The sequence below is a fragment of the Corynebacterium pelargi genome (assembly GCF_014635485.1).
Lineage (GTDB): Bacteria > Actinomycetota > Actinomycetes > Mycobacteriales > Mycobacteriaceae > Corynebacterium > Corynebacterium pelargi.
Genome location: NZ_BMCX01000005.1, coordinates 1 through 43,213, shown reverse-complemented (window position 1 = coordinate 43,213; position 43,213 = coordinate 1). Strand labels below are relative to the sequence as shown.

Annotated in this window: 40 protein-coding genes and 2 pseudogenes; 25 read left to right on the top strand and 17 right to left on the bottom strand. The window is 58.2% G+C overall.

Annotation, left to right across the window (positions count from 1 at the left end; genetic code table 11):
- The 4 genes from IEU99_RS09900 to IEU99_RS09885 all read left to right on the top strand — a co-directional run.
- Positions 1-1,523, top strand: a 1,523-nt coding sequence (locus IEU99_RS09900) for a polysaccharide biosynthesis protein (protein WP_229718478.1), incomplete at its 5' end; no start/stop codon positions are given.
- Positions 1,520-2,641, top strand: coding sequence for a polysaccharide biosynthesis protein (locus tag IEU99_RS09895; protein WP_128888993.1), 1,122 nt, complete (start codon positions 1,520-1,522; stop codon positions 2,639-2,641). The genes IEU99_RS09900 and IEU99_RS09895, both read left to right, overlap by 4 nt.
- Positions 2,638-3,906, top strand: a complete 1,269-nt coding sequence (locus IEU99_RS09890; RefSeq protein WP_128888994.1) for a nucleotide sugar dehydrogenase — start codon at positions 2,638-2,640, stop codon at positions 3,904-3,906. The genes IEU99_RS09895 and IEU99_RS09890 overlap by 4 nt, the downstream gene beginning before the upstream one ends.
- Entirely contained in the window at positions 3,903-4,853 is a 951-nt protein-coding gene (locus tag IEU99_RS09885) for a glycosyltransferase family protein (RefSeq protein WP_128888995.1), read from the top strand. The genes IEU99_RS09890 and IEU99_RS09885 overlap by 4 nt, the downstream gene beginning before the upstream one ends.
- 34 nt (positions 4,854-4,887) lie before the next feature.
- Here the strand turns inward: IEU99_RS09885 and IEU99_RS09880 are convergent, their stop codons facing one another.
- Together IEU99_RS09880 and IEU99_RS09875 are read right to left on the bottom strand one after the other, a co-directional pair.
- Positions 4,888-5,970 carry a glycosyltransferase family 4 protein gene (locus IEU99_RS09880; protein WP_128888996.1) on the bottom strand — a complete coding sequence of 361 codons (1,083 nt, stop codon included), beginning with the start codon at positions 5,968-5,970 and terminating at the stop codon, positions 4,888-4,890.
- Entirely contained in the window at positions 5,970-7,304 is a 1,335-nt protein-coding gene (locus IEU99_RS09875) for a phenylacetate--CoA ligase family protein (RefSeq protein WP_128888997.1), read from the bottom strand. Before IEU99_RS09875 ends, IEU99_RS09880 begins: the two co-directional genes overlap by 1 nt.
- 240 nt (positions 7,305-7,544) lie before the next feature.
- Here IEU99_RS09875 and IEU99_RS09870 point away from each other — a divergent pair, with 240 nt between their 5' ends.
- Together IEU99_RS09870 and IEU99_RS09865 are read left to right on the top strand one after the other, a co-directional pair.
- Entirely contained in the window at positions 7,545-8,870 is a 1,326-nt protein-coding gene (locus tag IEU99_RS09870) for an oligosaccharide flippase family protein (protein ID WP_128888998.1), read from the top strand.
- A 34-nt stretch (positions 8,871-8,904) separates the two neighbouring features.
- Positions 8,905-9,777 carry a glycosyltransferase family 2 protein gene (locus tag IEU99_RS09865; RefSeq protein WP_128888999.1) on the top strand — a complete coding sequence of 291 codons (873 nt, stop codon included), beginning with the start codon at positions 8,905-8,907 and terminating at the stop codon, positions 9,775-9,777.
- A 9-nt stretch (positions 9,778-9,786) separates the two neighbouring features.
- On the opposite strand, the gene IEU99_RS09860 is transcribed toward IEU99_RS09865, so the two are convergent.
- From IEU99_RS09860 to IEU99_RS09840, 5 genes are read right to left on the bottom strand one after another with little or no spacing between them, the layout of a single operon-like run.
- On the bottom strand, positions 9,787-10,980 hold the full coding sequence (locus IEU99_RS09860; RefSeq protein WP_128889000.1) for an O-antigen ligase family protein: 1,194 nt from the start codon (positions 10,978-10,980) through the stop codon (positions 9,787-9,789).
- Complete coding sequence (locus IEU99_RS09855) at positions 10,980-12,062, bottom strand: glycosyltransferase (protein ID WP_128889001.1); 1,083 nt, start codon at positions 12,060-12,062, stop codon at positions 10,980-10,982. Before IEU99_RS09855 ends, IEU99_RS09860 begins: the two co-directional genes overlap by 1 nt.
- Positions 12,059-13,192, bottom strand: coding sequence for a non-hydrolyzing UDP-N-acetylglucosamine 2-epimerase (gene wecB, locus IEU99_RS09850; RefSeq protein WP_229718477.1), 1,134 nt, complete (start codon positions 13,190-13,192; stop codon positions 12,059-12,061). The genes IEU99_RS09855 and wecB overlap by 4 nt, the downstream gene beginning before the upstream one ends.
- Positions 13,193-13,195: 3 nt before the next feature.
- Entirely contained in the window at positions 13,196-14,338 is a 1,143-nt protein-coding gene (locus IEU99_RS09845) for a polysaccharide biosynthesis C-terminal domain-containing protein (RefSeq protein WP_128889002.1), read from the bottom strand.
- A complete protein-coding gene (locus IEU99_RS09840; protein WP_229718476.1) occupies positions 14,335-14,961 on the bottom strand; it encodes a sugar transferase in 627 nt (208 codons plus the stop codon). The genes IEU99_RS09845 and IEU99_RS09840 overlap by 4 nt, the downstream gene beginning before the upstream one ends.
- A gap of 378 nt (positions 14,962-15,339) precedes the next feature.
- Between IEU99_RS09840 and IEU99_RS09835 the strand changes: the two genes are divergently transcribed.
- From IEU99_RS09835 to IEU99_RS09825, 3 genes are all read left to right on the top strand, one after another.
- Complete coding sequence (locus IEU99_RS09835) at positions 15,340-16,608, top strand: glycosyltransferase family 4 protein (RefSeq protein ID WP_128889003.1); 1,269 nt, start codon at positions 15,340-15,342, stop codon at positions 16,606-16,608.
- 58 nt (positions 16,609-16,666) lie between these two features.
- Positions 16,667-17,650 carry an LCP family protein gene (locus tag IEU99_RS09830; RefSeq protein ID WP_128889004.1) on the top strand — a complete coding sequence of 328 codons (984 nt, stop codon included), beginning with the start codon at positions 16,667-16,669 and terminating at the stop codon, positions 17,648-17,650.
- 109 nt (positions 17,651-17,759) lie between these two features.
- Complete coding sequence (locus tag IEU99_RS09825) at positions 17,760-18,686, top strand: hypothetical protein (protein WP_128889005.1); 927 nt, start codon at positions 17,760-17,762, stop codon at positions 18,684-18,686.
- A 49-nt stretch (positions 18,687-18,735) separates the two neighbouring features.
- On the opposite strand, the gene IEU99_RS09820 is transcribed toward IEU99_RS09825, so the two are convergent.
- On the bottom strand, positions 18,736-18,948 hold the full coding sequence (locus IEU99_RS09820) for a DUF4177 domain-containing protein (RefSeq protein WP_128889006.1): 213 nt from the start codon (positions 18,946-18,948) through the stop codon (positions 18,736-18,738).
- 118 nt (positions 18,949-19,066) lie between these two features.
- On the opposite strand from IEU99_RS09820, the gene IEU99_RS09815 reads away from it, so the two are divergent.
- The 5 genes from IEU99_RS09815 to IEU99_RS09795 are packed head-to-tail and all read left to right on the top strand — an operon-like array spanning position 19,067 to position 21,791.
- On the top strand, positions 19,067-19,675 hold the full coding sequence (locus tag IEU99_RS09815) for a DNA-3-methyladenine glycosylase I (protein ID WP_128889007.1): 609 nt from the start codon (positions 19,067-19,069) through the stop codon (positions 19,673-19,675).
- Between the two features lie 11 nt (positions 19,676-19,686).
- Entirely contained in the window at positions 19,687-20,406 is a 720-nt protein-coding gene (locus IEU99_RS09810; protein WP_128889008.1) for an SDR family oxidoreductase, read from the top strand.
- Positions 20,407-20,423: 17 nt separating this feature from the next.
- Positions 20,424-20,711: an RNA-binding S4 domain-containing protein gene (locus IEU99_RS09805; RefSeq protein WP_128889009.1), complete on the top strand. Its 288-nt coding sequence runs from the start codon at positions 20,424-20,426 to the stop codon at positions 20,709-20,711.
- Positions 20,711-21,511, top strand: a complete 801-nt coding sequence (locus IEU99_RS09800) for a VOC family protein (RefSeq protein WP_128889010.1) — start codon at positions 20,711-20,713, stop codon at positions 21,509-21,511. Before IEU99_RS09805 ends, IEU99_RS09800 begins: the two co-directional genes overlap by 1 nt.
- Complete coding sequence (locus IEU99_RS09795; RefSeq protein WP_128889011.1) at positions 21,501-21,791, top strand: MGMT family protein; 291 nt, start codon at positions 21,501-21,503, stop codon at positions 21,789-21,791. Before IEU99_RS09800 ends, IEU99_RS09795 begins: the two co-directional genes overlap by 11 nt.
- On the opposite strand, the gene IEU99_RS09790 is transcribed toward IEU99_RS09795, so the two are convergent.
- Positions 21,763-22,632, bottom strand: coding sequence for an alpha/beta hydrolase family protein (locus IEU99_RS09790; RefSeq protein ID WP_128889012.1), 870 nt, complete (start codon positions 22,630-22,632; stop codon positions 21,763-21,765). The two genes, IEU99_RS09795 and IEU99_RS09790, sit on opposite strands and share 29 nt — an antisense overlap.
- Before the next feature lie 4 nt (positions 22,633-22,636).
- A complete protein-coding gene (locus IEU99_RS09785; RefSeq protein ID WP_229718475.1) occupies positions 22,637-24,577 on the bottom strand; it encodes a M13 family metallopeptidase in 1,941 nt (646 codons plus the stop codon).
- Between the two features lie 43 nt (positions 24,578-24,620).
- On the opposite strand from IEU99_RS09785, the gene IEU99_RS09780 reads away from it, so the two are divergent.
- The 3 genes from IEU99_RS09780 to IEU99_RS09770 are packed head-to-tail and all read left to right on the top strand — an operon-like array spanning position 24,621 to position 27,012.
- A complete protein-coding gene (locus tag IEU99_RS09780; RefSeq protein ID WP_128889013.1) occupies positions 24,621-25,166 on the top strand; it encodes a hypothetical protein in 546 nt (181 codons plus the stop codon).
- On the top strand, positions 25,163-26,053 hold the full coding sequence (locus IEU99_RS09775; RefSeq protein ID WP_128889014.1) for a PrsW family intramembrane metalloprotease: 891 nt from the start codon (positions 25,163-25,165) through the stop codon (positions 26,051-26,053). Before IEU99_RS09780 ends, IEU99_RS09775 begins: the two co-directional genes overlap by 4 nt.
- Positions 26,054-26,106: 53 nt before the next feature.
- Positions 26,107-27,012, top strand: a complete 906-nt coding sequence (locus tag IEU99_RS09770; RefSeq protein ID WP_229718474.1) for an ABC transporter substrate-binding protein — start codon at positions 26,107-26,109, stop codon at positions 27,010-27,012.
- Here IEU99_RS09770 and IEU99_RS09765 read toward each other — a convergent pair.
- From IEU99_RS09765 to IEU99_RS11020, 3 genes are all read right to left on the bottom strand, one after another.
- Positions 27,009-28,277, bottom strand: coding sequence for an HNH endonuclease signature motif containing protein (locus IEU99_RS09765; RefSeq protein ID WP_128889015.1), 1,269 nt, complete (start codon positions 28,275-28,277; stop codon positions 27,009-27,011). The genes IEU99_RS09770 and IEU99_RS09765 overlap by 4 nt on opposite strands.
- 122 nt (positions 28,278-28,399) lie before the next feature.
- Positions 28,400-28,843: a GtrA family protein gene (locus IEU99_RS11025; protein ID WP_371869487.1), complete on the bottom strand. Its 444-nt coding sequence runs from the start codon at positions 28,841-28,843 to the stop codon at positions 28,400-28,402.
- 2 nt (positions 28,844-28,845) lie between these two features.
- Positions 28,846-29,292 (bottom strand): hypothetical protein, encoded by a 447-nt coding sequence (locus tag IEU99_RS11020; RefSeq protein WP_229718473.1) that lies wholly within the window; start codon positions 29,290-29,292, stop codon positions 28,846-28,848.
- Positions 29,293-29,327: 35 nt separating this feature from the next.
- On the opposite strand from IEU99_RS11020, the gene IEU99_RS09755 reads away from it, so the two are divergent.
- From IEU99_RS09755 to IEU99_RS09735, 5 genes are read left to right on the top strand one after another with little or no spacing between them, the layout of a single operon-like run.
- Entirely contained in the window at positions 29,328-29,576 is a 249-nt protein-coding gene (locus IEU99_RS09755) for a hypothetical protein (protein ID WP_229718472.1), read from the top strand.
- Between the two features lie 56 nt (positions 29,577-29,632).
- The gene (gene dprE1 / locus IEU99_RS09750) at positions 29,633-31,099 is read left to right on the top strand and encodes a decaprenylphosphoryl-beta-D-ribose oxidase (RefSeq protein ID WP_128889017.1); all 1,467 of its coding nucleotides are present in this window, start codon (positions 29,633-29,635) and stop codon (positions 31,097-31,099) included.
- Positions 31,100-31,111: 12 nt separating this feature from the next.
- Entirely contained in the window at positions 31,112-31,870 is a 759-nt protein-coding gene (dprE2, locus tag IEU99_RS09745; RefSeq protein ID WP_128889018.1) for a decaprenylphospho-beta-D-erythro-pentofuranosid-2-ulose 2-reductase, read from the top strand.
- Between the two features lie 31 nt (positions 31,871-31,901).
- Positions 31,902-33,812: an arabinofuranosyltransferase gene (locus IEU99_RS09740; RefSeq protein ID WP_128889019.1), complete on the top strand. Its 1,911-nt coding sequence runs from the start codon at positions 31,902-31,904 to the stop codon at positions 33,810-33,812.
- Between the two features lie 27 nt (positions 33,813-33,839).
- The gene (locus IEU99_RS09735) at positions 33,840-37,145 is read left to right on the top strand and encodes an arabinosyltransferase domain-containing protein (RefSeq protein WP_128889020.1); all 3,306 of its coding nucleotides are present in this window, start codon (positions 33,840-33,842) and stop codon (positions 37,143-37,145) included.
- 60 nt (positions 37,146-37,205) lie between these two features.
- On the opposite strand, the gene IEU99_RS09730 is transcribed toward IEU99_RS09735, so the two are convergent.
- Positions 37,206-39,404 carry a heavy metal translocating P-type ATPase gene (locus IEU99_RS09730; protein WP_128889021.1) on the bottom strand — a complete coding sequence of 733 codons (2,199 nt, stop codon included), beginning with the start codon at positions 39,402-39,404 and terminating at the stop codon, positions 37,206-37,208.
- A gap of 100 nt (positions 39,405-39,504) precedes the next feature.
- Positions 39,505-39,702 (bottom strand): heavy-metal-associated domain-containing protein, encoded by a 198-nt coding sequence (locus IEU99_RS09725; protein ID WP_123959184.1) that lies wholly within the window; start codon positions 39,700-39,702, stop codon positions 39,505-39,507.
- A gap of 111 nt (positions 39,703-39,813) precedes the next feature.
- On the opposite strand from IEU99_RS09725, the gene trxA reads away from it, so the two are divergent.
- Both trxA and IEU99_RS09715 read left to right on the top strand, forming a co-directional pair.
- Positions 39,814-40,179: a thioredoxin gene (gene trxA, locus IEU99_RS09720; RefSeq protein ID WP_128889022.1), complete on the top strand. Its 366-nt coding sequence runs from the start codon at positions 39,814-39,816 to the stop codon at positions 40,177-40,179.
- Positions 40,180-40,254: 75 nt separating this feature from the next.
- Positions 40,255-41,019, top strand: coding sequence for a PspA/IM30 family protein (locus IEU99_RS09715; RefSeq protein WP_128889023.1), 765 nt, complete (start codon positions 40,255-40,257; stop codon positions 41,017-41,019).
- A gap of 72 nt (positions 41,020-41,091) precedes the next feature.
- Here IEU99_RS09715 and IEU99_RS11100 read toward each other — a convergent pair.
- Positions 41,092-41,538, bottom strand: a pseudogene (locus tag IEU99_RS11100) (NYN domain-containing protein); the annotation flags it as partial.
- A gap of 320 nt (positions 41,539-41,858) precedes the next feature.
- Positions 41,859-42,453: pseudogene (locus IEU99_RS11095) on the bottom strand (NYN domain-containing protein); the annotation flags it as partial.
- A 211-nt stretch (positions 42,454-42,664) separates the two neighbouring features.
- On the opposite strand from IEU99_RS11095, the gene IEU99_RS09705 reads away from it, so the two are divergent.
- A complete protein-coding gene (locus IEU99_RS09705) occupies positions 42,665-43,039 on the top strand; it encodes a GntR family transcriptional regulator (RefSeq protein ID WP_128889025.1) in 375 nt (124 codons plus the stop codon).
- The last annotated feature ends 174 nt before the right edge of the window (positions 43,040-43,213 follow it).

Sequence of the window (43,213 nt, the reverse complement as noted above, 5' to 3'; positions counted from 1 at the left end):
GGGGGGGGGGTCTCGGATTTGTTGTAGCGGTCACACTGTATCCCAACGCCGGGATTCCAAGGACCGTTCCCTTATTAGCGGCACCCATCGTCGTGTGCCTTGTGCTCTTTCTTCGCGCAACCGAGATGTTGGTGGCGCAATATCGAGAACAAGACCGTGAACCTGTCATTCTCTATGGGGCCACCCAGCTTGGCAGGCATTTTGTAGCTCAGTTGGCGGAGTCAGAGCAATCCGAATTTATTGTCAAAGCGGTGCTCGATGAAGACCCCCAACGCCGGGGTGGGCTCATCCACGGCATGCGTGTACGCGGTGGCTTAGATGATCTGGCCGCTGTAGCCGAAAAGACCGGTGCGAAGACACTGGTCATCGCCGATGCTGGACTCAGCGATTTAACGATGGATCGCGTGAGAGAGTCTGCCCGCAAAGCAACAATGAGAGTGCTTGCGGTGCCGTCCATGCAACATGTCGATGGCTTGTCCTTGAGCAACCTTGAGGATATCGATGTAGCCAAGTTCATGGATCGCGAACAAGCAAGCCTCGATGTCGAAGGTATCCGCAGCATCATCAGCGGCAAACGCGTCCTCGTCACCGGGGCGGGTGGCTCCATTGGCTCTGAGCTGTGCCGCCAGGTCTATCGCTTTGAGCCCGCAGAATTATTCATGCTTGATCGCGACGAGGGAGGCTTGCATCATACGCAGCTCTCTTTGACGGGCAAGGCGCTCTTAGATGACGAGACGGTGATTCTGGCGGATATTCGCGAAGAGGAGATTATCCGCGACATATTCTGCAAGCTTCGCCCAGAAGTGGTGATCCACGCCGCCGCGCTGAAGCATCAACCACTGCTTGAGCGCTATCCCGAAGAAGCATGGAAAACAAATGTGCTCGGCACCGAGCACGTCTTATTGGCCGCCGAGGCCTGTGGCGCGGAGATCGTCGTGAACATTTCCACCGATAAAGCCGCGAATCCCTGTTGCGTGCTTGGAGATTCTAAACGCATGGCGGAGCGTCTTTGCGCTGCGCGCGCAGCAACGGGCGCGCCGGGCCGGTGGGTATCAGTGCGATTTGGCAACGTGCTGGGTTCCAGGGGCTCGGTGGTGGAAACCTTCATGGGCCAGATCAAACGCGGCAATGCCCTCACCATTACTGACCCTTCGGTGCGCCGCTACTTCATGACGATCCCCGAGGCCGCACAGCTCGTGCTCCAAGCCGCCTTGGTGGGGCGTTCAGGAGAAACTCTGGTGCTGGACATGGGGGAGCCAATGCTGATTGAAGATCTAGCAAGGGGCTTGATGTCGATGGCCGGCCGCAATGATTTGAGGATCGTGTACACGGGCCTTCGACCAGGAGAAAAGATGTCGGAAGAGCTTTTCGACGTCCGCGAAACCGCCATCCAAGGCGACCGTCATCCGCTTGTGAGCGAGGTGTGTGTAGCGCCGCTGAGCAGCGTGCCAGAAGGAAACGACGTGCGCGAAGTGATGGAGCAGTATGCCCGCGCTGAGCGAGAGCAAGGAGCGAAAGAATGAGCAAGCAATCCGAATATGACGCTCGCACAGTGTTGGTTACCGGCGGCACCGGCAGCTTTGGCCACACCGTAGTGGAGCGGATTCTTCGTACCCAAGCCCAAGAAGTGCGAGTCTTTTCTCGCGATGAAGCCAAACAAGATGCCATGCGACATCGCTTAGGTGATGATCGCGTGAGTTATGTCATCGGCGATGTTCGCGATGCCGGCTCCTTGGAACGCGCCATGCGCGGCGTCGACCACGTTTTCCACGCCGCCGCGCTCAAACAGGTCCCGAGCTGCGAATTCTTTCCCGACCAAGCCGTTGCCACCAATGTTTTAGGTTCTCAGAACGTGCTGGAAGCCGCAGAACATGCAGGTGTTCAAGGCGTGGTGTGCCTTTCTACCGATAAGGCCGTGTACCCCGTCAACGCGATGGGCATGTCCAAGGCGCTGATGGAAAAGGTCGCTCGGGCGCATGCTCGACGCGTCGGCGGTGCCCACACCACCGTGAGCTGCGTGCGCTACGGCAACGTGATGTACTCGCGTGGCTCGGTGATTCCACTATTTGTGCAGCAACTGCGCCAAGGCAAGCATCTCACGCTCACCGAACCCCGCATGACCCGCTTCATGATGACCCTGGCGGAGTCGGTGGACCTGGTCGAGCGGGCTTTCCGCCTGGGTAAAGCCGGCGATATCTTCATCCAAAAAGCGCCAGCCACCACCGTTGGTGATCTAGCCGAGGTGATGTGCGAGCTTTTCGACGTCCCAGCGAATATCACCACCATCGGCGTGCGCCATGGCGAAAAACTGCATGAAACGCTGGCAACCCGCGAAGAACTCGCCTTCGCCGAGGACCTGGGCACACATTTGAGGCTGCCGGTAGATAACCGTGGCTTGAACTATGAGCACTTCGCCGATCGAGGCGTAGCCGGTTTGGAAACCGATCAAGACTTCGACTCGGACTTAGTGGAGCGAATGACGCGCGAGCAGCTCGCCGCCAAACTCCTTGAGGTGCCAGAACTTCGCGGCGACCTGCTTTCTGCAGGCCGCGACCTTGAGGCTCTCGACGCTCGTTTCGGGGTAGATGCAAGCGGCCTGGTGGGCGACCCAAGTCGCGAGAAAGGAAACTGGATCCGATGAAGAACAATGCACGCGGCAAGGTCGTGGTCATTGGCCAGGGCTATGTTGGTTTGCCGGTGGCCGTCTGCGCCGCCGAGGTGGGGTGGAATGTCGCAGGCATCGACCTAGACCAGCGCAAAGTCGACCTCTTGCAGCAAGGACAATCGCCGGTAGAAGATATCAGCGATGCACGCCTGGAGGCCGTTGCCAATGCTGGGCGCTACGTTGCGTCGACAAGCTATGACATAGCGGCCGACTTCGATGTTGCCGTGATCTCGGTGCCCACCCCCTTGCGCGACACCCGCCCCGACCTCAGCTTTATTGAAAAAGCCGGCGCAGCGCTTGGGCCTTTCGTGAGCCCCGGGTCGACCGTCATTTTGGAATCAACCACCTACCCAGGCACCACTGAGGAGCTGCTCATCCCGATCCTGGAGCAACGATCCGGGCTCAAAGCGGGTGAGGATTTCTTCGTCGGGTACTCACCGGAGCGCATCGACCCGGGCAATAGTCGCTATGGCTTAAAAGAAACGCCCAAGATCGTCTCCGGCATCGACGTTTCCTCGCTCGAACGAGTCCAGGGATTTTTCGATACCTTCATCGAACGCACCGTTGCCGTTTCTGGCACCCGCGAAGCAGAACTGGCAAAACTGCTGGAAAACACCTTCCGACACGTCAATATCGCACTCGTAAATGAGCTTGCACAATTCGCCGGGCAATTGGGTATTGACGTATGGGAGGCCATCGACGCCGCAGCCACTAAGCCCTTTGGGTTTATGAAGTTCACCCCAGGCCCAGGCGTTGGCGGACACTGCCTGCCCATCGATCCCTCCTATCTTTCCTGGCAGGTTGAATCCCAATTAGGCCACGCCTTCCGCTTCGTGGATCTGGCCAATGACATCAATAACCACATGCCCGACTATGTGGTGCAGCGCGTCCAAGACCTGCTCAACGATCAAGAACGATCGCTGAAAGGATCCACCGTGCTGCTTGCAGGTGTGGCCTATAAACCAAACACCGGGGATGTACGCGAGGCACCTTCGTTAAGGATTATCGAACTGCTCCAAGCCCGTGGCGCCAACGTGGTGGCAGCGGATCCTTTCGTGCCTGAGCACCTCTGGCCTCAGACGGTGGAACGCTGGGATCTACAACAGGCGGCCCAGGCCAATGTAGTGGTGGTGATCAATGACCACGAAGGCTTTGATCTTTCCGGTTTAGCCCAACTTGGCGTACCGGTATTTGATACCCGCAACGTAGTGCCCAACAGCCCGAATGTGGTGCGCCTATGAGCCTCAACCGGAAAACGAGACAGACCATCGTCGATACCGCCGGAGCCACCAATGGCGGAGCGAGGCGCTTTTTACTTGAGCTTCAAGATTATCTGCAACGCCACCCACGCGAGGATGTGCGCTTGATTGGTGGCGAGCGGCTTTCTTCCACATGGCTTGTGCAACGCGAATGGCAGGCTCGAGGGGCAAAAAAGATTGCGCTAAATAATGCATCATTTTGCGGGCCTATCGGTGAGCGAACGGTACTTTTGCGCAACGCCCTGCACTTTGCCAGTGAAGAAGAATTTACCCAGCTTGGCTACACCCCCAGCGAGCACATGCGTAAGCAGATCCCCGTGATTCGGGCGCTTGCGCATCGCGCAGACCGGATCGTGGTGCCCTGCCATGCCATGGCAGAGCGCGTGGCCGAGCATGCGCCGAAGCTGGAAGATCGTATCCAGGTGCGGATGCACCCCGTCTCGCCGCGGGGTTGGGCTGAGATGCAGCCAGAAGATGACCTCATTTTGGTGCCGATTGTTCCACAATCCTATAAGCGCCTTGACCTGCATATTCCGGCCCTGTTGGAGGCGGTGGAGCACAGCGCAACCAAAGTCGCTGTCACAGCCTTCCCAGGTGATATCCCAGAAGCCGATGGGCACCCCAATTACCAACCCATTGGGCTTATGCCCGCCGAGGACTTGGCGCAGTGGTGGGGTAGAGCCAAGGCCATTTTCTTCCCGCCTACGTTGGAATCTTTTGGCTATGCCTTAGCCGAGGCGCGTTGCGGTGGCCGTGCCGTGATTGCCCCGGATAGCCAGCAGAATAGGGAAATCGCAGGCGGGGCACTCAGTGCCTATGGGGCAGGCACCACGCTTGCCCAAGCAACAGCCCATGCGCTGCTGGCCAATATTCCAGCAGAACCGGAACCCTTTGACCCAGATGCCTACTTTGATTGGCTGCTGGGCTAGGCACTCAGGCAGCATCCTGTGGTTTAGTGCCTGGCTATGAGGAGAATCCGAGGATCGCCAAAAGCTGCTCGTTGTAGTGGTGCCAGGTTCTGCCTAAAGCATCCTCGCGCGCTGCATCACCAAGGGCATCTCGCTTTCCCCACATATCTTCGAGCGCTGCAGCTAGGGCTTCTGGGTCGCGCTTTGGCACGAGACGGCCGGTGACGCCATCGCTGATGATCTCCTCGGCTCCTGTGCCAAAGCAGCCAACCGGGGGAATGCCACGCATGGCAGCTTCGAGGTACACCACACCAAAAGGTTCTCGGGTAGAGGCTAAGGCAAAAAGATCAGCGCCATCGAGTACCGCGAGGGTGGCTTCGCGATCAAGCCTTCCTAAGAACTCCACACGCTCGCCGATGCCCAATGCTGCTACCTGTTCCTCAAGCGCGCGGCGTTCTGGGCCATCGCCAACGATGCGCAGCCGCCAGCTTGCATCGAGCAAACCAAAGGCATCAATGAGCACATCCAGGGCTTTGCCCTTGTGCATATTAGCAATGCTCACAACCTGCTTCGGCGTGTTACTACCAGGTGCCTTTTCGGCGTATTTGGTGCCATTTCCTAACACAGCGTGGTGGCGCACCCCGAGGTTATCTAGAAACGGCACTACCGTTTTCCCAACCGGAAGCACCTTCACATGCTCGGGAATGCTGGGCAGGTGCTGACGCATCCAAGCCGCATTATCTGGATCGTTGAGTGGCGGGTTATCTCCGTGCACGATCACCGCAGTGGGCAACGTCTTCGATTGCCACCACGGAACGCAAAATCCAAGCGGTACTTGATTGTGCACGATCAGTGCATCAACGTCTGGCTTAGGCAAGGTCCACTTGGCAACCCGTGCGGCAAGTTTGGTGTTGATGGGCCTATGAAGCCGGTGAAAACGAACGGGCAGGTGCAGGGTGCGCACGTAGTGCGGGGTCACACCATCGATCTCAAGCCATTCGCTCTTTTTTGGTGATACCACCGTTACCCACACTTCATGGCCTTGATCCCGCAGAGCCGATACGTGTTCAGCTACGAAAATGCCGCTGATGGGGTTAGCGCGTGATGGCCACAACGAGGTAATAACGTGCAGTTTCATCAGATCTCCTCGGCCGGGGCGTCGGTGGGAATGCGAGTGGCATCGATGGCTACGCCTCTTTTGCCACGAGCCAAAGGCACAAATTCTTGAACAAAACGCAGGCGCACGCGCCCCGGTACAACCCCGGGGTGGTGGATCTGCATCGCCTTTTTGGCTTGGGCTGTAATCGCATCCCTGCGGTGGTCCTTGCTGCACACCACCGCAATATCTGCACCATCATCGGCAGTGGGAGCTACTTGGGCTGAAAGCACCCCGTCGATATTGCGCACAAGCATGGAAAGCTCGCAGGCGCGAATATCTTCCGGGCCGTTGGTGGTGGCAAGGCGGATTACATCGCGGGTGCGCCCCTGCACCGCAGAGAGCTCTAAGATTGTGCCTCCTGGCCCGTACTTGGATGCGCTTAAGTCATCGCCCAGGCTGTAATGAATCAGAGGGAACACTCGCTTGCTTAAGGTGCTGAGCACTGATCCTTCGCGCAGCATGATCCAAGGCCACAGCACTTGGATTGGCCATCCATGTTGGACTTGTGGTTGGGGCATCGTCGCAGCAATCACCCCGGCCTCGATCGCACCATATTCCACGACCACCGTTCCGAGATTGCTCAGCAATTCGGCATCCGCCGGGGTGACGGTTTCGCTGGAGGGGATAACGTGGGTGATACATTCCAAGCCTTTGGCGCCGGTGTTCAGGTAACGCTCGGCGATCATCACTAAGGCGGAGGTATAGCCCACCAGGTAGCGTGGGCGAAGTCGCCTGATGGTAGAAAGTGCCGCATCCGCTTGTTCCGGCGAGGCGATTAAACCTGGAAAGGTCCACGAGTTGCCGGCGATGTCTTTTGCCATTCGCTTCGCCCGCGCTTCCACATACCCCTTGCGGGTGTGTGCCTGGTGTCCGAGCGTATTAGCGGTGAGGACGAAAGCGTCGAAAGGCTTTAAACCGTGGGCTTGTCTATACGCCCATGTTCGGGCATAGCCTTCCATTAATTCGGCACTGCCGCGCGGAAAAGAAAAGGGCTTGCCTGTAGATCCAGAGGTTCGGTAGACAGCAGTGGCGCCAGGGGTGGCCTGCACCAAATCCTCGTGCTGGCGCAGAGCATCTTTTGTTAGCACCGGCCACTGATCGAGTTCTTCCAACGTGGAGATGCGATCCGGCAGGTCATGTTGCTTACGCCATTGCTGATAAAAAGGCAGCGTGCTGGCGTATTCCCATTGCTGATTAAAACGCCGCAGCTGAGAATCTGCGATGGCTTCGGGGTCTAACTTGGCATCTTGTGACCACTGCGCAGCGGCAGCAGACGCGGCCTGAGCACGCTTGCGACCCAGCGTAGAGCGCATCAATCGTACGGGGTATCCGAGCATAAGCACTGTCTTTCGTGTTCTTGCTTGCTGGAGCGAAAGCTGCAGATCGCTTGTATGCACTGGACTTTATCACGTCACTTGGGGTGCATTTTCTAGCTTGTCGACGCCCCAATGACGCCCATAGGATCAGCCCGGGCCACCGTACTCTGACATTGCTGCATTGGAGGCTAGGATCCAAGATGGCGAAACAATAAGCAGCGCAGAATCAGAAGAAGCATGGACTTTCTAACAAAGCTACAGCGATCGAGCTACGTTCGATCCATCGGGATCCGTGGACTCAACGGCGGATTGGGTTTCGCCGTGTCCGTCCTTCTGGCGCGCCTGCTCGGCCCTAGCGATTACGGTGCTTATGGCGTCATTCTTTCTACCGCTGCCATTATTGCCATCCCCTTTACCGCCGGCTTGCCCCGAGCAATGGCGCGTGAGGTAGCAGCAGCGCGAGTCAATGACGATCCAGGGCTGATCAGATTGGTCATCCGGCGTGGTCGAAATACCTTTCTCCTGCTGCTTCCGATCCTCGCCTTCGCCGCTATCGTTGCTTGGAAATTCGGGCTCACTATTGCCGGAACCAGCACGGGCATCCTCGTCGCCGCCCTGGTAGCACCGATGCTTGCCGCCGATTCAAACCGAATGGCCATTATGCAAGGCATGGGGCAGGCGGTTCGATCCCAGATCCCGGACATGATTGTGCGGCCAGTCGGCACCGCGATCATCGTCACTGTGCTTCTTGTGAGCGTGCACCACGTAGGCCCAGAAGTGGGAGCGGTGGCCTATGCAAGCGCCACCTTGATCGGTTTCTTGGTGGGTGCCTGGATGATCCGCCCGGCGATTAAGGCGCTGCCTGATCAGCCGCCAAAGACATACATGTCGCGCAAGATGTTTTTGCTTGCTGTTTTTACCCTGTCCATCTTGGGCAGCTCAAAAATTCTCTCCGGCAATATCGACATGATTTTGCTGAACTCCCTGTTCAGCCTGAAAGACGCAGGCCTCTACAAGGTCGCGCTCGCCGGCATGGCCCTGGTGGTAATGGGCAATAACGCCATCGCCACCGTTGCTAATACTCGCCTGGCCGAGGCAGTTCCCGGTGGCGATAAATCCAAAATTGCTGCCGAATCAGATCGAACAATGTTCTGGGCGCTCGGCAGCTCAATTCTTGTGATGCTGCCCGTCATTGTTGTTGGCCGCCCGGTGATTTCGGCGGTATATGGCAGTGAGTACCTAGGGTCCTGGAGCATTCTGCTCATTTTGGGCCTGGGATTTTCGGTGTCACAGGTCTTCGGTCCGGTGGAATCAGTAGCGATGTTTTCCGGACAACAGTTGCGAGCAGCAGCGGCAGTCTTGCTATCGGTAGCTGTATCGGTGGGTCTAGCATTCCTCTTCGCGCCGATCATGGGCGTTCATGGCGTCGCCCTTGCCTCCACGATGGGCTTATCGCTACGTCAAATCTTGGTGGCGATATTTGTGTGGAAGAAGTTCGATCTCGACCTCACCCTCATCGGCACGATTAGCCGTGCGCTGCAGGCCAGGAGGCAGCAAACCTAGCGTTATTGAGAGCCCATTTTGCTAGCATGACCTCATGGATCAAGCCCCCGAACTCTCTGTAGTTATTGCCACGCATAATCGTGCATCAGTGATTCAGGATCAGCTCAACGCACTGGCGGGGCAGGACATCGCTGCTCGCATGGAGCTCATTGTGGTGAATAACTGCTCTTCGGATAACTCCTATGCAGTGGTGGAGCACTGGCTTGAGCACCACGCGGATGCCTTTTACCGTGCCCTGCAAGTTCGAGCAGATGAGCGCCCTTCTCTTTCCTACGCACGCAACACTGGTTTAGCCCTTGCCCAAGGCGAAGTCGTGGCCTTTGTCGACGACGATGACGCAGTGCTTCCCGGGTGGGGTCGTGCCTTTTATGATGCGCTGGCGCATAGTGATGAAGATCAGCTCGCGGGAGGATATTTCCACATCAACGGTGCCACGAGAGTCGGCGGGGAACAGCGCTTTGGCTTCTGGTTTGCGCAGGGTAGTTGTTGTGCTGCGCGTAGGGACTTACTCGAGCGCGTGGGTGGGTTCAATGAGTCGCTTCCTGCATACGGGGGAGAAGACGTAGAGCTTGCGGTTCGCTGCTTCAAACAAGGCATACCCACCAACTTTATTGAAGGTGCTTTGCTGCAGCCGCGAACCAAGAGTGAACCGAAGAAAGTGATGCTAAAAAAGCAGATCTATTCGGGGATTGCGCTGACGCACTTGTGTGCCCTCCACGAGATTGAAGAAGGCCTCTCGGCCAAGCAGCATCTTAAAAGCATCTACCGGGACCTTCGCAGGCTGCCCAAGGCAGCCCGGCAGGCGATATTAAACATGGTGCTGCACGGCTCACAGTTGCTTAGCTCGCTGGTATATAAGCTGCCGCATAAGCGCAAGGAACTCTCGGCACTTCGGGCACAGCTCTAGCCATGCTTTCTAGAGCTTCAGTCTTAGCTCGGCAGGCGCGGAGGTTCTTCGCTCCTTGTTGTTGAAGTGCTCTTCTGTTTGAGGCTGCGGTGTTGACATCAGCAGCACAAAGTAAATCAGGAGCATGGGCGCACCAGCGGTGAGCAGCCAATCCTCAAACAGGCAGTTGATCAGGGTGGCGATGGTGAGTCCGAACATCACTGAATCCACCCGTGACCAAGCGATGTAGGCGATTGCAAGCACAACGCCGGCAAAGGTGGCGACGATGCCGAATTCTGCCAGCAGTTTCAGATAAGAGTTCGAGCCCAATCCAGGGGGCGTAGCGCGGTAGCCCGCACCGAGCCAGGGGTTTTCTTTAATAAAGTCCAGCCCCAAGATCGTGGTGTCTTCGCGGGTATTATCCGTGCGCAACAGCGCTGCATCGGTTTCGCCGGAGGTGAGGAAGTTCAGCACCACGTTGCCAACAGGGAACAGTGCGATCAGCGCCAGGCCAAAAGAGAAGAGCTTCTGCAGTGTGTTCATGCGCCAGTAGAAGGACACCACCACCACGGCGATGAAGCCGAGCATGCCAGCGCGTGATCCCGTGATGAAGATGAACGCGAAACACAATGGAAGCAGCCAACGGTAGTACTTCTTGCCCATCCAGATGCTCAAACCCGCGAGGAGGAAGGCGAAAATGGCGCTGGCGTTGGCGTTTTGGAATACGCCACGCGCTCGGCCACCAGCCCACCCGAACGGCGTAAACAGCGCCAGGATGCCAACGATGAAGAAGCAGAGCAAAATGTAGAAGAAAATCACGCGGATCTTCTTATACGGCACTAATTGCCTGAAGGTAAGCGCGAACATCGCCAGCACCACCCAGGCGAATGTCGAGGTGATGGTTTGAGCCCGATCCAAAGACCAAAGGATGCTTAGCGCGCACATGCCCACATACAGCGCCACGGGTATCACGCTGGGGAATTTAAGGTCTTTATTCGGAGAGGTTCCACGTGTCGCGGCATATAAGGCAGTGATGGCGTGGGGCACCAAGGAAGCCGCAAGCACAAGGCGCAGGGAATCGGGGAAGAACTGGGTAAGCGAAAGGACTGAGAGCCCAACTCCTATGCCCATGGCAAAGGCAGGTCTGCGAAACCACACCATTGAAAACCAAATGGCAAGAGGCGCTGCAACGATGGCCGCGAGCACTGAATAGAAGGTGAGCATTATCCCAATAACCCCCTATGCCAGGGGGCGGTCGGGCGTCCTTTATTTGCACTAGATGCAGCGATCAAACAACGCTGCAGATACGGTGCCACTACCTCTGGGCTGATGTGCTCTAAAGCCCAGGACTGAATCACGTCTCGATCAGCCTTTGCATGCAGCACCTGGGCGATGGCCTCGTGCAGGGCTTCTTGGTCTGGGTGATCGACCACCACACCACGAAATGGTCCCGAAGAATTGATGAGGTCTGCCGCGCCGGCATAGGCAGAACACACCACCGGTGTGCCGCAGGCCAGGGCTTCATTAACTACGGCACCCCAGCCATCGTGCCAGGAAGGAAGCACGAGCACGGCGGCCTCAACTAAATAGGAAGCAAGCCGCTCATTTTCAATAGACCCTAATACTTCCACATGGCTTGCAGCTTCAGCGCCATCTTCAAAGCCTTCTTCCTGTGCCCCAATCAGCACCAGTGGGCATAGATCCTTGGTGGCTTTGACCAGGGTGTCTGTGTTTTTTCGGCTGCATCGCTTGCCCACAAATACCGCACAGTTTTCCGGCAAGGATTCACGCTGCTGCACCTCTGGGGTGGCGGTGGCATAGAGCATGGGATAGATGCGTTCTTCTGCTATCCCCATCCGTGCAGCCTGACGCTGCGCGTGCGTTCCGATAGCAAGCACGCCGCGGAGGTGGTGGCGCAGATGCATCCGTCCCATCCACTGCTTGGCAAATCGTGCGGCACGCTTCGCCGACCCACCCAAGCGTGAGATCCCTTCAACCATGACTACGACGTCCGCGTTGGCGTCGGCAAGCACTCTCTTGCGCTGCTTGAGCCAACGTTGAGGGCCAACGTATCCGCTCACCACGTGGATTGCGTTCGAAGGAACGTTGTTGGCGTCATCTTCTGGGCCAATGAGGCGGATATTTTCTGGTGCCTTGACATCCCAGCCGGCGTTCACGCGCGTTTCCGGAACGAGCTTATTTACCACCAGATAGCATTCACCAGGGTAGATACGCCCAAATTCCTCTAGAAGAGGCGTCTGGTGGATCGAGAGGATCGGCTGCCAAAACACTACCGGTTTGCTCATCGTCTAATGCCCAATCGCTGGTGATGGGTGCTAGCCGTGGAGCGAATCAGGTTCACCACGCGGCGGGAAGTATCGCTGATTTGATAATCCACCGGGCAGGCAGTCGGACCATACGCGTTCCACTGCGCGATGGTGATGCGAACGGCATCGACAACATCATCAGGATTCAAACCAGTAGTAATAATCGAGCCGGTATCAATAGCCTCCGGGCGCTCAATGGCATCGCGCAAGGTGACGGCGGGGAATTCCAGCATGGTGGACTCCTCACTGATCGTGCCCGAATCCGAAATCACGCAACGCGCATGCTGCTGCAGCTTGTTGTAATCGTGGAACCCTAAAGGCTCATGAAAACGCACATCCGCATCCGCGCTAATGCCATAGGCATCTAGGCGTTTGCGGGTGCGAGGGTGGGTGGAAACGAGCACCGGGCACTGCTGATCCTTGGCCACAGCAGCCAAACTTGCCACCACATTATTCAGGCGAGCCTCCAGGTCCACATTCTCTTCCCTGTGAGTGGAGGCCAGGATGTAATTACCAGGCTCAAGGCCGAGGCGTTCGAGTACATCAGAAGCTGCAATTTGTTGGCTAAAGGTATTCAGCACTTCACGCATGGGTGAACCCATGATCACCACACGCGCCGGGTGTAAGCCTTCTGCCAGAAGGTTCTTCCTGGAGTGCTCGGTGTAGGTGAGGTTGTAGTCGCTCACGTGATCGACCAGGTGGCGGTTGATCTCCTCGGGCACATTGGGGTCGAAGGAGCGATTGCCTGCTTCTAGGTGATACACCGGCACCTTCAAACGCTTCGCCATTAACGCTGCGATACAAGAGTTTGTATCGCCAAGCACCACCAGCGCATCTGGGCGGTGCTCAAGGATTGCCGCTTCTGTTCCGCGAAGCACATCGCCTAAGACCGCACCCAGGGAGGAAGTGTCTGCATTCAGGTAAACATCAGGGCTGCGGAGCTGGAGATCTTCAAAAAAGACCTCATTGAGGTTGCGGTCCCAGTTTTGGCCGGTGTGCACCAAAAGGTGATCGAAGTGATCCTCGAAGGCCTTGATAATGCAGGAAAGGCGAATGATTTCCGGGCGAGTGCCCACCACCGTCATCACCTTCAATTTGCCAGTGCTCACTGCCTAGACCTCCTGGTAGAACGTGTCGGGATCGGCCGGGTCGAAGGGCTCATTGATCCAGAACTGGGTGTAGAGGGTGTCGCTACCTACATTGGTGATGTTATGCGTCCAGCCGCAGAGCATGTCCACAGCTTTTGGCGCATCACCGCTGACGTGGACAAGGATGCGCTCCTCGCTGCCGTGCTTGCGCATCTCAATGTTCGCCTCACCCTTGAGCACCACGAAGCGCTCAATTTTGCGCAGGTGTAAGTGATTGCCGCGGGTGATGCCCGGGACCGTGGTGGAAAAGCTCACCTGGCCTTGGCCGCCGGCGCGCACCGTTTCTACGAAACTGCCGCGCTCATCGCTATGCTGCACCAAATCCACCGCGTGCCGCCGTGGAACTGCGTGGGAGAGATACGCAGCGCAAAGCTCATTAATAAAAGGATCAGCGGTATCAGGCAGCGCCCCGGTTGATTGATAGCCCTGGTGAATATCCTGCAAGTGACGCAAAAGCTCCGGCACAGTGGTGTGGCGAAGATGCGTCGAAGCAACCGCATGGGTTCCCGGCTCAACCGAAGAAGTAAGCGGAGCTAACAACAGTTCGGCTGCATGCCGCGCCGCCAGTAGCGTGATCGGGTTGTCACCATGCACCTGTGGCGTTTCCCCATCCAGCAGTGCCTCGATAAACGTGGAGGTGACCATGTTGTGGCGCGGGGTGCCGTGCTCGCCAAAGAGATTAGGTAGAAGCCACTGAGTGGCCGGGATGCCAGCATTGCCTGCAGCCTGCATTATCGCCTCGCCGGCTAAGCGCTTGGCACTGGCATAAGCCGTACCCTCCTGGGTAGTACCGGCAATGCTCACGGCCTTCGGGGCATGGCCGCGTGCCGCCGCTTGTTCAATCGCCTGAGCCGTTATGCTTCCAGCCGCTTGAGTGGCCGCTGCGGCATCATCGGGCGTTTGGCCTTCTGCAGGGCGATTGCAGGCAGCGAGATGCACCACTAAGTCAGCACCGGCAATGGCAGCACTAATAGTTTCGAGGCTATCGCGCCGGGTGGAACACCCACGCACATCAAAACCATGAGCCCAGGCGTGGAGGCGAACATGCCAGGCAAGAAAACCGCCTGCGCCTACGATGCACAGCGTTGGTCGATCGTGCTCGCTCATAGTCGTGCCACAGCCTTAATGGTGTGGAAGATGGTGCGCAAATCCCCCGCGAGCGTGCGCGCCTGCACATACTCTGCATATTTGCGGGCTTTTTCAGGCAGCATCTCATCAATATAGAAACGCTCCGGATCCTCCCTGCCGGCAAGCAGTTCTTCTTGATCCCGCAACTCCACCGTGACCGGGTTCGTAATCCCAGGCCGCACCGTGAGAATGATGTCGGCATACTGCTTGGGCCAATACGGGGTGTAGCGGGGCACCTCCGGGCGTGGCCCCACTAAAGACATATCGCCTTTGAGCACATTAAAAAGCTGAGGCAGCTCATCAAGCTTCCAATTACGCAAGAAGCCGCCAATCTTGGTGATGCGAGGATCGCCACCAGCGGTCACCTGCGCGGCCTTATCGTCGATGGCCACCCTCATCGAACGGAATTTAATCAGGTTGAAATGCTCACCATCTTTACCCACGCGCTCCTGAGTAAAGAACACAGGACCAGGCGAGCTCACCTTCACCGCCACAGCCACAGCAACCATCGGCACCGCCAACACCGCCAAGCCACCAGCAGAAGCAACAATATCGATCGTTCTGCGTGCGATATCTTCAACGCGTTGCGCTTGGGTACTCATCGTGGATCTCCTGAACAAAGGCCGAGTAGAAAAGACGGTTTCGCAATGGATACATCGCCGCTGCCTGCCCCAAAGCAACTCGGAACACAAACAGCACTGCCACGCTGGCAGAACGCATCACACGAATCCCGCCACCGAAAGCCACATTGAAACCAAACCGAGGTGTTGCGAAACCTCCCAGAACCCGCGAACCGGACCACACGCCGCCGAGAAGCGCACGACCGCATCCCCCGTGCGCTAGAAGCGCACACCAAAATAGAGGGGGCATCGGGGTTGGCCACGGCGGGATTCCTTGAGGTCGGGGGAGGTGCTACACGGATAGACTAACCCATGGCATGACCCTCTCTCCTAGATATATATCCAGAAGGAAGTGAAACCATGGCTACTTTGCGCACTTTGATGATCACCCAGTGGTACCCACCCGAACCCGGCCCCGCGGTGGTGCCTGCGGTGATTGCTCAGGCGTTGGTGCAGCGAGGCCATGAGGTGGAGGTACTGACGGGTTTTCCGAATTATCCAACGGGTGAGTTGCAGCCTGGTTGGAAGATGTCGTTTTTGCAGCCTTCTGAGCTCGATGGGGTCAAGGTTTGGCGTGTGCCTCTGTTCGCTTCTCATGACGCTTCGGCGTTAAAGCGGATAGCAAACTATGCCTCCTTTGGTATTTCTGCTGCGGCTGGGGTGTTGTGGGGGCGGTTGCGTGGGAAGATTCAGCGTCCTGACGTGCAGTGGGTGGCGTATTCGCCGGTGACGGTGGGGTTGCCGATGCTTGTTTCGCGGGCGTTTGGTCGCATTCCGACGGTGGTGTGGGTTGGGGATTTGTGGCCGGACACGATGGAGGTGGCGGGCTTAAATGGTGCGCATTCGGTGCTGAAGGTGGCGGGGCGGTTGCTGCATTGGTGGTGCAATCTGCTGTATAGGCATGCGGAGGCTGTGGTGGTGCTTTCTCCTGGCATTCGCGATGTGTTGATCGGGCGCGGGGTGCCGGAGGAGAAGATTCACTTCATTCCTGTGGCACCGGATGAACGTGTGTTTCGCCCTTTAAGCGTTGCTGAGCGTGCCAAAGCTCGGGAGCGTTTTGGCACCGAAGGTCAGCGTCGTGTGTTGCTGTATGCAGGTGCGATGGGTGAGGCGCAGGGCTTGTCGACGTTGATCCGCGCCGCAGCTAAGGCCGGGGATCAAGGACCGGAAGTGCTGCTGGCTGGTTCCGGTACTCAAGAAGAAGCACTCCGGGAATTGGCAACCTCACTTAATGCCCCGGTGCGCTTTTTGGGCCGCGTGCAGCAGGAGGAGATGTCCGAATTGCTTGGCGCGGTGGATGCGGCCTTCATTGGTTTATCGGATGCGCCGCTTTCTGCCATCACGATGCCAAGCAAGACGCAGTCGATTATCGCTTCTCACACCCCTATCGTGTGTAGTGCACCTGGGGATGTTGCAGCGGTGGTGGCCAAGAATGACATCGGTTTGGTGTGCCCGCCGGGTGACGTCGAAAAGCTCAAGCAGTGTTTGCAGACGCTTGCTGCGGCTGATGACGCCCAAATGGCTTCGTGGCGAGCCAATGCGGCCACTCTTCACAGGCAAGAGTTTGCTGCGGAGAAAGCCGGGGCGGCAACGGATGCGCTTTTGCGTCAGGTGATCGCTCAAAAATAGCCCTTGTGACCTGGAGAAATCCTGCTCTTTTGGTGGAGTTAGGTGTTAGGATTCGCGTATGTCAAAAATGGTGCGGCGCTTGCTGATCGGCGTGGTCGCGTTGGTTGTAGTCCTTGGTCTTATTGCTGTAGCCGGATTCTTTTGGGTTACTTCTGGGTTGGGTGTGAGCAAGAAAGATCCCAATGCTGACGGCCGTAAAGAGGCCGTGTATTTGGTGATGTTCCGCGATACCCGAGCAGGTGGCAACGCTGATTTGCTGAACTCGAGCGCTGCCATGAATGCCGACGTGGGGCGTACCGATGCCATGGTGCTGGCGCGTGTGCTCGAAGATCAAAGCATCGACCTGGTATCCATTCCCAGGGACACCCTGGTGGATATCCCTGCGTGTGAGCGTTCCGATGGCAGCCAAAGCGAGCCGCAGCACACCAAAATCAACGCGGCCTACGCCTTGGGTGCTGCCGCCGATAACAGCGAAGAGGCATCCGAAGCCGGTATGCGCTGCGCAGAACGGGCGGTGACCTGGCTCAGCGGCTTTAGCCTGGGTGGTTCCGTGGTGCTGGATTCCAGAGGCGTTGAAGATGTGGTGAACCAACTTGGAGGCGTGGAACTTTGCGCCACACCCGAACAGGCTGCCGCCATTCCGGGCGTGCCCGAAGGCTGCCACATGGCCGATGGCGAAACCGCCTTCAGGTTCTCCCAGGCACGCAAGGGCGTAGACGATGGATCAGACCTTGCGCGTATCGAGCGCCAGCAACAATTGCTCAAGGCCGTGGTCAGCCAGGTGAAAGAGCTGTCGGTGCCCCAAGATGTGCCCAAGCTGCTTTCCATGGCACATGACTTGAGTGGCCATATGCTCGCTTCCGAGGGTGTGGTGACCTTTGCAAATGCACAACGGATGCTCACCACGATGAAGCGTGGCAAGGTGAATGCCCGGACGATTCCCGTGAATTTGAGTAGCGACGGAAATAACGTCGTGGTTTCGGAGTCGGCCAAAGCCTATTGGAAGGCTTTTTCCGAGGGCACTCCGCTGCCCGCTTCTTAGCGAAAACGCACGGAAGCAGCGATGGTTATCGCTGGTAATTGGCTTAATCAGGTTTTAAACTCTATTGGGTTGCACATGAGTCCTTCGAGCCCGAAAGGCGGCGTGGTTGTTGAAGCGCAACGTCGATGGTCCAAGTTTGCGTGAGCGAATCGCACACTTTACTGCTGGCGCCTCGATCGCCGGTATTGCGCTATCGGTGACAGCTATGGCTATCGGCTATGCCGCCCTGATTGGGTTTCCGCTGATCTACGGAAAAACGGGTCTGCTGCCGGCAGTGCTCTTCGCGGTGGTCTTTATCCTGCCTTCCGGTTGGTACTTTTGGCACCTCAGCAGGTGCAATCGGGCCGGCATGGAGCCTGAAACCTATAACGCCGTGGTGGATCGTAAGTGGCGCTATATTGTTCCCACTGCCGCCGTGGCGCTGGTGGCGGGCTGCGTGAGCCTGAGCGGCCTTGAGCGCCTCGGCCCGCTGGATCCCCCGAAGGCTTTTGACAGGATCGACGGCAAGACCTCCAGGCCAGAACCAACAAAGCCACCCAGTAGCGAGGCCGTATCCGAGGAAGAACAGCCAGAAGAAACGCCTGCGCCAGAAACGAGGGTGAGCACCACAACGCAACCCAGCGAAACGCGCACCGAGGATACTCAACCTCCAGCAGACCCTGAGGAGGCCCAGCCCAGCAACCCTGAACCTGAAACGCCGGAAGAGCAGCCAACGGCGGTGACCCCGTCACCTTCGAACCAGCCCAGCCGTCCTTCCGAGGGCAATGAGGGGCAAAATCCTGGCCAGGGTGATGGCCAGGGTGGCAATGCAGGTGGCGAAACGCCTACGACAAGCCCCGCTGAAGGCGCAGAGACAGATGGCGGCGCCAATGGGCAAGAACGCCCGGGTGAGGATACGAGCGAAGAAGCAGCACCTTCGAGGAGCCGAGCCGCGGCGGGTTATTCCACCAGGACTGAGCAAGCCTCCACGCGCGAGGCTGCTGAACCTGAAGTTACCGATACTCCAGAAGAGCCCGAAAAGCCCGCAGCAAACTAAGACCCCCGGCCTGGTGTGCGTCGGGGGTGTGGAGGTGGCGCGATTGCGCCTAGGCGATTTTTTCAAACACCATGGTGGCTTGGATGCGATCTCCACCCATCAGACCTTTAGAACCGCTTGATGCAGTAGTGATGGTGTGCAGACGATAGCCCTTAGCGGCTTGGTCATTAATCACCTTTTCTAAGTTTTGTAGATTCCCAGAGCCGGTGCCGATGAGTTTTTCTTTGAGCACGGTCTGGATTACTACATACTGCTGCGACATAACATCACTCCTTGAAAGCCAAAGTTCTTTTGCAAAGAATAACGAATCTTGGATCCTGCCGAAGTGATAATCAGGCCAAGGCGCTGCGAAGGGCAGGCCAAACGATGAGGAGCACACCATGCCAGCAACACCACCGCACCAGCCAGCACCGGACCTCGTTCTGGGCGAAGACGGAAGGCTGCGCCCACCGTGGGCCGCTGAATCTTTAGCGCTGCAACACTATTACGACCATGAGTGGGGCAGGCCCGTGCACAGCGAAGCCGCCGCCCTTGAACGCATCGTGCTCGAAGGCTTCCAAGCCGGACTGAGCTGGAAAACGATCCTGCATAAGCGCGAAGCGTTGCGCGCTCGTTTTGCGCAGTTTGATGCAGACCTGCTGGCTGAATTTGGCGAGGGGGAAGTCGCAACACTGTTGCAATGCGAGGACATTATCCGCAACCGCCGAAAGATCGAGTCGGCCATCAATAACGCCCGCGCCACTATCGCAGTGCGTGAGCACGGCGGCCTGGTGGATCTTCTTGAGCAGTTCAAGCCCACTACACACCAGCGACCCCGCAGCGTTGCAGCCACCCCAAGTCAGTCTGAGGAATCCAAGGCGATGGCCAAGGCCCTCAAGCGGCATGGTTTTAGCTTCGTGGGGCCTACCACCTGCTATGCGCTCATGCAGGCCATTGGTTTGGTGGATGATCGCCCCGTGGGGGCTGCACCCTTAGTGGATAAATCGTGAACAATGGGGCTATGACTGAGCAAGCAGATAAGAAAGTAGCCGTAGTCACCGGAGCGTCCTCTGGCATTGGTGCTGCCAGTGCGCGCGCATTGGCAGCCGATGGGTGGCATGTGATCCTCGGTGCGCGCCGGCTTGAACGCATGGAGGCCATCGCCCAAGAAATCGGTGGTGAGGCCATTGCCTTAGATGTGACTGATCAAGGCAGCGTCGATGCCTTCGCCGCGCAGATCCAGCGCTGCGATCTGCTGGTGAACAATGCCGGCGGTGCCATCGGCTTGGATGCGGTAGCCGATGCCAATGTAGAAGAGTGGCAGCGCATGTACGAGATCAATGTGCTCGGAACGTTGAGGGTGAGCAAGGCACTGTTAGCGAAGCTGCGTGAGGCCAATGGGCACATTATCAATATGAGCTCTGTTGCTGGCATTGCTCCTTATGCCGGCGGCGCTGGCTATAACGCGGCGAAGTTTGGGCTGAGCGCTATGACGAAGGTGATGCGCATCGAACTCGCTGAGCAGCACCTGCGCATCTCAGAGATCAACCCTGGCCGGGTGGCCACTGATTTCTCCCTGGTGCGCTTCCGCGGTGATGAGCAGCAGGCGGCCAAGGTCTACGCCGATAAGCTCAACTTGCGTGCAGAAGACATTGCCGAGGCCGTGCGCTGGATTGCTGCCTGCCCGGCGCATATGAATATCGACCGCATGGTGATCACCCCGCAAGACCAAGTGATCTAGAAGATAGAATGCCAGCTATGCAGCCAGTAGAAGTCACCATTCGGGACCAATCCATCAAGCTTGGGCAATTTATCAAGCTCGCCAACCTCGTCGAAAGCGGCGGAGCCGCCAAAGAGGCCATTGCCCAAGGCGAAGTCACCGTCAATGGTGAGGTGGACACGCGCCGCGGCAAGACCTTAAGAGAAGGCGATGTGGTGTGCGTGGATAAGCTCTGCGCCAAGGTGGTGTGCGGCGAAGACGATGATTACTTTGATGAGGCCACCGCCGATGACGACTTTGACCCCGAAGTGTGGAGGAACCTCTAATGCCAGCTTTCCAGGCCGAACCCGGCATGCCCTATTGGATTGACCTCGGCACCAGCGATATCCGCAAATCCTCCCACTTCTACGCCGAGTTGCTCGGGTGGGAGATCGAAACCTTTGACAATGGCTATCGCCTTGCCCGCCTCCAGGGCCTTCCCGTGGCAGGTCTGTTGCCTGCGCCCGAGGATTCACCCCAGCCCGATACCTGGATCACGTACTTCTTTAGCGAAGACATCCACGCCGATTGCCAGCAGATGGAAAAGCTTGGCGGCCGCGTGCTTGCCAGCCCCGCCGAGGTGCGCCTTGGCCTGATGGCCTTGTGCGTGGATACCGCTGGCGCGTTGGTCGGTTTGATCCAACCGGCAGGCGAGGATAGCTTCATCGCCGCCGGCGAGCCCGGCACTCCCGTGTGGCACGAGCTGACCTGCACCACCAACTATGAGCAGGCCGTGGAGTTTTATCGAACCCTCTTCGGTTGGATGACAGCCGCCATGGACGAGATGGAGTACACCACAGCGCTTGTCGACGGCGCGGCCTTCGCCGGTGTGTTCAACGCCGAAGGGCAGTTCCCGCCGCAGGTTCCAAGCTTCTGGCAAAGCTACCTGGGCGTGGGCAATATCGATGAAGCAGTAGCGAAGGTGCCAGAGCTTGGCGGCGAGGTCATCCGCGAACCCTGGGATTCACCCTTTGGCCGCATGAGCATCATCGCCGATAGCACCGGTGCCACCTGCACCCTGTGCGAAGTGGATGAGCCCGTAGAAGAACCACGCGAATCCGACCCCCTCGAAGGCATTGAGCTCTAAAGCAGAACTCAGCGAACTTGAGGCCGCCGTACTCGAAGCCGTCGACGCCATCCCCGAAGGCCAGGTGCGCTCCTATGGCGATATTGCCGACGAGCTCGGCTGCAGCCCTCGCCAAGTTGGGCGCATCATGGCCTTGTTTGGTGCCAGCAGCAATTGGTGGCGCGTTGTTCGCGCCGATGGCACCTCGGCGGTAGCCGAGCGTGCCAAAGCCTACTGGGCCAAAGAGGGCATTGCGCACGCTGAGCGTGGCGTTAGCCCAAAAATGCTGCGACGTCCCTAACCCGCTCGCGCGCCACCTCTGGGGTGCTCAGGCGATGTTCGGAAACGTAGTGCTTGACCTGGGCTTGTTCCTCGGCCCATTCGTAGCGACCCGCGATGGCATCATTGCTGGCCACCTGCAACAAGGTGGCATCCGCATCAATGCGCTGCGGGAATTCCGCTGCGCCACGAACCTCATCCGGCAGCATCGAGAGATCTAGGTGCGGGAAGGTAAGCGCCAAACGCTCAAAGTGCACCCCGGAAAGCACCGCCAGCGCACCGCCTGAAGAATAGCCCCACCCAACCAACGCCTTAGGCGCTTGAGTCTCTCGGATCCATGCCGCGGCCTGTTGTACCGCGGCACCTACCTGCGCCAAGGAGTGTTCAGGCACGAGGGGATAATCCAGATCCAAGAAGGTCACGCCCGAAAGGTTGGCTACCGCTGCAACATCGGGGCGCCAGGCGTGCTCCAGGGCCACGCCCGAGCCTTTCCACCAACCACCGGGATGCAGCGAAATGCCCCACACCCCAGAAGGCTTCTTGGGAGCAATGATCTGCCCATCGATGCCATCGGGAGCAGGCTCCATCGAAGCACCCACACCAAAGGCTGTGCCCGGCATGGAATGATCCACGGCACTGCCCAACATGATCATCGAGGCATGGGTCGTGCGGTCAGCTAAACGCGCATCGTAAGTGTCGGCCTCGGCAGGGTCGCTGGGATGATCAGACCACGGCGGGTTCTTCTCTGGCTGCTCATAGTGGGCGTAGATATAGGAGGCGAGCTGCTCGAGCTGTTCCTCCCGGCTCATCTCCCGCTCACGGCCACCAATTTCCCACTGCTCACGCATCTGTTGATCGTCCATGCTGCTACCAGATCCGCACGCGTTGTTCGGGAGCCAGCCACATCTTCGAGCCCTCTTCTACATCAAAGGCCTGATAGAGCTCGGCGATATTGGCAGCAATCACATTGCAACGGAACTCAGCAGGGGAGTGGGGATCCACAGCCAAGTATTGCTGGGCAAGTTCCGGACGGATCTTGGAACGCCACACGCGAGCCCACGACATAAATAGCCGCTGCAAACCAGAAAACTCCTTGCCTTCCAGCGAGGAATCGGCGCCGGAGGCGTCGACAAGCTGCTTGGGCGCAGTCTCGAAATCAAGCCCTTCGTCTTCTAGATATTTGCGATACGCCACCACGGCGATACCCAAACCGCCGAGATCACCAATGTTTTCGCCCAAAGTGAAACGGCCATTTACACCCGTGGTTTCCACACCGGCATCCTCAAGCACACTCGGGACCAGGCCATTGAACTGCTCCACCAGGCGGGCGGTGAGATCATCGAAGGCCTCACGATCCTCCTCAGTCCACCAAGCATTCAGATTGCCATCGCCGTCATACTGCGAGCCCTGATCATCAAAACCATGCCCGATCTCGTGGCCGATTACCGCACCAATGGCACCAAACTTCTCCGCCGCATCATCCTCCGGAGCATAAAACGGCGGACGCAAAATCGCCGCGGGGAACGTGATGTCATTGACCACCGGGTTATAAAAAGCATTCACCGTCTGCGGGGTGGTGACCCACTCCTCACGGTCGGCAGGCTTGCCAATCTTGGCCAACTCATAATCATGATTAAAAGCAGCACCGGCACGAACATTGGCCACCAACTGCTCACCCTCGGCAGCAAACTCCAAGCCCTCGAAGCTGCGCCAACGATCCGGATACCCAATCTTGGCCTGGAACTTATCCAACTTCTCCAGCGCACGCTGACGAGTAATCGGCGTCATCCACTCCAACTGCCCAATGCGCTCGCGATACGCGGCAATCAGATAATCCACCAGCCGCACCATCTCTTCCTTCGAAGAAGCAGGGAAGTGCTCAGCCACGAAGAACTGACCCAACTCCTCACCCACCAGCGACTCAACCAAACCCAAACCGCGCTTCCAACGATCCTTCTGTTGCGTCGCGCCCGAAAGCTTTACCCCATAAAACTCGAAATCCGCCCTCGAAACCTCAGGATCCAACACCCCAGCGCGCGCATGCAGCACATGCCACAGCATCCATGCCCGCCACTGATCCAAACGATCCTCAACCAACAAACCATCAAGATGATCCACAAACGAAGGCATCATCACATTCACCCGGAACTCCGGCAACCCCGCAGCCCGCAACAACGCCTGCACCCGCTCAGGCAACTGACCCAACTCACGAGGGTTATAAGTCTTCACCGCATCACGAGACATCACCACGTCCCAATGGCCCGCAGCAATCTCCTTCTCCAACGCCACCACATCAGCAGCCAACTCCTCAGCACTGCGGCCATCAGGAAGATCCAACAAGCCCAACATCTTCGCCACATGCTGCTCATACGCCGCCAACAACTCCGCATGAGCCGGATCGCGGTAATAGGCCTCATCAGGCAAACCAAGGCCACTTTGCATCACCCAAGCAACAGCCTCCTCAGCACCAGCGTCCTTCGCCACAAAACACCCCACAGGCGAACCCACACCCACACGATCCAAACGCCCCAAAGCCTCAACAAGCTCATCTACCGAGCCAACCGAAACCAAATCAGCATCCAACACCCCCAAACCAGCACGACTCACCCCATCAACATCCATAAACGACGCAAACAAACGCCCCGCACGCGAATCCCCCTCAGCCTCAACCAACGCACGCACATCCGACTCAGCACGATCACGCAACGCATAAAACGTGCCATCCACACCCCGATCATCCGGAATCACATGCGACTCCAACCAAGGACCATTCACCAAAGAAAACAAATCACGCAAAACAACAGTCATACGCCCCACAATAGCCCCCAACAAACACGGTAACCTCAGACGCATGGCGTACTACCAGTTCAGGCCGCGGCTGAATAAACGCACATGGGCCGCCACCCTCTCTCTTCTAGCTATATATCTAGGAGGGCCGGCTCTGGCCGCCCGCATGATCCCCGTGATTGACTCCAAACCAACCCCGGTTTACCTCGGCTCAGAAGCTGAAGACTGGAGCATCCCGCTGACCGACACCGACGGAGCCCCAATCCGATGCGTCGAAACCATCGGCGATACCTTCCAAACCTCCTGGGACTGCGGGGACGCCACCATCGAATCCAGCGTGGTGACAGGCAGCAGGGACCAAGACAACACGTTCGTGCGATACCTGAGCGCCAATGGTCTAGAAGCTGCGGAATGGCGACGCACAGGAAACCTCCGCAGCGCCCACAACTCCTTTAACGGCGGCGCCATGAGCCTGGCGCGCAACATCGACGGCACCGAATACACCCTGTTCGTGTACGTGACCGGCGAAAACTTCGCCCCCTTCTACGACCTCGCACTCAACGAGCTCATCGAAGAAAACGAGCAGACCAAGGACATCGCCAGCACATGAGCTACCACGAAAACGTCGAAAAGCTACGAGGATTCAACATCACCCTGTGGGTTCTGGTGATCGTGGGGGTCGGGGTGACGGGGCTGAGCCTGCTGGGAACCGTCCTGCTTTCACCCACCGCCTCTCTTCTAGGTATATGTCTAGCAGTGGTGTATGTGGTGGGGTTTGGTGCGCTGTTTCGCTTCAGCGGCCTCTGGCCCAAAACGGCCCCGGTTTGGTGGTCGGTTGCGTGTCTGGCCTGGGGCGCGGGCGTGTCGTTTGGTTTGGTGCTGCTTTCGGCGGATGCGTGGATGACGCTCACCGACAACCTGGGTTGGGAAGTGGTGACGGCAAGCTTTGCGGGCGCGTGGCCGGAGGAGGCCGCGAAGGCGCTGGGTGTGCTGCTGATTTTGTACGCGACCAACGCCTGTACCAGGCCTTGGCATGGTTTTGTTACCGGCGGGCTCATTGGCCTTGGTTTTGAGGTGTTCGAAAACATTCTGTACGGCGGTGTGGGCGCGATGCTGGATCCCAACAGTGATCTAGAAGGGGCGCTCACGATGTGGGCCTTGAGGTTCGTCGCCGGGCCAGGCCTGCACGTCTTCCTCACGGCGGTCGCCGGTTTCGGCATTGGTTTGGCGCTGTTTTCTTATCGATGGGACAAAGTCCAAAGGCTCCAAGCGCTGCTCACCGGCCTCGCCTGGTCATTTACCCTGCACTTCGTCTGGAATATCCAATGGCCACAATGGTGGATGCAACTCACCGGCATGTGCATCGTCGCAATCCTGCTCTACGGCACAGCCATCGGCATCTGGATATGGTCGCGCCGGGCAATCCGCGAGGACGCCGGGGTTGTTGTGGTGAAGCGGCCGGTGACGAGGTTTGAGGACTTGCCCGGCGCCTCCTAGCAACCGGCAGGTACTATAGCCCCCATCTTCTGCATATATATCTAGGAGGAGCGGTGAAAGCTTTTCGACGCCACCGTCTGGTTCCACTGACCGTCTTGCCCGCCCTCCTGCTCGGAGCCTGCGGCACCGTCGATAGCGTAGCGGGGTCAAATTCCGGCGATCGCACGATTGTGGTGGGCTCGCAGGCGTATTACTCCAACGAGATCATCGCTGAGATTTATGCCCAAGCGTTGGAACGGGCTGGTTATAACGTTGATCGCCAGTTCCAAATTGGGCAGCGCGAGGTCTATATGAAGGAGATCGAGTCGGGCTCGATCGATATCATGCCCGAGTACACGGGGCCTTTGCTGCAGTATTGGCAACCGGATACTTCTGCACGCAAACCAGCCGAGGTTTTGTCGGGGTTGCAGGAAGCAGCTCCGGATAATTTGGTGGTGCTAGAGCCTTCCGACGCCGCTGACCAGGATGCCTATGTGGTCACCCGGGAATTCGCAGAGCAATATGGCCTGCGCACCATCGCCGACCTGGCCAAAGTGCCCACTGCTTTGACCTTGGGGGCAAACTCCGAGGCGGAGCATCGCCCGAATGGGCCTGAGGGGCTGAAAGAGGTCTACGGCATCGACGTTGGTTTTACTCCCATTGAGGATTCTGGTGGGCCTTTAACCGTGAAGTCACTCAAAGATGGGGATATTCAACTGGCGATCATTTACACCTCGGATCCTGCGATTGAGGAAAACGACCTCGTTATTCTCGAGGACCCGAAGGGCCAGTTCGTTTCTTCAAACGTCGTCCCCCTCGCTTTTCTAGATATATATCTAGGAGGGGCGGAGGTTGTAGAGCGCGTCAATGGGTACCTTGACACCCCAACCCTCCAACGCCTCAACCGCCGCTCGGTCACGGAACAGTTGCCGGCTTCGCAGATCGCTGGTGATTTTTTGGATTCGGTGGATGCTGGTTAGTGTCCGGGCGTTGTTTGTGTGGCGCGGGTGAAGTGTTGATTCATGAGGGCGCGTCCTGAGCGTTGGGCTAGGTCGCGTCGGTTGGTGGTGGCCTGGTTGGGTGGGGTGTTGGGTGCTTGGTGGGCGGCTTGGCCGGTGTGGGGGTGTCGGATGTAGCGGCCGTTTTTGGGTCGTTTGGGGTTGTCGTCGTTTTGGCGGTTGTGGGTGGCGCAGCAGGCGATGAGGTTGTTGAGTGTGGTTTCGCCGCCGTTGGCCCAGGCTTGGATGTGGTGCATGTGGCAGTTGGCGGCGCGTCGGTGGCAGTTGGGGTCGGCGCAGAGGAGTTGGTCGGCGGCGATCATGAGGCGTTGGGCGGGGCTGGCGAATCGGGGGTTTTGCTTGATGAGCGCTCCGCCGACTGGTTCTGGGTGGCCTTCGGCTGATTCGGCGTAGATCATGAGGTAGCCGTATTGTTCGGCGATGCCGCCGCAGAGTTCTGTGTAGTGGATGGTGGCGCCGTCGGTGGTGGCGAGCATGCCGTCGCCAAGGTTGCGCATGCCGATGGCGGGGATGATCACCATGGGGTGGCGCAGGATGTGTTCGGTGGTGGCTGGGGGGTGTTCGTTGTTGTTGGTGTTCCAGCCGGTGGGTGCGAGGACGGCTCGTTTGAGCGCTTCGGCCATGGCTTGGGTGTGGCTGAGGGTGCAGGCGGGGTCGTCGAAAAGCTTATTGGCGGCCTGGCGCAAAGCATGTTCGATGCTGGCGGCGTCGGCGTCGGGGTAGGCGGCGTGAAGGTGGCGAAGCCCCAGCGCATCAGGGGTCGCCGACACACGAAGCGCCTGCTGAGTAGGCTCCTGATCCAACTGCGCATTCAACCCGCGCACCCGCGCCCGCGCCGCATCCTTGGCCTCTGCCACACTCAAACCAGCGGCTAGCTGATACACCTCCAACCTCAGCTTATCGACGCTACACGCCTGCCTATTGCGAAGCGCCCGCACCGCCGAATTCACCGCCAACAACAACTCCAGACCCAACCCAGCCTCACGAGCCGCCTCAACCGCAGCGCGCCGCACCTCCGGCTCCTCACACCTACGACCAAACAAATCAAACGACAACGCCAACAACGCCCGCGCCCTCGCCATCGGCACACACAACTGCTCCGACAACCACTCCGCCGCCAAACGACGCCCCCGCTGCGCCACCAACTCCTCCACCTGCTCATACACCCAAGACGCAACCGCCACACCCTGAGAACCAAACACCGAAAACGCCTGCGAAATATCCATACCTCAGACGCTAAAAACGCAGCGCAGGGGGCTCAAGCGGGGAGGGGAGAAAGTTGTGGGGAAGGGCTAAATCTGTGGATAACTCACCCCACTGTGGATAACCCCATCTTCTAGATATATATCTAGAAGATGAAGGTGCGTTGGACGACGAAGTTAATCACCGTCGCAACCCCCTGCGAAATCACAAACGCCACCACAATCGCAATGCCCGCGGCCACGCCATGCCCGGTGAATAGTGCGTAGAGAATTTTGTGCCCGCCGACGTTGATGAAAAACGTGATGGTGTAGAGCACGGCGACTTGCATGAATCGTTTGGTGCTCGGCGCGGCTCTAAATGTCCAGCGCCTGTTGATCAGGTAGGCAGTGGTGGTGCCGAAGATGAATCCGACGGTGCGGCCGCTGAATGCCCCGAAACCGATGATGGTTTGGAAGAAGAAGGTGATGCTGAGATCCACCACGGCCGAGATGCCGCCGGAGATGAGGAATTTTGTGCCTTGCGCGGCGAGCCCTTGTTTGGGTTCGGCGAGTGCACCGGCGATGGGGTCGGCTGTGTATTCCGCTTTCACGTTTAGCCTCGCTTTTCGCTTGTCGACGCCGCGTACACAACAACACCGGCGAGCGCACCTAAAAGTGTGTGTGGTTTGCGCACGCCTGCGCGGCGCAGGAGGCGGGTGATCTTGTTGGTCAAAACGGCATCGATTTTGCCCACAACCCCTACTGCTAGACATATACCTAGAAGAAGGAGGTAGGTTTTGGCGGGGGAAAGTTCGCTATCCTGCGCCGCCAGCTCCGCTTCCAGCCGCCCGAGCATTGCTTGGGGGTCGTTGTCGGGGTTGTCGTCTTGAAGGTTGGCGTAGCTGATGATGCCGAGCGCGGTGGTGGTGATGCCGAGTTTGGCGAGTGTGCGCAGGGCTTTGTTGTGGATGTAGTCGGGTGTGGCGGTGTAGGCGGCGAGTGCGAGTGCTTGGGTGATGCGGCCTGTGGTGGTGTCGTCGAGTGGGTTGGCGTTTGTCATAGTTGCTTTAGGTTACCGCGTCTAGGATTGCGTTTATGGTTGGTTTTGGTTTTTCTCGTGCGAAGCGTCGGGCCAAGAAGGCGGAGGCTGCGCCGCGGATTGCGGCGGAGCGGACGAATACGCCTTTGGATAATCGTATGACGTTGTTGGTGGCGCAGGAATTGCCGTTGCTTGATAGTGCGGATCGGGTTCGTGTGTATGAGATTCTTAACAGTTATGAGGGTCCGCAGATCACCTCGCAGGAGGAGCTGCCTGCGGAGATCCGGGAGTTGATGGATTTGTGACATGCTGCCCGATTGTGTGAGTTTTTGGGGTTTGGGCGGGTAGCCTTGAGGGCGATATGACCAAGAATTTGGGCACGTCCAGCACCGCTGCTTCGAACGGTGCCTCCGGAGCCTTCACAACAGAAGCGAAGAAACTTACTGGTTGGGGGCGTACTGCTCCTACGACGGCGGAGGTTTTGGCGACGGATGACGTCGAAAAGCTCCAAGAGGCGGTCCGTCAGGTTGCTGAGCAAAATGATGGCAAGCCCGCCCACCTCAAGCGTGGTGTGATTGCGCGCGGTATGGGTCGTTCTTATGGCGACCCGGCGCAAAATGCTGGTGGTTTGGTGGTCGATATGCAGCCACTGAACAAGATTCACTCCATTGATCCTGATTCGGCGCTTGTCGACGTCGACGGTGGTGTCACCCTGGACCAACTCATGAAGGCAGCGTTGCCCTATGGGCTGTGGGTGCCGGTGCTGCCGGGTACTCGACAGGTCACGATCGGTGGTGCCATTGGTCCCGATATTCACGGCAAGAATCACCACTCGGCAGGCTCTTTCGGTAACCACGTGGCAAGCATGGAGCTGCTCGTGGCCGATGGTCGCGTCCTGCACCTGACCCCCGAGGGCAGCGAAGATGACCCTAGTGGCGAACTGTTCTGGGCCACCGTGGGCGGCATGGGCCTGACCGGCATCATCCTGCGCGCCACCATCCGCATGACCAAGACGGAAACCGCCTACTTCATTGCCGACGGCGACCTGACCGGCACCTTGGACGAAACCATCGAATTCCACTCCGATGGCTCCGAGCACAACTACACCTATTCTTCTGCCTGGTTCGACGCCATCTCGCCCGAGCCGAAACTAGGCCGCGCCGCCATTTCCCGCGGCTCGCTTGCCACACTGGCGCAGCTTGAAGAGCTCAACCCCAAGCTGGCCAAAGATCCCCTGAAGTTCAACGCACCCCAACTGGTGACGGTGCCTGATATCTTCCCCAGCTTCACCATGAACAAACTGTCGATGATCGCCATCGGCGAGCTGTGGTGGCTCAAGTCCGGCACCTACCGCAACCAGGTGCAAAACCTCACGCAGTTCTACCAGCCCCTCGACCTCATCGGCGAGTGGAACCGCGGCTACGGCAAGCGCGGCTTCCTGCAATACCAATTCGTGGTGCCACGCGAAGCCGTCGAACCATTCAAAGACATCGTCCGCGACATCCAAAGCTCCGGACACTACTCAGCACTGAATGTGTTCAAACTCTTCGGCGAAGGCAACAAAGCCCCGCTTTCTTACCCCATGCCCGGCTGGAATGTCTGCGTTGACTTCCCCATCAAGCCCGGCCTCGGCGACTTCCTCGACGACCTCGACAAGCGCGTCATGGAATTCGGCGGCCGCCTCTACCTGGCCAAAGAATCCCGCACCTCGGCAGAAAACTTCCACAAGATGTACCCCGAGATGCAAAGCTGGCTCGAAACGCGACGCAAGATCGACCCCACCGGCGTATTCGCATCCGATATGTCCCGCCGACTCGAACTCAACTAGAAAGGCCACCACATGCTCAATGCTGTAGGACAAGCCCAAAACATCCTCCTGCTCGGCGGCACCTCCGAAATCGGACTCGCCATCGTCGAAGGCTTCCTCGACCGCGGCCCCGCCAACGTCATCCTCGCCGCCCGCGAAAACTCCCCCCGCATCGACGACGCCAAAGCACAACTCGAAGCCAAAGGCGGCACCGTCGAAATCTTGCCTTTCGACGCCACCGACTTCGAAACCCACCCCGAAACCATCGACCTCGCCTTCTCCAACGGCGACGTCGACATCGCCATCGTCGCCTTCGGCACACTTGGCGACCAAGAAGCCCTCTGGCAAGACCAAAAGCTCGCCGTCGAAAGCGCCCAAACCAACTACACCGCCCCCGTATCCCTCGGCGTCCTGCTTGGCGAAAAATTCAAAGCACAAGGCCACGGCACCATCGTCGCGCTGTCTTCAGTCGCGGGGCAGCGGGTGCGCCGCTCCAACTTCGTCTACGGCGCCTCCAAAGCAGGCATGGACGGCTTCTACATTAATCTAGGAGAAGCACTGCGCGACCACGGCGTCAACGTCCTCGTCGTCCGCCCCGGCCAGGTCCGCACCAAAATGTCCGCCGACGCCGGCGAAGCACCGCTGACCGTCAACCGCGAAGACGTCGCCAAAGCAACCGTCAAAGCAGTCCTCGACGGAAAACAATCCATCTACGTTCACCCACTGTTTGAATACGTCACCCTCGCATTCAAATTCATCCCCCAAAGCATCTTCAGGAAGCTGCCTTTCTAAAACGGCGGCGGCCTGTGGGAAACTAACAGGCATGAACGACGCGAAACACACCCCCCATCTTCTAGATATATGTCTAGCAGGAGTGGGGGGTGCGCTTATTGCTCTGATCGGTTGGTTTGCCTTCCACACCACCAACCTCCCTTCTTTCGGCACCTCAAATGTGATGCGTGCGTTGGCCACGGGCGCGGTGGTGCTGGTGGTCGTTGCGTCGGTGGTGCTCGTTGTGTGGGGCAGGGGACTGGGTCGCCCAAAGTGGGTGCGTTTTGGGGCTTTGGTGTTTGCCTACTTGGCTCCGGCGCTGATTGTTTTGGCGACGTTGGCGATCCCGCTATCGGGTACGAAATTGTATCTAGGAGGGCTTAACGTCGATCAGGAGTTCCGTACGCAGTATTTGACGCGTTTGGCTGATTCTCCGGAACTTTCAGATATGAACTACTTTGGTCTCCCGGCCTTCTACCCGGCTGGTTGGTTTTGGTTGGGTGGCCGTTTTGCCTCTTTGTTGGGGATGGCTGGTTGGGAGGCGTTCCAGCCTTGGGCGATTGTGTCGATGGCGGCGGCTGCAAGCATTTTGGTGCCGGTGTGGCGAAAGATTAGTGGCAGTTTGGCGGTTGGTGTCACCATCGCGGTGATCAGCACCATCATCGTGCTGATCATGAATGCAGAAGAGCCGTATGCCGCAATCGTCGCGATGGGGGTGCCGGCTGCTGCGGTGCTTGCTGGTCGTGGCATGCGCGGATCCCGATGGGCGCTGATTGGTTTAACTGTGTATCTCGGTATTTCGGCGTCGATGTACACGCTTTATACCGTGATCATTGCTGGCAGTGTGGTCATTATTGCGCTTGGGTATGCCATCAAGCAGCGGAGCGTGAAGCCTGTGGGCAGGGTTGCTGTTGTTGGGGTGTGTTCGATGTTGATGGCCTCGTCGGTCTGGCTTCCCTATCTTCTAGATATATCTCTAGAAGATAGGGGGGCGGCAGCGCACTATCTGCCGGAGGCCGGCACCACCGTCCCGCTGCCCATGTTCTCGCCAAGCGTGCTCGGCGTGTTGTGCCTGTTGGGTGTGTTGTGTGTGGTGGTGTGTTGGCGTGTGCCGGATGTGCGTGCGTTGGGGGTTGTGTTGGTGGCGTCGTATGGCTGGGTTGTGTTGTCGATGCTGGTGACGTTGTTGGGGACGACGTTGTTGGGTTTCCGTGTTGATGTGTTGGTGGCGTTGGTCTTGGCTACGTTGGGCGTTGTGGGTTTGGTGCGTGTGCATGAGCTTGGGGTGGAGAAGTTGGTGCGGTTTGTGCCGGCTTCGGCGGTGACTGCGGGTGTGGTGGCTGTGTTGTCCCTGGGTGTTGTGGCCTATGCGCAGCAGGTGCCGGTGCGTAATTATGAGGCGATTGACTTGGCCTATTCCACGACGGATGGGTCGGGGGAGCGTGCGGATCGTTTCCCGCCGAATTCGGCGAAGTGGTATCCGGAGGTTGATCAGGTGTTGCGTGAGGTGCCGAAGGAGCGACGCGACACGATTGTGTTGACGGATGAGTTCGCGTTTTTGGCCTATTACCCCTATCGGGGTTTCCAGGCGTTTACTGCACATTATGCGAATCCTTTGGGGCAGTTTGAGCGTCGTAATGCGCTGATTGAGCAGTGGGCGAATGATTCTTGGGGTTCGTTGGCGGATCCTGGTGCTTTTGCTGATGAGGTTGCGGCTGCGCCTTGGGCTGCTCCTGATGCCTTCGTGTTCCAGGCGGGGCAGGTTGATGAGGATCAGGCTCAGCAGCGTGGCGGCTCGGAGGCCAGTGAGCAGGATGGTTGGGTCTTTGATTTAGCTGAGGACATTTATCCGAATTCGCCGAATGTGCGTTTTCGGGGCGTGGCCTTTAATCCGGAGGTGTTTTCGGATGAGTTTTGGCGGGTGGAGCGCATCGGCCCCTATGTAGTGGTGCTCAAAAAGTAGGGGGGTGGTCTAGTAGACTGCTGGGTTGTGTCTACGTCGATCGCCAAACCACAGCCCTGGTTGAAACCCGTTGCCATAATCACTGGCCTGTTGGGGTTTTTACTCTTTGTGCTCACCCCTTTTTTGCCGGTGAACCAGACTCAGGCCTCCTTGCAGTGGCCTCAGAATGGCAACCTCAATTCGGTGAATGCTCCCTTGGAGAGCTACACGCCAGTTGATTTCCACGCCACGGTGCCGGTGAAGGCGATCGATAAGGTGCGCGATGGGCAGTCTTTGCTGCTGTCCACCTTGCCTGCAGATAGCCCCAATGCCACCGCGCGCGGGCTGTTTGTGCGCACCTATGAGGGATCCTTAGAGGTCAGCAACCGCAGCCAGGTGCTGCTGCAGTTGAATAAGGACGAGATTGAAAAGCTTGATCCCAACGCGGTGATCAAGATTGATTCCACCTTTGATGGCACCACCGCCACCTTGCCGCAGGAGGCGAAGGCCAAGGGGGTGACGGTCGAGTCTGAGCAAAATGGAGATCATCGGCCGATCGTGTCCGGTATTTATACCGAACTTGAAGGCAATGCCGCCAGCTTAGAAAACGCGGGGCTCCACGTAGACATGGAGATCAACTCCCGCTTTACCTCCACCCCGACCTGGGTGAAGACCTTGGCAATGTGGGTCGGTGCCTTCATGACGGTGGCTTCGTTGATCTGTTTGGGATTGATGGATCGCCTCGACGGCAAGAAGCACCCGATCGTGCTGGCTAGCAAGTCCTTGCGCCCGCGCCCGCTCGATGGTGTGGTGCTGGCAATCATTGGTTTCTGGTACATCTTCGGTGCCAATACCTCTGATGATGGCTTCATCCTCACCATGGCCAGGGCCTCGGACGATTCGGGCTATATGGCGAATTATTATCGCTGGTTCGGCGTGCCCGAATCGCCCTTCGGCGCCCCCTACTATGACCTTTTGGGCCTGATGGCCAAGGTCAGCACCGCTTCGGTGTGGATGCGTCTGCCTTCGCTTTTTGCTGCGATTGCCACCTGGTTTGTGCTCTCGCGCGATGTGTTGCCACGTTTGGGTAGCAGCATCGATGGTCGTCGAGTAGCGCACTGGACCGCAGCTTTTGTCATGCTCGCCTTCTGGCTGCCATACAACAATGGTTTGCGCCCGGAGCCGATCATTGCGCTCGGCGCCCTTTTAACGTGGGTGTCCTTCGAGGTTGCCATCGCTAATCGACGTCTCCTGCCCGCGGCTATCGGCACGTTGCTCGCAGCATTCACGTTGGCGTGCGGTCCTACGGGATTGATGGCCGTGGCCGCATTGTTGGCAGCGCTTTCCTCCGTGATCCGCATCGTCTACAGGCGCACCAAGGTGCTTGGCGGCAAGACCTGGGTTTCGGTCGCGGCGATGGTGGCTCCGTTCCTGGCTGCCGGTACCGCGGTGCTGGTGGCCGTGTTCGGTGATCAGACTTTCGCCAGCGTGCGTGAGTCCATTACGGTTCGCTCCGCCGTTGGGCCTTCCCTGGAGTGGTACAACGAGTACATCCGCTATAAGTCGCTGTTCGAGCAAACCGTCGACGGTTCTTTCGCGCGACGCTTCGCGGTGCTGGTGGCCTTCGTCTCCATCGTGGTGGTGCTGGCCTCGATGCTGCGCAACGACAAAGTTCCAGGCAGCAATAAACTGCCCTCGCAGCGTCTCATGCTGATGATGCTGGGCACCTTGTTCTTCTTGATGTTCACCCCCACCAAGTGGACGCACCACTTTGGTGTGTGGGCCGGTATCGGTGCTGCACTGGCCGCGCTCGCGGCGGTGGCAATGTCGCATATGGCCTTGCGCTCGGCGCGTTCCCGCACCCTGATGTTTGGTGCCATCCTCTTCGTCTTCGCCTTCACCCTCGCCGGTGTGAATGGCTGGTGGTACGTCTCTAGCTATGGCGTGCCGTGGTTTGATAAGACCATCCAGCTCAAGGGCATCGAGGCATCGACGGTGATGCTGGGCATTTCCCTGCTGGTGCTATTTATCGGCACGATCCAAAGCTTCATTATCGACGTCCGCGCTACCCAAGCAGAAGACCGTGGTGAGGATCCGAACTCGGTTCGACGCGGCAAGCTCGACCGTTTCCAGGGCCTAGCAGCGGCACCCATTGCCGTGGTGTGCATCCTGGCAGTGACCTTCCAGGTGCTCTCCTTTGGCAAGGCCTTTGCCTCCCAATACCCCGCCTACTCGGTTGGTTTGGGTAATTTGAATGCGCTTCGCGGCCAGACCTGCGCCATGGCCGACTATGTGTTGATGGAAACGGACACCAACGAGTCCTTCCTCAAGCCCGTGGACGCCGATTTCAAGGATGCGATCGCCAGCGAGAAGCAAAATAACTTCGAGCCCGGCCGCGTGCCCCCGGTACTGAACTCAGAAGAAGTCACCGGCGTATCTACCGCGCTTGCCAATGAAGTCTCTGATGAAGATACCGCGCTGGATGCGTCGACAAGCGTTGGTTTGAGAAAAGAAGAAGGCATCAACGGCTCGCGCGTGCCTCTGCCCTTCGGGCTCGATTACAAGCGCGTGCCGATCCTCGGCTCCTGGACCAACGGCGACCAGTACTACTCGGAAGCGATCAGCGACTGGTACGAGATGCCCGAGCGCAGCGAAGATAAACCGCTGCTCGTGGTCAGCGCCGCCGGACGCATCGCGCATACCGACATCAACGACATCGACCAATACGGCCAAACCTTCGTCGCCGAATACGGACGCCGCGACGCCAATGGAGAAGTCACCGAACTTGGCCAAGCCACCTTCGACGACCCAGGCCCGCGCCCAGTATGGCGCAACCTGCGACTCCCGCTTGAGCAAATCCCCGTCGAAGCCAACGTTGTGCGCCTCCACGCCATCGACGCCAGCCTCGACCCCGACCAGTGGATCGCATTCACCCCGCCGCGCGTGCCCACCATGGACACCCTCAACAACGTCGTCGGCTCAGAAGCACCAGTGCTCATGGACTGGCAAGTACCCCTCCAATTCCCCTGCCAGCGACCCTTCGGCCACTACGCCGGCGTGATCGAAAATCCGCGCTACCGCATCTCACCCGACCACGTCGGACGCATCACCGGCTCCCGCTTCCAAGACGCCCTTGGCGGCGGCGCCCAAGGCCCAGTCGAAGCCATCGACAGCTCCTTCCAACTGCCGAGCTACGCTAAAGACGACTGGCGCCGCGACTGGGGCACCATCGAAATCTACAACCCCCGCACCAACGCAGAAGGCGAAGCGCCCGACGACGCGGACATCGACATCAAGGAAGTCACCCGCTCCGGCACCTGGACCCCAGGGCTGATGAACATCAGCGTGGAATAGGGCGCAGATACAACAACGAGGCACCTGCTACACAGCAGGTGCCTCTTCTAGATATATGGCTTACTCGAAGCGTCGAAGCCTCAAGGAATTGCTCACCACGAACACGGAACTCAAGGCCATGGCGGCACCGGCAAACATCGGATTGAGCAAACCAAAGGCCGCCACCGGAATCAGCACCACGTTATAAGCGAAAGCCCAAAACAGGTTCGTTTTGATGGTGCGAAGCGTCGCCCGGGACAAACGGATGGCGTCGACAATGCCCCTCGGCTCAGAACGCATCAACGTAATATCCGAAGCCTCAATCGCCACATCCGTGCCCGCGCCCATAGCAATGCCCAGATCAGCCTGCGCAAGCGCCGCAGCATCATTCACGCCATCGCCAACCATCGCTACACGACGCCCCTGCTCCTGCAAATCACGCACCACACCGACCTTCTCATCCGGCAACACCTGCGCCACCACATGCTCAATGCCAACCTCAGCAGCAACGGCACGGGCAGCGCCCTCATTATCACCAGTGAGCAAGTACGGCTCCAGGCCCAACTGCTCAAGCTCCTGCACGCTCTCAGCAGCGCCAGCCTTCACCTGATCAGCCACCACAATTACACCAGCGGGCTCATCATCGACATAGGCCACCACCGCCGTGCCACCAGCACGCTCAGCAGCATCAACCCACTCCTGCAACGCACCATCCGGGCGAGTCACCCGAACCTTGCGACCATCCACCACGCCAGAAACCCCGCGGCCAGGCGAGCTCGAGAAATCGCTCACCGGCAGGGAAGTGGTGGAGGCTTCGACGATGGCGCGGGCAATGGGGTGCTCCGACCCCCTCTCCACTGCTGCACATATATCTAGAAGATGGGGGGTGTCGAGGTCGTGGACCTCCACCACTTTCATCCGCCCCTCAGTCACGGTCCCCGTCTTATCCATCACGATGGTGTCGATATTGCGCGCGGATTCGAGCACGTCGGGGCCTTTGATGAGCAGGCCTTGTTGTGCGCCGCGTCCGGTGCCGACGAGCAGGGCGGTGGGGGTGGCGAGTCCGAGTGCGCAGGGGCAGGCGATGATGAGCACGGCGACGGCTGCGGCGAAAGCGTCGCTGGTTTGGGCGCCGCTTAAGAGCTGGACGATGAGTGTGATCGCCGCGATGGCGATGACGATGGGGACGAAGACTTGGGCGATTTTGTCGACAAGTTTTTGTACCGGCGCTTTTTGGGCTTGGGCATCGGCGACGAGTTTGGCCATGGAGGCGAGTGTGGTGTCGCTGCCGACGCGGGTGGCTTCGACGATGAGCCGCCCGGAGGTATTCAGCGTCGCCCCGGTGACGTTGTCGCCTTCGGAGACTTCCACTGGCACCGATTCGCCGGTGATCATCGATTCGTCCACGGCCGAAGCGCCTTCGATGATGCGGCCGTCGGTGGCGATCTTTTCGCCGGGCCGCACCACAAAACGATCGCCCTTTGCTAGCTTTTCGACGGGCACGCGCTGCTCTTTGCCGTCGACAAGCACGGCCGCCTCCTTGGCCCCCATGTTGAGCAGGGTGCGCAGCGCTTCTGAGCTTTTGCCCTTGGCTCGCGTCTCAAACCAGCGGCCGAGCAGCAAGAACACGATCACCATCGCCGCGGATTCGAGGTAAATCTCATCCATCTGGTTATGGCTATGCGCCGAGAAACTCATGTGCATGCGCATACCCGGCTCGCCGGCGTTGCCCAAAAACAGCGCCCACACCGACCACAGATACGCAGCGGAGGTGCCCATGGAAATCAGGGTGTCCATGGTGAAAGAGAAATGGCGGAGATTCTGCAGCGCAGCCTTATGAAACGGCATCCCACCGTAGAAGAACACCCCGCTTGCCAGCGCGAAGCACAACCACTGCCAATTATCGAACTGCAGCGAAGAAACCATCGACATGGCAAACACCGGCAAGGCCATGATCGCCGAGATGATCAGACGCTTTTTCAACTCAGCGGCGTGCTCATCGCGGGCAGCATCAGTTGCCGAAGCATCGCCACCGCCATCGGCGGCCTCAGCATCGGTGTCAGTGCCAATAGTGAAGGCGTCGTAACCTGCGCCGCGGATGACGTCGACAAGCGAATCAACATTGACCAAACTCGGGTCGAAACGCACATGGGCGCTCTCCGTGGCGAAATTGACGCTCGCATCCACGCCATCGACCTTGTTCAATTTCCGCTCGACACGACCCGAACACGAGGTGCACGTCATGCCCGTGACACCCAAATCCACCTCAGAAATACTCATCACATCACCTTTCTTCTACATAGGCACCAACGGGCATAGCCAAGGAGGTATTCCAAAAAAAGTGCCACCGCCGAAGCGATGGCACCGAAAAACAACAGCACTAAGCCAGGGAATACCCGGCCTCTTCAACCGCAGCGCGGATATCAGCATCAGTGAAATCTTCACCAGTCACAGTCACGCGACCGGACTCCAAATCAACATCCACGCCCTGGGCTCCGTCGACCTCTTCAATTTCTTCCTTGACGGAGGCGACGCAGTGCTGGCAGGTCATGCCGGAAACGGTATAGCTTTTGGTCATTTCCTCTCCCTTCTAGATATATATGTAGAAGATAGTACTCCCGGTGGGGGAATAGCTCAGGCATAGCTAAGGTTGGCACTAGTGCAAGCAAATATCTAGAAGGAGCGTGTTATGGCAACGATCGATGTAACTGAAGACACTTTCGAGCAAACGGTGACCCAAGACGGCATCGTTTTGGTTGATGCTTGGGCGTCGTGGTGCGGCCCGTGCCGTGCGTTTGCGCCGACGTTTGAGAAGGCTTCTGAGCAGCATCCGGATGCGGTGTTTGCGAAGTTAGATACTGAGGCTCATCAGGGTTTGGCTGCTGCGTTGCAGATTCAGTCGATTCCGACGTTGATGGTGTTCCGCGATGGCATTTTGGTCTTCCGTGAGGCTGGTGCTTTGCCGCCGGCTGCGTTGGAGGATTTGATCTCGCAGGTCAAGGGTTTGGATATGGAAGACGTGAAGCGTCAGATTGCTGAGCAGCAGCAGGGTTAATCTGCGCTGCTTTGGGGCCATGGCTGCGTACACTGGGATAAGAATTGTGTTGTCTTACTCCTAAGGACGTGTGCCATGGCTCATCCTTTTTCTAAGGGCTGGAAGTATTTGACTGCATCGTTGGATCGCAAGATTGAAGAAAACGCGGATCCTTTGGTGCAGATTCAGCAGGCCAGTGATGCTGCGCATGAGCAGCATGAGAAGATTCGTCGCCAAGCGACTGAGGTGATTGGGAATAAGAATCAGCTCGAGATGAAGTTGCACCGTTTGCTTGGAGAGCAAGAGCAGTTGCAGCAGAAGGCTCGTCAGGCCTTGGAGCTTGCGGGGCAGGCCAGTGCGCCGGAGGATGTGCGTGAGTTGGAGCAGGCCGCGGAGATTTATGCCACGCAGTTAGTCAGTGTGGAGCAGGATCTTGAGCGCACGCAGCAATTGCATGGGCAGGCTGAGGCTGCGGCTCGGGAGGCGAGTGCTCAGGTTCAGCAGTCGGAGGCGCGTTTGCGTGAGCAGATGGCCCAGATTGAGCAGCTTCGCTCGCAGGTGCAGCAAACCAAGATGCAGGAGGCTTCTGCCGAGACGGTGCAGCAGATGCAGCAGGTGAATCCCGATCGGGATGTGCCGAGCTTGGATCAGGTGCGCGAGAAAATTGAGCGCCGTTATGCCAATGCTTTGGGGGCTCAGGAGCTTAGCGAGCACACCATGCAGGATCGTATGGCAGAAATTGAGGCCAATGCCACGGATTTCAAGGCGCAGCAACGCCTCGATGCGATTCGGGCCGAATTGGGTCAAGGAAATACCAAGCAGCAGCAATTAGAGCAGCCGGATGGCGAGTCTGAGCACTAATCTGGGCGGTGCTTAAAAAACGAAGAAAACCCCGTGGCGCTTGGGCGCCGCGGGGTTTTCTCATGTGGGGGCTTAGCTGCCGTTGTTGTTGAGCAGCACGCCTCGGATGCCGGAGTGGAAGCCATCGCGAAGGCCTACTCTTTGGGATTCGGTGAGCGTGTACTCGTGAAGAGTCTCGCAGGCGAATTGCAGCAAAGGGCGGTCGATTTCCGGAGGCAGTCCACCGCCTGAGAGCAGGTGGGCGGAATCGCGCTGCTCAGTGGTGGCAGCATTTTCGTACCACCAGCGTGCGTATTGCTGGCCTACGTCGAAAGGCGTTTGATAGCCAGCGGATGCCCACACCTCATTGGGAAGCGGCACATAGCGTGAGCGCAGCTTGCGCCTGGGGGCCATCATCGAGGGGTTGGGCGCCGGGCGGGGTTTTTCGCTGCTAACCGTGACTTCTACAGATTCTTCGATCTTGGAGGTCACGGTGATGCGGCGGTCGCCTTGCAGCGCACCGGGTTTGGGCGCGCTGCGTTTCGTCGCCGTTGCCTCTTGCGCTTCTGTCTCTGGCAGCGGCTCGGCGGTAATCGCTGCTTCTTGTTCTGCCTGCTGTGATGCTTCGGGGGTTTCCACAGGCTCTGCTTCTACAACCTCGGCGCTTTGATCTGCCGCGGGTTGCTGTGCCTGAGCAGTGTGTTCGCCCTGTGCGGGTTGGGAGGCTTGAGTGCGCTGCGGCTTGGGGCCAGGTGCCTGATCCTTTGGCTGCCCATGTTCTTCTGCATCGTCGGGCTGGGGGCCTGGACGGTCAGTTTCGTGGGGAGGCTCCGCATCGTGGGGATGCTTGGGCTGCTCCGCGGCATCCTCGTCTTCTTCAGGGAGACGAACCACCGGGGGAAGCGGGCCTTCGAGCACTTCAAGCTGCATGCATTCTGCGAAGTCTTCGCGAGGATCCAAGATGGTGGTGGAATCGCAGTTTTGACGCAGCGCGGAGCTCATCGAGTCCCAGCCGAAACCATAGAGGTGCACGCGCACGCCATTGGCTACGGCTTCTTGCACACCGGGGATCATGTCGGCGTCGCCGGATACGAGGATGACGTCGGTGAATTCGCGGCGCACGCCACTGAGAACAAGGTCTGCCACCAGGCGAGTATCCACGGCCTTTTGGGTGCGTCGATCGCCCCATTCGATCAACTGGCCTGCGCGAAGCTGCACTCCATCGCAGGTGCGCAGGGATCGTTGATAGCGGTGAGGGCCTGAATCGGGAATGCCGTCGTACCAAAGTTGGCGGTGAACGGGCTGATTCAGGTGGTTTTGAGCCATCGTGGCAAGGGTTGCCACGACCTCTGGTAGATCAATTTCTAGTTGTGCACGTGCTCCTGTCTCCCAAGAGTTATAAAAGCTCGCAAGGAGATAGGAGGTATCGACGAAAATTTGTGTGCGCTCAAGCATGGCTCCTGGACTATCCGTTCGTTATTAATAAATTTCGTTACTTTGTGTTCTCTAGTCTGCCTCAAAAATGCTGGTACGTCGATACGCTTGGCCAATTGCCAGTGTATGCGCAGCTCATTCACACATTTCTTGCTTCGAGCGCCGTGATGGTTCTATGGTTGGTTACATAAGTAATCAACCAACTATCTCTGGATATTTTTGGCTGAAGGTTATGGACGAAGCAACAGCACCGCTTTATCGGCAGATCGCCACCTTGATAGAAGACTCCATCATCGATGGCGCGCTGAAAGAAGGAGAACAAGCTCCCTCTACCCACGAGCTCGCCAACTTCCACGCCATCAACCCGGCCACGGCCCGCAAGGGCCTATCACTGCTCGCCGAGGCCGAGATCCTAGAAAAGCGCCGCGGCTTGGGCATGTTCGTACAACTCGGGGCAGTCGAAAGGATCCGGGCTCGCAGGAAAGCCGAATTCGCCGCCAGTTATCTTGCACCGCTTGTCGACGAAGCCGTGCGACTCAAAGTCGACCGAGCGACATTGCATACTCTCTTCGATCAGGTGGCGGAGAGCCGGGGACTGTATCAATAGCCCGAAGCGCCATCCCTCTTCTAGATATATGGCACCAAGGCCGGATCCAGGCAACGGAAGGCAATGGAATTAGAAAAGCATTGCATTGCATTTCCCTCCCACTAAAACACACCATTACCTGCGGGTTTGTGTTGTTGTTGGTGGGTGTGTAACTTTATGTGAGTCGCCGCGACC

Coding starts and splice junctions, on each gene's coding strand:
- IEU99_RS09880 (WP_128888996.1), bottom strand. CDS start 5,970: ATGAAACTGCACGTTATTACCTCGTTGTGGCCATCACGCGCTAACCCC.
- IEU99_RS09775 (WP_128889014.1), top strand. CDS start 25,163: ATGAGCTACCACGAAAACGTCGAAAAGCTACGAGGATTCAACATCACC.
- dprE2 (WP_128889018.1), top strand. CDS start 31,112: ATGCTCAATGCTGTAGGACAAGCCCAAAACATCCTCCTGCTCGGCGGC.
- IEU99_RS09730 (WP_128889021.1), bottom strand. CDS start 39,404: ATGAGTATTTCTGAGGTGGATTTGGGTGTCACGGGCATGACGTGCACC.
- IEU99_RS09860 (WP_128889000.1), bottom strand. CDS start 10,980: ATGCTCACCTTCTATTCAGTGCTCGCGGCCATCGTTGCAGCGCCTCTT.
- dprE1 (WP_128889017.1), top strand. CDS start 29,633: ATGACCAAGAATTTGGGCACGTCCAGCACCGCTGCTTCGAACGGTGCC.
- IEU99_RS09755 (WP_229718472.1), top strand. CDS start 29,328: ATGGTTGGTTTTGGTTTTTCTCGTGCGAAGCGTCGGGCCAAGAAGGCG.
- IEU99_RS09790 (WP_128889012.1), bottom strand. CDS start 22,632: ATGGACGATCAACAGATGCGTGAGCAGTGGGAAATTGGTGGCCGTGAG.
- IEU99_RS09800 (WP_128889010.1), top strand. CDS start 20,711: ATGCCAGCTTTCCAGGCCGAACCCGGCATGCCCTATTGGATTGACCTC.
- trxA (WP_128889022.1), top strand. CDS start 39,814: ATGGCAACGATCGATGTAACTGAAGACACTTTCGAGCAAACGGTGACC.
- IEU99_RS09820 (WP_128889006.1), bottom strand. CDS start 18,948: ATGTCGCAGCAGTATGTAGTAATCCAGACCGTGCTCAAAGAAAAACTC.
- IEU99_RS09810 (WP_128889008.1), top strand. CDS start 19,687: ATGACTGAGCAAGCAGATAAGAAAGTAGCCGTAGTCACCGGAGCGTCC.
- IEU99_RS09895 (WP_128888993.1), top strand. CDS start 1,520: ATGAGCAAGCAATCCGAATATGACGCTCGCACAGTGTTGGTTACCGGC.
- IEU99_RS09885 (WP_128888995.1), top strand. CDS start 3,903: ATGAGCCTCAACCGGAAAACGAGACAGACCATCGTCGATACCGCCGGA.
- IEU99_RS11020 (WP_229718473.1), bottom strand. CDS start 29,292: ATGACAAACGCCAACCCACTCGACGACACCACCACAGGCCGCATCACC.
- IEU99_RS09845 (WP_128889002.1), bottom strand. CDS start 14,338: ATGAGCGAGCACGATCGACCAACGCTGTGCATCGTAGGCGCAGGCGGT.
- IEU99_RS09840 (WP_229718476.1), bottom strand. CDS start 14,961: ATGAGTACCCAAGCGCAACGCGTTGAAGATATCGCACGCAGAACGATC.
- IEU99_RS09875 (WP_128888997.1), bottom strand. CDS start 7,304: ATGCGCTCTACGCTGGGTCGCAAGCGTGCTCAGGCCGCGTCTGCTGCC.
- IEU99_RS09830 (WP_128889004.1), top strand. CDS start 16,667: ATGTCAAAAATGGTGCGGCGCTTGCTGATCGGCGTGGTCGCGTTGGTT.
- IEU99_RS09785 (WP_229718475.1), bottom strand. CDS start 24,577: ATGACTGTTGTTTTGCGTGATTTGTTTTCTTTGGTGAATGGTCCTTGG.
- IEU99_RS09740 (WP_128889019.1), top strand. CDS start 31,902: ATGAACGACGCGAAACACACCCCCCATCTTCTAGATATATGTCTAGCA.
- IEU99_RS09865 (WP_128888999.1), top strand. CDS start 8,905: ATGGATCAAGCCCCCGAACTCTCTGTAGTTATTGCCACGCATAATCGT.
- IEU99_RS09890 (WP_128888994.1), top strand. CDS start 2,638: ATGAAGAACAATGCACGCGGCAAGGTCGTGGTCATTGGCCAGGGCTAT.
- IEU99_RS09805 (WP_128889009.1), top strand. CDS start 20,424: ATGCAGCCAGTAGAAGTCACCATTCGGGACCAATCCATCAAGCTTGGG.
- IEU99_RS09765 (WP_128889015.1), bottom strand. CDS start 28,277: ATGGATATTTCGCAGGCGTTTTCGGTGTTTGGTTCTCAGGGTGTGGCG.
- IEU99_RS09715 (WP_128889023.1), top strand. CDS start 40,255: ATGGCTCATCCTTTTTCTAAGGGCTGGAAGTATTTGACTGCATCGTTG.
- IEU99_RS09705 (WP_128889025.1), top strand. CDS start 42,665: ATGGACGAAGCAACAGCACCGCTTTATCGGCAGATCGCCACCTTGATA.
- IEU99_RS09815 (WP_128889007.1), top strand. CDS start 19,067: ATGCCAGCAACACCACCGCACCAGCCAGCACCGGACCTCGTTCTGGGC.
- IEU99_RS09855 (WP_128889001.1), bottom strand. CDS start 12,062: ATGAGCAAACCGGTAGTGTTTTGGCAGCCGATCCTCTCGATCCACCAG.
- IEU99_RS09870 (WP_128888998.1), top strand. CDS start 7,545: ATGGACTTTCTAACAAAGCTACAGCGATCGAGCTACGTTCGATCCATC.
- IEU99_RS09725 (WP_123959184.1), bottom strand. CDS start 39,702: ATGACCAAAAGCTATACCGTTTCCGGCATGACCTGCCAGCACTGCGTC.
- IEU99_RS09780 (WP_128889013.1), top strand. CDS start 24,621: ATGGCGTACTACCAGTTCAGGCCGCGGCTGAATAAACGCACATGGGCC.
- IEU99_RS09835 (WP_128889003.1), top strand. CDS start 15,340: ATGGCTACTTTGCGCACTTTGATGATCACCCAGTGGTACCCACCCGAA.